The 57,671-nt window shown below is 49.8% G+C and carries 61 protein-coding genes, 7 tRNA genes and 1 rRNA gene (2 of these 69 cut by a window edge); 5 read left to right on the top strand and 64 right to left on the bottom strand.

The genetic code is table 11. The features are described from left to right. The 7 genes from mobP3 to LK436_RS02565 all read right to left on the bottom strand — a co-directional run. A protein-coding gene (gene mobP3 / locus LK436_RS02595) for a MobP3 family relaxase (RefSeq protein WP_008397067.1) crosses the window boundary here: on the bottom strand, positions 1–2,351 show its 5' portion. The gene continues 343 nt to the left of window position 1, outside the view; only the first 2,351 of its 2,694 coding nucleotides appear in the window; it begins with the start codon at positions 2,349–2,351; the stop codon falls past the left edge of the window. Between the two features lie 60 nt (positions 2,352–2,411). Beyond that, complete coding sequence (locus tag LK436_RS02590) at positions 2,412–2,699, bottom strand: hypothetical protein (protein ID WP_008397068.1); 288 nt, start codon at positions 2,697–2,699, stop codon at positions 2,412–2,414. An 86-nt stretch (positions 2,700–2,785) separates the two neighbouring features. Further along, positions 2,786–3,199 carry a ribbon-helix-helix protein, CopG family gene (locus tag LK436_RS02585; RefSeq protein ID WP_044931003.1) on the bottom strand — a complete coding sequence of 138 codons (414 nt, stop codon included), beginning with the start codon at positions 3,197–3,199 and terminating at the stop codon, positions 2,786–2,788. Positions 3,200–3,555: 356 nt separating this feature from the next. Then, positions 3,556–3,852 (bottom strand): DUF6103 family protein, encoded by a 297-nt coding sequence (locus LK436_RS02580; RefSeq protein ID WP_008397071.1) that lies wholly within the window; start codon positions 3,850–3,852, stop codon positions 3,556–3,558. Between the two features lie 78 nt (positions 3,853–3,930). Further along, positions 3,931–4,209 (bottom strand): hypothetical protein, encoded by a 279-nt coding sequence (locus LK436_RS02575; RefSeq protein WP_008397072.1) that lies wholly within the window; start codon positions 4,207–4,209, stop codon positions 3,931–3,933. Between the two features lie 107 nt (positions 4,210–4,316). After that, positions 4,317–4,916 (bottom strand): DUF6329 domain-containing protein, encoded by a 600-nt coding sequence (locus LK436_RS02570; RefSeq protein WP_008397073.1) that lies wholly within the window; start codon positions 4,914–4,916, stop codon positions 4,317–4,319. Beyond that, the gene (locus LK436_RS02565; RefSeq protein WP_044930896.1) at positions 4,900–5,940 is read right to left on the bottom strand and encodes a C40 family peptidase; all 1,041 of its coding nucleotides are present in this window, start codon (positions 5,938–5,940) and stop codon (positions 4,900–4,902) included. Before LK436_RS02565 ends, LK436_RS02570 begins: the two co-directional genes overlap by 17 nt. A 120-nt stretch (positions 5,941–6,060) precedes the next feature. Here LK436_RS02565 and LK436_RS02560 point away from each other — a divergent pair, with 120 nt between their 5' ends. After that, positions 6,061–6,396, top strand: a complete 336-nt coding sequence (locus tag LK436_RS02560; protein WP_008397075.1) for a helix-turn-helix domain-containing protein — start codon at positions 6,061–6,063, stop codon at positions 6,394–6,396. Between the two features lie 33 nt (positions 6,397–6,429). Here LK436_RS02560 and LK436_RS02555 read toward each other — a convergent pair whose 3' ends face one another. The 40 genes from LK436_RS02555 to fsa form a co-directional block, all read right to left on the bottom strand. Then, positions 6,430–6,945 carry a gamma-glutamylcyclotransferase family protein gene (locus LK436_RS02555; protein WP_008397076.1) on the bottom strand — a complete coding sequence of 172 codons (516 nt, stop codon included), beginning with the start codon at positions 6,943–6,945 and terminating at the stop codon, positions 6,430–6,432. A 17-nt stretch (positions 6,946–6,962) separates the two neighbouring features. Then, positions 6,963–8,024 (bottom strand): amidoligase family protein, encoded by a 1,062-nt coding sequence (locus LK436_RS02550; RefSeq protein WP_008397077.1) that lies wholly within the window; start codon positions 8,022–8,024, stop codon positions 6,963–6,965. A gap of 15 nt (positions 8,025–8,039) precedes the next feature. Continuing rightward, entirely contained in the window at positions 8,040–9,839 is a 1,800-nt protein-coding gene (locus LK436_RS02545) for a VirB4 family type IV secretion system protein (RefSeq protein ID WP_008397078.1), read from the bottom strand. 46 nt (positions 9,840–9,885) lie between these two features. Then, positions 9,886–10,485 (bottom strand): hypothetical protein, encoded by a 600-nt coding sequence (locus LK436_RS02540; protein ID WP_008397079.1) that lies wholly within the window; start codon positions 10,483–10,485, stop codon positions 9,886–9,888. Continuing rightward, a complete protein-coding gene (locus tag LK436_RS02535) occupies positions 10,463–10,747 on the bottom strand; it encodes a hypothetical protein (protein WP_044930897.1) in 285 nt (94 codons plus the stop codon). Before LK436_RS02535 ends, LK436_RS02540 begins: the two co-directional genes overlap by 23 nt. 79 nt (positions 10,748–10,826) lie before the next feature. After that, on the bottom strand, positions 10,827–11,123 hold the full coding sequence (locus LK436_RS02530) for a 4-oxalocrotonate tautomerase (protein ID WP_008397081.1): 297 nt from the start codon (positions 11,121–11,123) through the stop codon (positions 10,827–10,829). A gap of 119 nt (positions 11,124–11,242) precedes the next feature. Continuing rightward, positions 11,243–12,850, bottom strand: coding sequence for a DNA cytosine methyltransferase (locus LK436_RS02525; RefSeq protein ID WP_008397082.1), 1,608 nt, complete (start codon positions 12,848–12,850; stop codon positions 11,243–11,245). Beyond that, positions 12,844–13,227: a DUF4406 domain-containing protein gene (locus LK436_RS02520; protein ID WP_008397083.1), complete on the bottom strand. Its 384-nt coding sequence runs from the start codon at positions 13,225–13,227 to the stop codon at positions 12,844–12,846. Before LK436_RS02520 ends, LK436_RS02525 begins: the two co-directional genes overlap by 7 nt. Positions 13,228–13,242: 15 nt before the next feature. Continuing rightward, a complete protein-coding gene (locus tag LK436_RS02515) occupies positions 13,243–14,145 on the bottom strand; it encodes a conjugal transfer protein TrbL family protein (protein WP_008397084.1) in 903 nt (300 codons plus the stop codon). A 26-nt stretch (positions 14,146–14,171) separates the two neighbouring features. Further along, positions 14,172–14,600, bottom strand: a complete 429-nt coding sequence (locus LK436_RS02510; RefSeq protein WP_008397086.1) for a hypothetical protein — start codon at positions 14,598–14,600, stop codon at positions 14,172–14,174. 15 nt (positions 14,601–14,615) lie between these two features. Next, positions 14,616–15,185, bottom strand: a complete 570-nt coding sequence (locus tag LK436_RS02505; RefSeq protein ID WP_008397087.1) for a DUF4259 domain-containing protein — start codon at positions 15,183–15,185, stop codon at positions 14,616–14,618. 46 nt (positions 15,186–15,231) lie between these two features. Continuing rightward, on the bottom strand, positions 15,232–15,552 hold the full coding sequence (locus LK436_RS02500) for a DUF3852 domain-containing protein (protein WP_416207817.1): 321 nt from the start codon (positions 15,550–15,552) through the stop codon (positions 15,232–15,234). Positions 15,553–15,596: 44 nt separating this feature from the next. After that, positions 15,597–17,300 carry a hypothetical protein gene (locus LK436_RS02495; protein ID WP_147594753.1) on the bottom strand — a complete coding sequence of 568 codons (1,704 nt, stop codon included), beginning with the start codon at positions 17,298–17,300 and terminating at the stop codon, positions 15,597–15,599. 74 nt (positions 17,301–17,374) lie between these two features. Beyond that, positions 17,375–17,983: a DUF6550 family protein gene (locus tag LK436_RS02490; protein ID WP_008397090.1), complete on the bottom strand. Its 609-nt coding sequence runs from the start codon at positions 17,981–17,983 to the stop codon at positions 17,375–17,377. Positions 17,984–18,115: 132 nt separating this feature from the next. Continuing rightward, positions 18,116–18,622 (bottom strand): hypothetical protein, encoded by a 507-nt coding sequence (locus LK436_RS02485; RefSeq protein ID WP_008397091.1) that lies wholly within the window; start codon positions 18,620–18,622, stop codon positions 18,116–18,118. A gap of 63 nt (positions 18,623–18,685) precedes the next feature. After that, positions 18,686–19,093 carry a DUF4320 family protein gene (locus LK436_RS02480; RefSeq protein WP_044930900.1) on the bottom strand — a complete coding sequence of 136 codons (408 nt, stop codon included), beginning with the start codon at positions 19,091–19,093 and terminating at the stop codon, positions 18,686–18,688. 11 nt (positions 19,094–19,104) lie between these two features. Further along, entirely contained in the window at positions 19,105–19,977 is an 873-nt protein-coding gene (locus LK436_RS02475) for a hypothetical protein (protein ID WP_008397093.1), read from the bottom strand. Positions 19,978–19,982: 5 nt separating this feature from the next. Continuing rightward, positions 19,983–20,912, bottom strand: coding sequence for a type II secretion system F family protein (locus tag LK436_RS02470; RefSeq protein ID WP_008397094.1), 930 nt, complete (start codon positions 20,910–20,912; stop codon positions 19,983–19,985). Continuing rightward, complete coding sequence (locus LK436_RS02465; protein WP_008397095.1) at positions 20,909–22,510, bottom strand: ATPase, T2SS/T4P/T4SS family; 1,602 nt, start codon at positions 22,508–22,510, stop codon at positions 20,909–20,911. Before LK436_RS02465 ends, LK436_RS02470 begins: the two co-directional genes overlap by 4 nt. After that, positions 22,504–23,316, bottom strand: a complete 813-nt coding sequence (locus LK436_RS02460) for an AAA family ATPase (protein WP_008397096.1) — start codon at positions 23,314–23,316, stop codon at positions 22,504–22,506. The genes LK436_RS02465 and LK436_RS02460 overlap by 7 nt, the downstream gene beginning before the upstream one ends. A gap of 3 nt (positions 23,317–23,319) precedes the next feature. Continuing rightward, complete coding sequence (cpaB, locus tag LK436_RS02455; protein WP_008397097.1) at positions 23,320–24,162, bottom strand: Flp pilus assembly protein CpaB; 843 nt, start codon at positions 24,160–24,162, stop codon at positions 23,320–23,322. 149 nt (positions 24,163–24,311) lie between these two features. Next, complete coding sequence (locus LK436_RS02450; RefSeq protein WP_008397099.1) at positions 24,312–24,764, bottom strand: A24 family peptidase; 453 nt, start codon at positions 24,762–24,764, stop codon at positions 24,312–24,314. After that, positions 24,754–24,945 (bottom strand): DUF6133 family protein, encoded by a 192-nt coding sequence (locus LK436_RS02445; protein WP_347476055.1) that lies wholly within the window; start codon positions 24,943–24,945, stop codon positions 24,754–24,756. The genes LK436_RS02450 and LK436_RS02445 overlap by 11 nt, the downstream gene beginning before the upstream one ends. 84 nt (positions 24,946–25,029) lie before the next feature. Beyond that, a complete protein-coding gene (locus LK436_RS02440) occupies positions 25,030–25,368 on the bottom strand; it encodes a SpoVG family protein (protein WP_008397101.1) in 339 nt (112 codons plus the stop codon). An 88-nt stretch (positions 25,369–25,456) separates the two neighbouring features. After that, entirely contained in the window at positions 25,457–26,020 is a 564-nt protein-coding gene (locus LK436_RS02435; protein ID WP_008397102.1) for a YodL domain-containing protein, read from the bottom strand. A 15-nt stretch (positions 26,021–26,035) separates the two neighbouring features. After that, positions 26,036–26,602, bottom strand: a complete 567-nt coding sequence (locus tag LK436_RS02430; protein WP_008397103.1) for a hypothetical protein — start codon at positions 26,600–26,602, stop codon at positions 26,036–26,038. Between the two features lie 3 nt (positions 26,603–26,605). Beyond that, positions 26,606–26,887 carry an AbrB/MazE/SpoVT family DNA-binding domain-containing protein gene (locus LK436_RS02425; RefSeq protein WP_044930903.1) on the bottom strand — a complete coding sequence of 94 codons (282 nt, stop codon included), beginning with the start codon at positions 26,885–26,887 and terminating at the stop codon, positions 26,606–26,608. A gap of 93 nt (positions 26,888–26,980) precedes the next feature. Beyond that, positions 26,981–27,943 (bottom strand): DNA adenine methylase, encoded by a 963-nt coding sequence (locus tag LK436_RS02420; protein ID WP_083794740.1) that lies wholly within the window; start codon positions 27,941–27,943, stop codon positions 26,981–26,983. Between the two features lie 52 nt (positions 27,944–27,995). Beyond that, positions 27,996–29,174 (bottom strand): hypothetical protein, encoded by a 1,179-nt coding sequence (locus tag LK436_RS02415; RefSeq protein WP_008397107.1) that lies wholly within the window; start codon positions 29,172–29,174, stop codon positions 27,996–27,998. Continuing rightward, the gene (locus LK436_RS02410; protein WP_008397108.1) at positions 29,174–30,268 is read right to left on the bottom strand and encodes a DUF6329 domain-containing protein; all 1,095 of its coding nucleotides are present in this window, start codon (positions 30,266–30,268) and stop codon (positions 29,174–29,176) included. Before LK436_RS02410 ends, LK436_RS02415 begins: the two co-directional genes overlap by 1 nt. Further along, a complete protein-coding gene (locus tag LK436_RS02405; RefSeq protein ID WP_044930904.1) occupies positions 30,265–30,957 on the bottom strand; it encodes a hypothetical protein in 693 nt (230 codons plus the stop codon). The genes LK436_RS02410 and LK436_RS02405 overlap by 4 nt, the downstream gene beginning before the upstream one ends. 20 nt (positions 30,958–30,977) lie before the next feature. Beyond that, positions 30,978–31,256, bottom strand: a complete 279-nt coding sequence (locus tag LK436_RS02400) for a hypothetical protein (RefSeq protein WP_008397110.1) — start codon at positions 31,254–31,256, stop codon at positions 30,978–30,980. Between the two features lie 458 nt (positions 31,257–31,714). Then, positions 31,715–33,235 carry a tyrosine-type recombinase/integrase gene (locus tag LK436_RS02395; protein WP_008397112.1) on the bottom strand — a complete coding sequence of 507 codons (1,521 nt, stop codon included), beginning with the start codon at positions 33,233–33,235 and terminating at the stop codon, positions 31,715–31,717. A gap of 185 nt (positions 33,236–33,420) precedes the next feature. Then, the gene (locus tag LK436_RS02390; RefSeq protein WP_008397113.1) at positions 33,421–33,573 is read right to left on the bottom strand and encodes a hypothetical protein; all 153 of its coding nucleotides are present in this window, start codon (positions 33,571–33,573) and stop codon (positions 33,421–33,423) included. Between the two features lie 179 nt (positions 33,574–33,752). Next, entirely contained in the window at positions 33,753–35,144 is a 1,392-nt protein-coding gene (locus LK436_RS02385; protein WP_008397114.1) for a hypothetical protein, read from the bottom strand. Continuing rightward, positions 35,134–35,940, bottom strand: coding sequence for a type II secretion system F family protein (locus LK436_RS02380; protein ID WP_008397115.1), 807 nt, complete (start codon positions 35,938–35,940; stop codon positions 35,134–35,136). Before LK436_RS02380 ends, LK436_RS02385 begins: the two co-directional genes overlap by 11 nt. After that, positions 35,891–37,048: a CpaF family protein gene (locus LK436_RS02375; protein ID WP_008397116.1), complete on the bottom strand. Its 1,158-nt coding sequence runs from the start codon at positions 37,046–37,048 to the stop codon at positions 35,891–35,893. The genes LK436_RS02380 and LK436_RS02375 overlap by 50 nt, the downstream gene beginning before the upstream one ends. A gap of 223 nt (positions 37,049–37,271) precedes the next feature. Further along, positions 37,272–38,288, bottom strand: coding sequence for a hypothetical protein (locus tag LK436_RS02370; protein ID WP_008397117.1), 1,017 nt, complete (start codon positions 38,286–38,288; stop codon positions 37,272–37,274). Then, positions 38,285–38,782 carry an A24 family peptidase gene (locus LK436_RS02365; protein ID WP_265586102.1) on the bottom strand — a complete coding sequence of 166 codons (498 nt, stop codon included), beginning with the start codon at positions 38,780–38,782 and terminating at the stop codon, positions 38,285–38,287. Before LK436_RS02365 ends, LK436_RS02370 begins: the two co-directional genes overlap by 4 nt. Positions 38,783–39,440: 658 nt before the next feature. Next, positions 39,441–40,097, bottom strand: coding sequence for a fructose-6-phosphate aldolase (gene fsa, locus LK436_RS02360; RefSeq protein WP_008397122.1), 657 nt, complete (start codon positions 40,095–40,097; stop codon positions 39,441–39,443). 285 nt (positions 40,098–40,382) lie between these two features. On the opposite strand from fsa, the gene LK436_RS02355 reads away from it, so the two are divergent. The 4 genes from LK436_RS02355 (at position 40,383) to LK436_RS02340 (ending at position 43,774) form a co-directional block, all read left to right on the top strand. Then, complete coding sequence (locus tag LK436_RS02355) at positions 40,383–40,712, top strand: ArsR/SmtB family transcription factor (protein WP_008397123.1); 330 nt, start codon at positions 40,383–40,385, stop codon at positions 40,710–40,712. Between the two features lie 118 nt (positions 40,713–40,830). Continuing rightward, a complete protein-coding gene (locus LK436_RS02350) occupies positions 40,831–41,055 on the top strand; it encodes a DUF2508 family protein (protein ID WP_008397124.1) in 225 nt (74 codons plus the stop codon). A gap of 140 nt (positions 41,056–41,195) precedes the next feature. Continuing rightward, positions 41,196–43,169 carry a 1,4-alpha-glucan branching protein GlgB gene (gene glgB / locus LK436_RS02345; protein WP_008397125.1) on the top strand — a complete coding sequence of 658 codons (1,974 nt, stop codon included), beginning with the start codon at positions 41,196–41,198 and terminating at the stop codon, positions 43,167–43,169. Positions 43,170–43,393: 224 nt separating this feature from the next. Continuing rightward, positions 43,394–43,774: a heavy-metal-associated domain-containing protein gene (locus LK436_RS02340; RefSeq protein ID WP_008397127.1), complete on the top strand. Its 381-nt coding sequence runs from the start codon at positions 43,394–43,396 to the stop codon at positions 43,772–43,774. Between the two features lie 172 nt (positions 43,775–43,946). Here the strand turns inward: LK436_RS02340 and rsmI are convergent, their stop codons facing one another. The 17 genes from rsmI to LK436_RS02255 all read right to left on the bottom strand — a co-directional run. Next, positions 43,947–44,825, bottom strand: coding sequence for a 16S rRNA (cytidine(1402)-2'-O)-methyltransferase (gene rsmI, locus LK436_RS02335; RefSeq protein ID WP_008397128.1), 879 nt, complete (start codon positions 44,823–44,825; stop codon positions 43,947–43,949). Positions 44,826–44,843: 18 nt separating this feature from the next. Then, positions 44,844–45,596: a tRNA1(Val) (adenine(37)-N6)-methyltransferase gene (locus LK436_RS02330; RefSeq protein ID WP_008397129.1), complete on the bottom strand. Its 753-nt coding sequence runs from the start codon at positions 45,594–45,596 to the stop codon at positions 44,844–44,846. Positions 45,597–45,638: 42 nt separating this feature from the next. After that, a complete protein-coding gene (locus tag LK436_RS02325) occupies positions 45,639–46,547 on the bottom strand; it encodes a PSP1 domain-containing protein (protein ID WP_008397130.1) in 909 nt (302 codons plus the stop codon). Positions 46,548–46,551: 4 nt separating this feature from the next. Then, on the bottom strand, positions 46,552–47,541 hold the full coding sequence (gene holB / locus LK436_RS02320) for a DNA polymerase III subunit delta' (RefSeq protein ID WP_008397131.1): 990 nt from the start codon (positions 47,539–47,541) through the stop codon (positions 46,552–46,554). Positions 47,542–47,748: 207 nt separating this feature from the next. Beyond that, positions 47,749–48,432, bottom strand: a complete 684-nt coding sequence (locus tag LK436_RS02315) for a guanylate kinase (RefSeq protein WP_008397132.1) — start codon at positions 48,430–48,432, stop codon at positions 47,749–47,751. 1 nt (position 48,433) lies between these two features. After that, complete coding sequence (locus LK436_RS02310; protein WP_347476053.1) at positions 48,434–50,053, bottom strand: decarboxylase; 1,620 nt, start codon at positions 50,051–50,053, stop codon at positions 48,434–48,436. 148 nt (positions 50,054–50,201) lie between these two features. Continuing rightward, positions 50,202–52,139, bottom strand: coding sequence for a hypothetical protein (locus LK436_RS02305; RefSeq protein WP_147594754.1), 1,938 nt, complete (start codon positions 52,137–52,139; stop codon positions 50,202–50,204). A gap of 305 nt (positions 52,140–52,444) precedes the next feature. Further along, on the bottom strand, positions 52,445–53,467 hold the full coding sequence (locus LK436_RS02300; RefSeq protein ID WP_008397136.1) for a ComEC/Rec2 family competence protein: 1,023 nt from the start codon (positions 53,465–53,467) through the stop codon (positions 52,445–52,447). Between the two features lie 192 nt (positions 53,468–53,659). Then, a complete protein-coding gene (locus LK436_RS02295; protein WP_008397137.1) occupies positions 53,660–54,418 on the bottom strand; it encodes a M15 family metallopeptidase in 759 nt (252 codons plus the stop codon). A 162-nt stretch (positions 54,419–54,580) separates the two neighbouring features. After that, positions 54,581–54,653 (bottom strand) — tRNA-Lys (locus tag LK436_RS02290). 80 nt (positions 54,654–54,733) lie between these two features. Beyond that, positions 54,734–54,806: transfer RNA gene (locus tag LK436_RS02285), tRNA-Phe, on the bottom strand. Positions 54,807–54,865: 59 nt separating this feature from the next. After that, positions 54,866–54,939: transfer RNA gene (locus tag LK436_RS02280), tRNA-Met, on the bottom strand. 59 nt (positions 54,940–54,998) lie between these two features. Continuing rightward, positions 54,999–55,080 (bottom strand) — tRNA-Tyr (locus tag LK436_RS02275). 23 nt (positions 55,081–55,103) lie between these two features. Next, a tRNA-Thr gene (locus LK436_RS02270) sits at positions 55,104–55,176 on the bottom strand. A gap of 8 nt (positions 55,177–55,184) precedes the next feature. Further along, positions 55,185–55,257, bottom strand: a tRNA-Val gene (locus LK436_RS02265). 29 nt (positions 55,258–55,286) lie between these two features. Continuing rightward, positions 55,287–55,360, bottom strand: a tRNA-Asp gene (locus LK436_RS02260). Positions 55,361–55,444: 84 nt separating this feature from the next. Beyond that, positions 55,445–57,671: ribosomal RNA gene (locus LK436_RS02255) — 23S ribosomal RNA — on the bottom strand (it continues 659 nt past the right edge of the window).

Here is a 57,671-nt window from a genome sequence, read left to right as displayed (position 1 = left end):
TTTCCTTTCTCAGCCGCAGCTTCCATCCACCGCACAGCCGCCTGCACATCTTTTGGGATTTCTTCACCGGCAAGATACAATTTCCCCAGCTGATAAGCCGCATACCCATTTCCCTGTTCCGCAGATAAAGTGAAGAGGTCGACTGCTTTTCCAATATCTTTTGAGACATGTTCTCCGTCCCGATAGATTTTTGCCAACGCATACTGCGCAGCACCGTTCCCTGCTTCTGCCGCTTTCTCGATCCATTCCACTGCCTGCTTTAGATTACCGGCACCATTCGTAAGCCATAACTTTCCCAGAGCATACTGTGCATGAATATTTCCGAGCTGTGCAGCCTGTTTCCAATACTCTGCCGCCCGTTCCTCATCCTTTTCTGTGCCGGTCCCGGTATGGAGCATCCATCCCAGGCGGTACTGCAGCTTATCATCATGGCTTTCCCTCTCCAGAGCGGAAAAACCGATAAATGCTTTCTCAAACTGTTCCTTCGCCTGCCAAGGATCCGGATCCGTGCCTATCCCGTCCCCAAGCATCTTTGCCAGTTCATAAGATGCATACGGGTTTCCCTGTTTGGCAGACAACTGATACAGCAGGAACGCCTGGGAAAAATCCTGCTCTACTCCCTGCCCGCGGTAATACAATCCGGCAAGAGAATATTGAGCATACTTATGGTTTCGTGAGACCGCCTTTGAAAACCATGTAGCGGCGGATGCATAATCCCGGCCCAGGTTTTCCTCTCCTGCACCTTCGGTGCCACTTACCTTGTGTTCTGTCCCAAGCCCCGCAGCATACATCTTTCCGATGCGATACCACAGGTAGGGGAGCTTCAGTTCTTTCCCCGTGCGCTCTGCGTAAAGGAAAGCCGTCAGGGCCTTCCGGTACCAGTCTTTTGCCAATTCCGGATCTGCTTCACACCCAAGCCCATCCGCGCACATCCTCCCCAGATCATACATGGCAAGCGCATTTCCTGTTTTTGCTTCAGCAAGGAACAACACAAGCGCTTGGGAAAAATCCTGCTCCACATCGTTTCCGCCATACAGATATTTTCGCGCAAGTTTATACTGCTTAGTCCAGTCTGCATGAAATGCTTCCTGTCGATTCTGTGCTTCTCCCTCTTCCGGCAGTTCCCGTTCTTCTAAGAGAGCATCCGGTTCCAACAGGTTTTCTCTCTCCAAAGATTCTTCCAGTTCCCAACCTTCCTCCGGCTCCGGAGCATGCGCATCCTCAAATGAAAAATGGGAACCGTCCAGCTTTAACGCCTCCGCGATTACCATGTTTTTGATACTTTTAAACTGCTTCTGCTTCGATAAAGGAGGAAGGGGCAGCGAATCATTCCGATAGGTCAGGAGAATCTCATTCTGCCACTTTCCCCAAGCCTGGTATAATTCCGACACACGCTTATCTTTTTCCAGCTCATCCACGATCTGATCCACAAGATTTTTCACATCCCGTTTCAGATACCCATAGACCTTTTTCCCTGACGTATTTTGCAGGCGTTCCGACAAAGTAATCATCATACGTTCAATCCGGCCATTCACAAGGACACCGCTTTTCAGTTCCTCCAGTTTCTGCCGCAGTACATCCTCCGCGCCGGATTTCAATTCCTCTCTCGCCGGATTTTGTTCCTCATAAAGGTTTGCAAAGTCCTGCCGGAAAATATCATGGGCCAGTTCGGAGCGCATGGCTTCAATGGACGGCTTGGTAAGATATCCGTCGTTTTCTTTTGCGGAATAAACCACCAGATGCACATGGGGATGATGGCCCTCGTTATGGAACGCTGCATACCATCTGAGATTTGCGCTGTCGATTTTCATGTGCCGACAAAGCATGGCGCGCTTGGAACGAAGCAGTGCCATCCATTGGGATGCACAGTCATATCCAAGCCGTTTTGCATCCTCCCGCCGCAGAGAGATCACATGGGTCCAGATCGGTCCTTTATGCTGTGCCACATCTTCCTGTACCTTTTTTAAGATGACAGGCTCTCCGGCATCTGTAAAAAGACCATGCTCTCCCACCCGCTCCACGCGGGGACGGTTTGCAAGATAATCCACATAGTTTCTGCGCGTCCCAATAAGATCCACATTTTGCTCCAGCACACGAGAGATCAGTTCAGAAGCATTGCCAATCGTTGGCTTCAATAAAAAATCCGTGTATTCCAGCAGTTCTTTTGTCTGTGGAATATCACGGATGAGCTTAGTGATCAGTTGTCTCTGATTGCCCGTCGCTGGAAGATACAATTTACTTTCATCAATTTTTTCAACTCCCTCGCGTGTACCGATGTATCGCACATAGTTTTCCAGCTGCGCTGCCGGTGCGTCTTTAAGATACCGGGAAGTAAAAATCAGTTTTGGCAATCCGGTTTCCTCTCCTTGAAAGAAGAAAGGCCTGCCGAAGCAGACCCTTCTTTCTGTGTTTTACAATACACCTAACTTTTTTAACAGCTCTACGCAGTCCCTTGCGCCCTGTACATAGAGATACTCGCATTCATGCTGTGCAATCAGATTTGTTTTCGTGATGTAGTCATCAATCACCTGACGAGCCTCAGTTGAAAGCTTTGCAAGCACATCCCGTTTCTGTTCCGATAAGACACCAATCTCCTGATAAAGTTTTTGTTCTTCTTCCTCACAGCTTTCCCTGCGCCGCATCAGCGCATGCTCCGTCATCTCCTGAATGACCATCTCATAAATTTCCTTCTTGTCCATACCGGATCACTCCTTTTTCAGCACACAATAAACAAATTCTGAGTGGTAAGTCTATACCAAAACCCAACAAAGATTTTCCTGTTCCTTTAGGTTTCTCGCTTCTGATATTTGTATGCATCTTCAAAATCAATCGCTCCGTTGATGCGCCTGACCTCCTCCACACATTTTGTATGCAGGCGCTTCATGGCCTCCTCGTCAACATCATGTGTGTAGGCGATGACCTGGGACAGCTTTGACAACTCCACCGCGATTTTAAAATCCATGCGAGCCAAGCGGTTTTCACTGTCCTGCATTGTTCCCGTCATCACAGAGGAAATTGACTGGAGCAGGTAATCCTCCGCTTTCTTTGATGTCAGAAATCCCAGGTAGAAACGCAGCGCATCTTCCATAAGCTCCGTGCGGTTCCTTACCGTGCTGTCTTTGATATAAGCATCTGCCAGGGCAACCAGTTCCGTATCCACCCGAATGGAAAACTTGGTTTTCTCTGCATTTCCGCTCATAAACGCCTCCTTTCCGCCGTTGATTCCAAAGCCACCTGTCATTTTTCCAAACAGCCTGCCTAACTCCCCTCCAAGCCACTTGGATTCTCTAAAGACCATTTTATGGGTGGAAAGGAAAATCCCCGCACGGCTTTGCCGGGCGGTGTGAAGCGGGCAGGGAGGCTCTTTAAAGCCACCCGCCCTTTAACCTGCACACATTTCGACCCTGCCTGCTCTGTCAAAATCCCGCCTGGGAAAGCATTCCCGGAGGGTTTTCTTCCCTTTTCCCAAATCGCCTCGACATGGCCGAAATCTTCTGTCAGGGGATGCAGGTCCCACTCCTTTCCCAAAAAGCCGACACGGCGGCCCACAGGGGCTTACACGGGTGGAAGCAGTTCAGCGTTGCCTCCCGCCAGGGTTTTCTCTGAGTTCTCCTCCTCCGATCTGCGGGCTGCCGGGCGTACCGGACGGCGGGCACGGTCCTTTCCCGCAGCATCACGGGAGACCTTGTCATCAATATATTCACGGGTTGCCTGCGGCACATATTTTTCATAAAGCCGCTGGACTGTATCATTTAACTCTGTCTGCAGATCCGCTTCGCGTTTTTCCATATGGAATGTCAGCGCATCCAGTTTCTCCGTATTGAACGTTACTGTCAGGGTTGTATTCTTCATTCGCAGTCCTCCTGTTTTTTATAATATATGACAAGAACAGGCGGCCGTTTAAAGGCCGCTTTCTGTTCCATCCTTTTTTCAGGCTCTAAGAAACCGCAGAAGCTCGATGGCATCGGACAAGCCGGTTTTGTAATATCGCATCCGCTCCTCCATTGGAATGGTAAGCCGTTCCAACAGCTTGTCATTCAGCCACTCCATTTCGTCTCTCGGCAGCATGCGCAAAATCCGATCCATACGCTCCACTTCTTCTTTTGTCTCTTTCAAGCACTCCGTTAGATTTTTCTCCTCCATCCCGTCCTTGATCTGCGCGAGCCTGGCTTCGATCACCTGATTCAATTGATCCAGTATTCCATCCATCTGTCCGGATCCCTCCTTTCAGCCACAGAGGATACCGTAACGCCCCGGAAAAGTCGATACGAGAACCGGACAAATCTTCTTGTCACTTTTTCACAGAGATCCTTTTATCACTGCATTTTCATCTCGCTTCCTACACCTTCCTCCTGCTGATTCTCCGAGACATTTGGGCAGAAATCCAGATAATAAGCAATGTCAATTCTGCCATCATCAATGATCACATCGGCTGTTTCCGGGCGATCCCAGAGCATATCTCTAAACATCTCCTGCAGGAATGGCTTTCCATCCACACATAAACCGGTCCGGGCTTCCAGCTCTTCAAAGTCTATAATCCAGTTGCCTTCAGTTGTCTGGGCAGTGCCTTCTGTGATAATAAAATCCACAGCGGACGCCAATTCCATGTTCCACTTTGAGAGAGATGGGTACTGCAGTGCGGCGGCCTCCGGCACATAAGACGCATATCTGGGGTATCTATAGCCTTCACTTTCCACCAGGATTCCATCCGCTCTGCCCCTCCCGGTAACCAGGAGGCAGTGGTATACGCCGCCCTCGTCCTGATGCATCAAAGAGATGTTCTCTGTAATAAAAGGACGCTCCTCCAGAGGATGCTTTAACATATCCTCGAACACTTCCGTAGGAACTACGACTGTTTTCTCAATGACAAAATCCTTAAAGTTAAAATCCGGCTTACGTTCAAAGGTCGCTTTCATAAGTCCCTCCTCCCGGAAGCCGCCCCATCGCATAGAAATGCCCGGACCAATAAGCGGAATCAATATTGGCATACCCGATGGGGGACCCGCAGTGTAGCATTTGGTTTCCTCCCACATAGATCCCTACATGGCTTACAGGGCTTGCGGACGCATAGGTTCCTGTAAAAAAGATCAGGTCGCCGGGTTTGGCTTCCTCCTTGGGGATTACTGCACACTGATCGAAGATTCCCTGGGCCGTGGTACGGGGAAGATTATAGACACCGGACTTGGTATAGACCCAGCAAATATATCCGCTGCAGTCAAAGCTGGTCGCTGGCGAGCTTCCTCCCCACACATAAGGCCAGCCAATGTATTTGGTTGCTTCCGCCATCAGAGCCGCAAAGCTGCCGTCTCCCATGGCCTCTCCCGGCAGCATACCGTTTCCTCCCGGCAGGGCTTGTCCGTATTTTACCAGCGTATAAATTCGGTTCGCATTGACCTGAGTTTCCATGGCTGCCGATATGCCAAACACAGAATTCAGGTTGAAATAGACCGTCTGCAGGTCATGAACCGGCACAGCCACCGTATAGCTGTCCCCTTCTTCGTCCTCTCTCTCCTCATACGCCACAAAGCAATCTGCAAATTTCCGGTATTCTTCCATGCCCATGCGGGGCTGGTCCGCGCCAAAAAACAGAGAATAAAAAACCGATTTTACCTGATCCGCATCTAAAGTTTCATTCTCTGCCATGTCATTAATCTCTGCGACTGCCTGATCCAGATTAAGAAAGCAGTCCTGCATCTTCTCAATGTACATCCGGTATTGGCCTGGTACCTTTGAAGATAGATACCCGCCATGAAACGCCGTATTTACGGCTGAGGTGTTATGATCCGCCGCTCCGGATAAGGTACATAAGATAACAGTCATAATTAAGATAAACGGAACAAGCAGTGCCGCAGCTACAGAAAGAACCACAGTCCTCGTTCGTTTATCCGCTGCCGTGGCCAGGACGGCCTTTGCCGCCACTACTGCGGCCGGAGCTGCCATAGGCATTCCCCCTTTCTATTATACTTTATACAGGTTGTCAATCAACCTCTATCAATGATGTTTATATTCGATTGAGTAAGATAAACTATCACTATCAAGGGTATATGAGGTGGTGATGGTTTGAAAAAACAGTTCAATATAGAGATAGGCGGACGGATCCGAAAATGCAGGGAAGCTCTCGGATATTCACGGGAAACTCTTGCGGAAAAAGCGGATCTGGCAAGCTCGTTTTTAGGCACCATCGAGCTTGGCTCCGGCAGTTTTACCGCTGAATCCCTTGTAAAGCTCTGCCATGCACTGGGAGTCTCTGCCGACTATATTCTCTTCGGAAAAGAAGAACATGGAGACCTGTCAACGGTCAACGCCATGCTGTCCGGTCTGGATCCGGAATATCTCCCTTATGTGGAGGAGATGCTCCGTTCTTATATCAAAGCAATTACAGCCGTAAAGAAGTGAGCGGGGACTTCCGTCTCACTTTTTCTTTGCTTTTTAGTGGAACGTATCGAATCCTCCCATCCCGAACCGGGCTTTCATTCCTGCCTGCTCTTCCATCTCAGCCACAAGCTCATAGGCATGGTCAATCGCATCCTCCAAAATCTGAGGATCAAATCCCGCCTCCTCGTAGCCTTTAAGGATCGTATCCGCATAGCGCTCCGAAGGGATCCCGAATTCATATCCGGGAGTCATCACATACACCATGGCCGACACTTTTTTCCCGTTTAAATCCACCTCCATCATCTGCTTCCCATAAAATCTGGGGTATCCTTCATAGCGGTCCAGCGCTGCCTCATCCGCTTCCCGGATTTTCCAGAGAAGCACAGGGACCGAGCTTCCTTCCTTGGGTTCCACGGTCGCAACCGCTCCAAGCCTTCCGCCTCGAAACAGCAGCTCATACCCTTTCAGCTCGCTCGCTCCGGCCACCTTTGCGGTCGGACAGCGGAATGCCATCTGCGGCCGATTGAGGTTGCTGCCGTAGGCAATATAAAGTCTCTCTTTCCTGCTCATTGCACGATTCTCCTTTCCTACATCCGCATCATAAAAGCCGGGGCTTCTTCCAAAACCTCGGCATCTTCTGCTCCTTCTGTTTGATTCGGCTCCTGCACACTGGAAGGGGCCTGCCGCTCCGATGCTGCCGCCTCCCTCTCTTTTTCCCTTTTCTGCCGCATCCGTTCCTTTTGAGCCTCCGCCTGGGCGGGATCCCTCCATGCAATGCAGCCGGGCAGTTCCTTCAACAGATGATAGCGGGCTGTGGCGAATTCCTCCCCGTTTAATCCCAGCCGTAAGAGCCAGGTACGGAAGGTATATTTTTCATTGGTCGTCTGGGTTTTCCTCCGGCTGGCACAGCTCTGGTTTAACGCCTGCGCCCCGATTGCAAGAGAAAACTGGATATAGGCTTTGATCTTACCCGCATGGAGCGTCCCGTTGAAAAGCCGAAACTCCACGGTCCCTTTCTGAAATACGGAATGCAGGTTCAGGCAGTGGTAGCGGCTGTCATCATAGTGCATATCCCTGCGGCTATCCCCGCCGTACCAGATGCGCTCCACCCCATCCAGTGTTTTCGGTTTCTTCTGGTTCAGCTCCTCCAGAAAACGCTGCTCCACTTTCCTGCAGTAGGAATGCTCGCGGGACACGGAGACCTGCAAGGCCTTATAAATCAGATCCTCCTTGGACGCCATGATGTTGGTGATATTTCTGAGCGTCCTGGCATCGAACGGAGAGGCGTCGATATGCACATGGATCCCGCAGGTTTTGTTTACGAAGGCACCCCGCTCTTTTAGTTTCCGCACAATCTCCTGAATGGAGGCAATGTCCTCATACCGGCAGATGGGGCTTACCATTTCCGTCTGGTATTCACGGTCAGCCGATATCTTCTTTCCTCCTGCCCTTTTCTGCGCATCAATGCTTCCGTCACTCATAAATTTCCACTGCCGCCCCTCCGGATCCAGCGCCGCGTAGGCATCATAATAGGTTCCGATATAGCGGCTGCGGGTCCCGAAGTATTCCGCCGCCGTTTCCGCCGCGGCCTCACGGGTGATGCCTGTCATCTCGATCTCGATCCCAAATCTCTGTTCTTTGAGATCCATCTGCCGTCACCTCCTTTATCTTCCACCTGCCTTTCCGAACAGCCTCGCCTTGTGTTCCGGTGCATGAACCATCAGGTTATAACGCTCATTGCCGCATTTATAGAGACACACGCCCCTCTGTGGGTAGCGGATCAGGTTATACTCACTGTCCTCTAACTGCAATGTATCCGTATAAAATCTGGCATCAATACTGCCGGCGTTGAACAGGAACTGATGGGTCGGGATGGAAAACAGCGGCTTGGTGTACTCCTTCACACCGTCCAAATTAAAATCCTCCAGGTTCTGACTGGCAATGATGACCGCCGATTCTTTCTTTCTGACACGCTTCATAAAGTTGCGGACATATTCCACGGCGGTCAGGTTTGAAAGGAACAGATAGAACTCATCCAGGCTTGCCGCGGTATTCCCTTCCGTCAAAAGTTCATCGGACATAAAGGATAGGATATTAAACAACAGGGCATTTTTAAGGCTCCTCCCTGCCTGTAAAAGTCCTTTTACTCCAAAAGTAATAAAGCCCGCATCCGTGATATTCGTGTGGCCGTTAAAAAACTTGCTCTCTGCTCCCACACACATAGAGTTAAGCCCCAACAGGATGCTCTGGAGCATCTCTGCAGTATAGAGCTGTCTCTTGTTTTCATCAAAATCCTTATACTCCTGCTCGATAAAGGTGTAAAAGTCGGAAAGGATCGGGTAGTCCGTGGAGGCCATCCGGTCAAAAGGACTCTGATCGCTGATCCCCCATTTTGTATAAAGTTTCTGTAACATGATCTCGATCACATCGATTTCCCGGTCGCTGAAATCCTTGTAGCTTCGGAAAAAATCTTTTAAGAAGCTGATATGCTGCGACAGGCGGGAGCGTATGCGGAAGGTCTGCGGCGCATCCAGATCCTCCGGGCTTCCTGTATCATCCCAGGTCTTTGGCTCCAGAGGATTGATAAGAAACTCCCCGCTCATCAGGTCAATAAAGCAGCCGCCCAGGTTATTCGTCAGATCCTCATATTCCATTTCCGGATCCAGAGCCACGATCCGCATGCCGGATTCCCGAAGGTTAGTGAGCAGAAGCTTTAACAGGTAGCTCTTTCCCTGGCCGCTGTTTCCCAGGATCAGGATGTTGGCATTGGTCTTGTCATCCGCCCGGCGGTTAAAATCCACCAGCACGTTGCTGCCGAACTTATCCCTGCCGATATAGAATCCGTTGGGATCCGTTTTCCCCGAATAGTTAAAAGGGTATAGGTTCGCCACACTGCTCGCGGGAAGCACCCGCTCAAACTGGTCACGGAACAGGTTCCATCCGGTTGGCATTACACACTGGAACCCTTGCTGTTGCCTTAGCATCAGCCGGTCTACATTTAACTTTGCGCGGATCAGTTCCGTCAGTACCTCGGTCTGAAGAAGCTTTAACTGGTCGATATCATGGGCACACAGCTCCAAATATACCGCCGTGTGAAGGAGCGGTTCCCGGTTTCGGTGCATCTGTGCTACAATTGTCGCCACATCCTGCAGGTTGCTCTCCGCCAGCACGGTCTGCTGAAGATCGTTCGTATTGCTGCGGTCCATGCGGTTTTTGTTCGCCGCGTTGCTGATAATCTTCTTTTCCTCCATCGGCGTCACATGGCGGGTATAGATCCGAAGGGTCACCCCGTCTTTTTCCCCAAGATGGGAAAGGATCGCCTGCTCATCGGTGGATGTCGGGTATTCCCTCAACGCCCACACGCAGCGGAAGGTATTGCCGCAGATAAAGTGATCGGTTTCAAACTTGATGACCGATGGGGCGATCATATCCAGAAATTCCTGGATTCTCACATCCCCAGCCATTTCGGGTGCCGCAGCTGTATTTGTTCTTCTCAAATGAGTACCTCCTTTAATCGTCCGGGATAATCCAGCGCTCCCCGTCAAAATCTTCAAACTTTTCGGTGGTCACGTTCTGCTCATAGTACACAGCTAAAAGTCTTTTGATATCTTCCTTATCCGCACGCTTGACGGAAAAGCCCTGCTCCTTTAAGGACTTTTCAATACGCGCAAGATAGGGGAACACCTCGGTTTCTTTTTCATCCTTCAACCGGATTACGATCAAAAATTCGCGGGCGGTTGCCATCTGCACCTGGATCCGATCCAGATGAGTCAGGTCTTTTTCCAGCAGCTTTCGGACTACGGGATTTTCCTCCTGCTCAATCCGGGACCTCAAAAACTGCTTATTATCCTCAAAGCTCTCCCGGCTGTTTAAGCACAACATTTCAATTTCCGCTACGCCTTTTAGTACCGTCATCAGCGCATAGATCCTTGCCCCCACGCTGGCCTGGGAGAGCACAGAGATGTTGGTCGGCTTCACGATAAAATACACCAATTCTCCCTGTCCATAAGTCACAAGGCTGTAGTCCGTGATCTCTTTTGCCCCGATGAGCTGCCTTGTGGAAGCCTGTCTCTTTGCCTCCTGCTTTTTAAGTTTCTTCTCTCTGCTCATGTTCCGTAAACCTCCACTCATAGAGCTGCTGTCTGGTAAAAAAGTACGCACAGGCATACCGGATAAAATCCAGGATGCTTGTATCCTCAAAGCGGATCGTCAGAAACGCATATACCGCGGTCAGGACAATCGGCGGGACAAATCCTGCCTGTGTAAGGGATAAAACGGATATCAAAGCGCACACACCGATGATACCGATATCCCGAAGCTGCCAGAGCCATAAGACTGCCCTGGATTTTAAGTTGTCCGGATAGATATACAAACCTTCACCTCCACATAAATTTACCGCCGGCAGCATATTGCTTCCGGCGGCACTAAATTTGAATCATTCCTTATCTCCCTTACGGCTTTTCTTTCTCTGCTTCCTGCAGGGCGTTCTCAATCAGCCCGATCACGAAGTCTTTCTGACTAAGCCCTGTCTTTTTTAAGTGCTCCTTGATCCGCATAAATAATTCCTCTGATACCTGAAATGCCAGTGTTCTTGTCCCGTTTGCCATTATCTTTCCTCCTTCAAAATGTTCCTTCAGTACCATCTCAACGTACTGGTTCAGTGTCATTTCCAGCCGTCCCTTTTCTTTCCCGACTTTTTCATACAGGGCTTCCGGGATCATTGCGCATAAATTTTTTCGGTTCTCCATAGGAACGCTCCTTTCTTTGATCCTGCAAGCCAAGTATATCGAAAGCCTTATGGAATAGCTATGGCAATACCCAACAAGGAATTTCCTTCAAAGGAAGCACTACCAACAAAGAGAGCAGGTCACTGTTTTTCTCCCCTCTTTTGCAAAAAATAAGCGATTCCACGCAGAACAAAATCCACACATGGAATCGCTACACTGTTGCCGAGAGCCTTATATCGGGCACTGTCCGAGGCGCCCGGAATATCCGTCCAGCCGTCAGGAAACCCCTGAAGGCGCTCACACTCCAACGGAGTCAGGCGGCGGATCAGGCGGTTGGAAACTGTTTGGCATGACGTTACCGCCACCAAATTTTCGCTGCCGCCTCCATGATCACCGCCGCTTGCTCGAATAGTCGCACACCCTTTTGCATAAGCCCCATACTGGGACTGTCCGAACACCTCCGGCTGGCACACAAGATCCGTTGCATCCTTGTGCTGTCTTGCACTCTGTGTTGCCGTTACCTCATTTTCCATAAACTCATCGCTCCGCTGCCGGCTGAACACCGCATGCCGGTCCGTAGCTGTCAACGTGTAGCTGAGATCCGATTGACAGCCGAAGCCGTTCCCTCCGTTTTTTTCCTGTCTGTCAATAATATTTCCTGAAATGCAATAGCTCTCCGGTTCTTCGGCCACCAGAGGAACATTGTTTCCTCCGGTCCCATACCGGGCGGACATAGTCGGCGCTACTTCGTGGGGTCCGGTATAGCGGGCATCAATCCCATGATTCTCAAACAGCACCGGCTGATTATTCCCGCTGGTTCCGGCCGCTGCTGTAATGGTAGGACAGACCCCTTCTCCAATATAAGCCCGGCTCTGCTGGTTTGCCAAGATAAGGGGCTGGTGCCCTTGTTCCTGCGCCCGCAACGTCCCTGACACATCCTCCGTCATATGCATCCGGCTGCCTCCTTGATCATTCAAGCACAGGCAATTTTCTTCTTCTGTTATGTCTCTGTTACCCCCGCCTGGATCATCAGCGCCGTTTTTAATTGAGGCGGCAGATTCTTTCCTCTCGCCTTTGCCCTTCGCAGAATCCCTAAGCAGGCGGTCCTGCTTAAATAATATCTGGGGTGCGGTGAGGCCTCCAAAATCCGCGACAAGGAAGATACGACGGCGACGCTGGGCGACTCCCCAGTATTGAGCGTCCAATACTCGCCAAGCCAAGCTGAATTCAGTTCCCAAAATGGCAGCCCCAGCAGATTCCCAGCGCCCGGTGTCAGGTCGAGGCACATGACAGGAACCCTTCTTAATACGGACGATTTCCTCGATGACCGCCCGGAAGTCCTCGCCGTCTGAAGAGCTGAAGGCTCCCGGTACATTTTCCCAAACGAGGTATCGAGGTCTGCTAAGGTAATCTGGTATTCCTCGTTCGGCATCTGCTTCTCTCATCTCCTTTACAATGCGTACCTGATCCATAAACAAGCCGGAGCGTTTCCCCGCAAGGCCTCGTCTCTGTCCTGCAACGGACAGATCCTGACAGGGGCTTCCCCCGCAGATTACATCCACCGGCGGCAGCTTCCCGCCATCCAGCTTTGTGATATCCCCCACATGTTCCATATCCGGAAATCGGAGTTTCGTTACCTGGATGGGAAATGGTTCAATTTCACTGGCCCAAAGCGGCGTAATGCCGTTATGGATGCCGGCAAGGGGAAAGCCGCCGATCCCGTCAAACAGGCTCCCAAGCGTCAGCAATGGCTCATCCCCATGCCGACAAACGCCTGCCCGGCTTCCTGTGCCAAAGAGTCTGCAAGTTCCTGGCCACTGACTCTTCTTACCGGGATGGAAAGCCTTTCCGCCGCTTCCAGCTCTTTCTGCATGCCGGAAGAGATGCGGTCCCCGCACAACCACAGTTCATCACAGACACCTAATATCCGAAGCCCCATTTGAAGTCCGACTTCCCGGTCTTTCGGGGAGCCGTCATCCAAAAACTGCGGATACATCAGATGCACCGCTATGGGGACTGCCCCCTGTTCCACAGCATACCGGCAGGCTTCCTGCGCCGTTTTGATATTCTCCACAATATCCCCCGCATAAGGAGATGCAATATATACCAGTTTTTTCTCTGCCATATTCCACCCGCTTTCTTATTTTGCTACGGTCTGTACGACAGTACGCGTCAGGTTAACCGCTCCCTGTGCCGCATAGACCGCTCCCATCACATTGGCTCTGGTTCCTGTATCCAGTCCGAACTGTCCGGCAATCCTGGGGATTTCCCCGGCAGATAGCATGAGTCCCAGCCCTAAAAGAGCATGATCCTTTACTACCATCAGGCCCGCAATCAATACTGTTGCCTGCAGGAAAGTCGTCAGACACAGCCCAATGACCTGCTTGCACCAGCTGACAAACCCGTCAATATACCCTCTCGGTACACTGAACATATAAAGGCTTCCCACTGCGATCTGGATTAACAGGATACCGCCGCGCTTTAAATTGGCAAAAAACACTTTAATCACAGCATATCCCATCATAATCAGGATAAAGATCATCAAGAGAGGACTTGTGATACTGTTAAGGCCTCCGAACACACCTGCATTCGCAGCTTCCTCCCAGGTTCCCGCATCCTGCAGGGAAGTAATGATATTCGACGCAACGGTTCCGAAATCATCCCCCAAGCCGGTAATATCCGCTGTAAAACTCCCCTGGAGGGATACACAGAGCTTATAAAGTTCCACCGGCACCACTGTAAACAGGCTTACCGCCATAAATCCTTTAACCGCATTGATTGCCGTCTCACGGATGCTGCCTCTCCCATTCTGGCATTCGATCCCGCATTCAAACACAGCCACTACAAGCCCCGTGATATAAAGCGCCCAGGCCAGATAAGAAAAGAACAGGACAATGGACTGCACCCAGGTCATCTCAAACAGATCAGCGCCCATATTTCCCATCTGCATAAAAAAATCACCAAGAAACCCTACCACCTGACCGTAGATCCAGTCTACGATCTGTCCGAGTACGGTATCGGCGACAAAATCCCATATGAACACGCTTTGGTTTTACCTCCCTTCCTGTCTCAGCACATCTTCTGCCCTGGCTGCAATTCCTCCGAAGGCTCCAGAAAAACCTCCAAGTACGTCTTTACCGCATCGGTCAGCGCCCGGTAATCCGTTTCGGTCGGATGATATACATACCAATCCACCTTATTTCCATCACGCCACAGATGTGGGGAAATGCCTTCTCCAAAGTTGGGATTGCTGACTTTCTTCATCCCCAAAAGATCCTGAAATTTTAATGCTACAGTGTCAATGACTCCCTCATTTCGGTTCAATAGCGTGACTTTCAGGCGGTCATAGTGGTCTGCCACCATTCCTGTCTGGAAGTGGATCTTTACACGAATCTGGTCCGTAAGCCTTCCATAGCAGGCATTCCCTGCAAATTTTGTTTTTGGGAACACCGCATCATGGTCAAACATCCTGCGAAGTTCCTGTTCAAACTTTGTCATCCGAAGCCCCCTTTTCTACGTTATCCTCATGTCGGAAATCCCATTATTTCTTCCTGTCAGCCCACTCATCTCCTGCGTTTCTGGTTGGATCAGTTCAATCGTATCTTCCGGTGTCGAAAGAAGTTCATCCATGTGCCGGATGAGACATTCCATATGGTTTTGCCAGTTGTTCCAGTCCTTTTCTTTAAACCATCCATTCCATTTCCTTCCCCTGGCAGCATTCTCCCGGCTGTATTTAAGCGTATCTGTCAGATAACCCTGAAGCCATCCGATGGACTCTTTGTCAGCTGTAAACGATGTCATAAAAGCAAACTTCCTGCCTTTCGTCGCATAAAGATCAGCATCCAGCCCCGTCATGTCTTTATTCCGAAATTTCACAATAATTTCTGCCAATGCCATCGGGCTGCTATGGCTGTCCCCATCGGTTACGTCCTGTGGAGAACACCATCCATCTTCCTGCAATAACTGGATCATGGTTTTCAGGTTCATTTTCCCATCGTCAGGCAAATTTTCTCGGATTAAATCCACCGCATCCAGTCCCGCATCAGACTCAAAAGCTGTAATTCCCCAGCATCCCACCTTCATTCCTCCCTTGTTTTTTCTGTTCCGATTTCTCTATCGGCAAAGCAAATCACATCCCCAAGATCTGCCATACATACATCGGCGCGGTAAGAGTAAAGACCAGGCACGCAAACAGGATCGCAGGGCCGGCCCATTCAAACTGCCCATGCTTTCGGTAATCAAAATATGCGGTGCCGAGTTTCCCAAAGAAAAATACCGCCAGGATTAAATCAATTGCGGGAAACACGACATTGTTTACCACGGTTTTGATCTGTTCGGATGCCGTATCCCAAGTCCCTTCGATTGCTCCGGCAACATCACCCGATGCCGCATAAGCCGGAATGCTAAGCACACAGGCAGCCAGTGCAGCAGTGATGAGGAGCAGTTTCATTCGCTTCAGTCTCATTTGGTTTTCTCCTTCCTTTTTCTGAAAAATTAATCCGGTGTCTGCGGCGCGATGTGCCAGTCACTCCAAAGGTTCCCGTCAATCGTCAGGGAATCTGTCAGGTTCATGGACAGCATCCCTGCCGGGGTCCAGCAGTCGATCAGCCATGTATAAGCGGTATAGCTCCCGTCCGGATACCAGATCGGTGTGAAGTGGGTGCGCCTGTTATACGTGCTGTAACGGTTTTCCTTAAATTCATGAGCCATATCATTCCCGCTATTCATCCGCTCCAAAAGCCTCCAGAAATTCTGGTACTGGAATTCAGGGAAATAAGTCACCGCATTCTGTGCAGGTGTAACTGCAGAGCTTTGGTTTGTGCTGACATGCGTTTCCACCCTCTCATTGAAGCCATACCCGGACTTCATGGTATTTCCGCTGGCGGTCGGCGCTTTCTCATCTGGAGAAATCTCCATCGAGGCGGTCAGGCTTGCAGAATATCGGTCAAAATCAAACTCCCACCAACCATGGTCGCACCAATATCCGTCATCATCCTCGTCACCGCTGTGCCATACCCAGTATTCCCGCCACCAGGGTCTCCACACACCCCACTCTGCGGAAGTTTTTTCCTCATTTTCCGGGACGGATGGACGGCTGAAATCGTCATTGCGGTCATCCGCGTTAGGATCCGGCGGCGGGTTCTCATCCAGATCCACAATGTTTACCTGGATGGTTCCTTTATCCACATGTCCTCCGCCATGTACCCGCACTGTAATCGTCATTGCCTGGGGTTCCTCCGGCGTTGTCCAGCGGATCCAGGCAAGCTGGCTGTCTCCCTCCGGATAATACACATTGTCTACCCGATAGGAACGCCCATCTACAGTAAAAGTAACCGACACCGGATCATCAGGATCGCTCTGCCCGCCTTTTACTTCTACCGCCGTGATTACCTCCGTATTCGTCCGGTATTCATAGTCAAACTCAGTAACCTCCACTTCCTCCGGAGGCTCTTCATTAAACCGCACAACCCCAAGGCCCAGGGACGTTTTGATCTCCATATTGGATCGAACACCGGTTGTTCCGCCGTTCCATGCCGGATATCCCAGATCCGGCACCTCTAAAAACATGGATAACGGGAGGTTCTGGAATGCTACAGTAGGAAGAACCGCACGGACTGCTCCGCTTGTCAGCTCGTCATATAGTGCCGCCTCTGTGGCGGTGGCTGCAATCAGGTTCCCCTGAAAGGTCAGGAAGCTGATGGGTTCAATCAAGAGTCGGTATTCCCCATTGATCAGCGTATCAAAATCCATTCCTGTAAGCCCGGCAATACTGCGAATGACTTGTTCATCTGTAAAATAGCTTTTAATTTCCTCAATATTTGCCTGCCCAAGACTTTGGGAACTGATGATCCTCGGCAGGGCCTGCGCAGGATTGACATACTCATATGGGGCCGTGTTGACTGCCAGTGCTGTCCCGTTATTATATGAGATCTTGCACTCTTTCCCAAATGAATACACAATGGCCGGCTGCTTATTGGTCAGGTCGATTGGTCTGGTTACCGGCTCCCTTCCCTCTGTCCGAACGACCGTTACCCGTACTCCTTCATTTCCCGGCGACCAAAAATTCTGCGTGGTTCCCTGCCCCATGCTTCCGCCGCCTCCATCAAGGTTTCCTTCCCCAACCGCATAGGCCGGCAGTACAAACAGCAGGGATGAGAGTATCGCCAGAACAAGAAAAATGCCAAATTTTCGCTTCAAAGAGCTGCTCCTTTCCACGAAAAAACACCGCGTCTCCGCGATGCTTCTTCCTTTTGATTCGGTTCATTTGGTTCTCAGTCCATGATCCCGATCTTATTTCCGTTTTCATACATATCCTCAGCAACCGTGCCGGATCCTCCGCCGCCATTATTCTGGACCCAGCCAAAGCCCGGAATATAAATCTGCCCATTCTTAGTATCCCCCGCCTGCGGCTCATCCGGCTTTGCTGCCGGCTCCGTAGGTGTCACAACCGCATCATGCTCCACAGGCACGGGAGGTGATTCCACCTTGGTTCCATCCGGCATTTGTGTCGGATCCGTAAGCACATCTTCACTTGGTGCTTCCGGTCTGGTCACATCCGGCTGGATACTCTGTTCCGTTTGGTCTGTCTGCGCAGGGCGGCTGTCTACGGGACGAACCGTTTCCTCGGTTTCCTTTATGGTGTCTGTTATCCTATCCGTTTCCGGCTTTATATCCTGCTCGATATCTGCTTTCGCTTCTTCCGTTTGAACGATACCGGGATCTACAACGATTTCTGTCACCGCCGAGGTTTCTTCCGGCAGGACATCCTCTCCTGAAGAAGTTTTCCCAAACTGCAGGCTGATTACTGCAATCAGTGCAATACAGATCATACTCCCTCCGCCGACTGCCAGATACCTTTTTGTCTTTTCTGTCAGTTTCAATGTTCTAAGCCTCCTTTACCGTTTTCCGTATCGTATCTCACACAATACGGTATGCTTGTTCACAAGTCTATCTGACTTTCGCATTCTCTTCTAAAATCTACGATTCCAACAATTCTGCCGGTCTTTCATTGTTTAAAACACCTCAATATAGCCCGCCTGTACCTTCAAGGTAATGAACATAGAGGGAAGGAGCCTTCCTCCAAACCGTACCGGAACCTCCAGCCGCACAAGGGCATCTGCTTCAAAGCGCTGTGCATTCTCCGGATCCGATGGAGCCAATGGTGCATTGCGTATAGTAACATCCAGACGATCAATAGCAAACTCCAGCTCCTGATTCCCGTCATCCCCGTATTTTACATGTCGGCCTCCCTGGAAGGTCGTACCAATGGTATCGTCCAGATATCCATAGATATCCCCCACATCCAGTGTTTCCTCCCAGCCTTCCGTTCCAAATGGCATGTAATTTCCAGAATATCCTTCCCGGACTCCATGATAGACGCCGGCATAATTATCATTTACCGTAGAAATGATGGCATCCTCCACGGCTTCCCGCACGCCCGCTGCAATAACCTGCAGGCGGAAATATTCGCTGATACCGCACAGCAGAATGATCAGTGCCAGCACGATTCCAATCGTCATCGGAAAGGACGCAGCCCGCTCACTTTTTAAGATATTCCTGATTTTTCTTCCCAAATGGCCACCTCACTTCCAGTAGACTTCGGATTTTCCTGTTGCCTGAGAGCGCAGGGTAATTGGGAAGGAAGCGAATTCTCCAAATAGCCCGATATTTGTCTCCAATGTCAGTATGACGGTAATATCATCATTCAGCTGGATCCTTCCGCCATCCGACCATTCAATCTCCGGATCAAGGCCTGTCTGCTCCGACAGGATCGCCGCACGGCGGTCGGTTTCGGATCCGATCCGCCCGGAAACCTCCGCCTCCCGTACCAACTCCGTGGCAAAGGTATCCAACTGCTGTTTTTGGATAAACACAGGAAGCACCCGCATGGCCAAGGCCAGAACCATCACCGCGCACAATACCAGAACGATCACATCTACATATCCTTCACCGCGCTGACTTTTGAGTATATATCGTAATCTCCTTTGCACGATACACCTCCTTAAAACATCCCGCCAAGGCTCTCCAGAGCCACATAGCAGATAATGGCAAGATAGGTTAACAGAAAGCACATCAGCATGGCAAAGGAAAAGACCCGGATCTTGGGCGGAATCTTCTGCGCTTCCGCTTTGAGGCGCTGTAATTCGATCTGCTTAAAGTCATGGGCCAGCATCTGGAAATACACCACGCTGTCATCGCCGCGCAGCACACCGATCAGCCCTCTTACCACGTCCGACAGCATAGGGGAATTGAGCCTTGCCTCAAACCGGGTCAGAGCTGCTTCATAGTTGGACGAGCGCATATCCGCCAAGAGGATATCCAGTTCCCCGGTAAGCGCCGGACCTGCATTCGTCTTAAACCGTTCCAGCATCCCGATTACGTTGCGACTGGATTTTAGCTCCTGCTCAATGGTTGCCACCATTCTCGGCAGCTCCCCTTCGATCTCTTCCCGCTTGGCTTTCAGCTTTTCGTCTGCCTTCTGGGTTTCCTTAAAGTAGAGAAGCACTGCCAAAATGACAACAATCGGTGACAAAAGCGGCAGCAGAAACACACAGGGAATCACTCCCAAAAGAACCGCTCCCGCTTTCGTCAGGGCATATGCCTGGTAGACCTCCGGTGTCACGTTGATACCTCCGGCCTTCAGCACATTCGCCATGCGGCCTCGCTTGTATTCATCCATCCGGATGTGCTTTGCCAGCCTTACCGCCACAGTCATCAGTCCGGTTTCCAGGGTTTTAGCAGATTTACGCTCCTGCTTTACGGTACCTAACATAGCCTTGGCCGCGCCAATGGTAGGCAGGCGCAGGGCTGCCGCCGCCAGAAAGAACAGTCCAAGGGCGAGGAAACAGCCGAATAAAAACAATAATCCCATCATCCGGCTCACCTCCTGTATTCAATGGGACGGGTCAGCTTTACCACACAGCCGGCAGACACAAAAATCACAGCGGCCGTCACGGACAGGATGATCTGTCCCAAAGGTGTATGCATCAGCACATCATACCAGTCCTTATTAAGCATATACATAAGGGGGATATTGCCGATGACAAAGATGACCATGATCAGGAATTCCTTCCTCGGCTCCGCAATCAGATACTCCAGCTCGGCATTGACATTGCGCATATCAGAGAGCTTGGCAACAATGGGGGTAAGCGTCGTCTTTAAGCTGCGGTCATGCTGACAGTCGCTTAGCGCATCACACCATTCCCGAAATACCTCATTATCAATCCGTCCCTGCATCCCGCGAAGGGCTGCTTCCACATTGGGGTTTACCAATTTAATCTGCGTCAGGAAATTCTGAAACACCTTTGACACCGGAGGGTTTAAATACGCGATGTTTTCTTCTACGGCCGTCACGATATCCTCGGTCCGAAGATAGGCGGTCGTGATGACAGAAAGGGCGGTTTCCAGTTCCGCCGATACATCCCTCTTGTAGTGGCTGGCCGTTAGCTTCACATACCAGAATGGCAGGAACAGAAACCCCACTGCCATGACCGGAGCCAGAAAGAAATTCCCAAGCAGAATTGCCAGGGATCCTCCCAGGCAGAACAGCGCCAGAGATATGGCGCAGATCATAGAGAAGCGGTTCCCCCGTCCGGTCATTTCCAGGACGGACTGTGCTTCCGATATCTCCCTTCGCAAAATCCCCGCCTTTTTTCTTCCTGATGATTCCTTGATCTCCTCCCGGATACTTCTTTTCGGCTTTAAAAGCCATGCAAACAGGCTGTCCGTAAATTCCACGGGCCGGATCCCCAGAATCAGGAACGCTCCCGCGATCATTCCCGCACAGGCTAATAACTGAATCGCTGTCATACTTCCTCCTTTCCCTTTTCCGGGACTGCAAGGAGCTTTGCAAGCATTTCCTGCGGCATCCCGTTTTCCATAAACCGGCGGGCCAGGCTGTCCGAGATGGCGTTTACCTGTTTATGGCTTCCCGTAATGATGAATTTTCCGTTCTCCACACGGTTTTCTGTAATCTGATACTGGAACAGCGGACGGAACACCCGTCTGCCGTCCGGCTGGATCTCACATTCCATGATCTCCATCAGACGCCTCTCCTTGTTCTCCAGCTGTTTGCAGAACGCCACAATGGGGTACGCCTCCGTCACAAATCCCATCAGGGTTTCATCGCTCATGTCCACAGCCCGCTTGCACAAAGATACCATCCTTCGGTAGGTAGCATCGCAGCTCATGGAATGGATTGTGGTCACCACCGCCACACCGGTGCGGGCCGCCTCCTGAGCCGCGTTCGCTTCCGGGCCGCGCATCTCGCCGACCACAATAATGTCCGGGTTAAAGCGGAGCGCCATATCCAAAAGGGCAATCTGATCCACACGCTGGCGTTCATTTTCGCTGTCACGGGTAAGCGTATGAATGACTGAATTTACGACTTTTCCTTCCTTTCGGCGCACCAATGCCAGCTCCCTGGATCCGTTCTCAATACTGTAAATACGTTTGCTGTCCGGTATGGTGGTTAAAAGCCAGCCAAGGAGCGTTGTTTTCCCGGAGCTGGTTGCTCCTGCCACACAGACAGAAATACCATAGCGTATGCACTCCGAAAGAAAATCCAGCATTTCGCCGGTGGCTGTCCCGCCTCTTAGGAAATCCTCCTTTTTCATGCTCTGGGGATTGACAATTCGAATGGAGGCGGCCACGCCTACATCCTCATCCACGATAGGCGTTTTAAGTACCGCAATTCGGATGTTTTTACTGAGATGTCCAAGGACGCTGGGGCTGGCATCGTCGAGTACCATACCCGAAACATGGAGCATACGCCGGACCACGTTGATGGCATGCTCCGGGCTGTCAAAATGCTCATCCAGCTTCCTTGTCACTCCGCCTGAAAACTGCACCTCCACATCATCCCAGGCGTTCACATCGATTTCCTCGATCCCCTCCCCATAGATATACTTGGTCAAGAAACCAAACTCCGCCATCTCGGAATAAATGGCACTGATCAGTTCATCCGTGGACATCCCCTTCACAGAAATTCGGTGATCCTGGATGTATTTCCCGGCAAAGCGGCGGATCTGGGATTTGGCATCCTCACTTCCCGTGTCGGTCACAAGGCTGCTGTATTCCTTGGAGAGATACCCCTGCACCTCCCTCAGTACATCCGAGAACTCCCGATTCTCCCTGCCGGATGAGAAGAACAGATCCTTGGTCTGCAGGCTGCGGACTGTCCTTTTGGGAGGAACATAGCCGTCATCCTCATCGGATCGAGCTTCCGGTTCTTCCTCTCTTTCCTGGGAGCCGATATGGGCATCCGGCTCAGGGAGCATTTCGACAGGCAGGCCCTTATCATGCTCAGGAAGCTGTACGGATGCCGATTCTAAAGCCTCTTTTTCTTCCCGAACACCTTCACCAAACCCTTCATAAAATGCGCCTTTGCTCCGTCTCTCGCCTAACATCCGAACACCTCCCTCGTAATCGCCTCAATGGATTTTCGAAAGCCACGGCTGTCTTTTAAGCTCAGTTCTTTAAACAGATTCCCTTCCAGTACCTGTGCAGCCACTTCCTCCGAGTGTGGGATCTGAAAGGCCACGCTTCCAAGTACCTGTTCAATATGGCTGCTGGCCTCATTGGGACGCACATTGCTGGCTACTTTATACTGCTTCTCCGCATCCCATTTGCTCTCCCGAAGCAGGGGAAGCTGGCTGGACAAATAGCTTATGGACTTTAAATCACAGTTTACAAGTCTCAGCACCGCATCCGATTCCATCAGTGCAATAGCCGAAAGGATATCATTCGCAATATGGCTTCCGCAGTCAATGACAATATACGGGGCAATCTCCCGCAGGCAGGAAAGCAGTTCCTCCGCCTGGGTGCGCTCATAAGGCGGATAGGTGTATTCATTTTCTCCCTTCCGCATCCCAAGGATAGTCAGGTGGCGGAACCGTTTATGGGTCATGCAATTATGCCGCACCAGGGATTCCGACACATGGGCTGCCGCCAGAATGCTTCCCAGGGAATGCTCCTCCTCCAGATCTCCCGGCGGACAGATGCATGGAAGCATCGGCGTATTCATATCGCATAAAAGCAGAGCCACATCCCGTTTCTTTCCTGCAAGATGGGCTGCCAGCTTTACCGCAGTTGTGGTTTTTCCGGATCCGGGGCTTCCCCAGACAGCTAACATCCGGTTCTCTTTTTCCGGTTCCCAGCCGGAGTCATCCCCTTTCTGGCTGCGGCTGAAAATACTGTTTTTTAAAAAGTTCAAGGCTTACCCCACCTCGCTTTCCTCAGTACCACTTTCCGACGTTTCCTCCTGTGCACTGCTTTCCGTCTCTGCAGGCTCTCCCGTTTGCTCCGCCTCCCTGTCCGTTTCTTCCTCCGGTGCATAGATCTCTTCCAAAATGGTTTCCTGCGCCTTAACAAACTCTGCAGCATTTTTTTGCTCCCCGCGGTACACAAGGGAGAGATGGATATCCCCGTCGGCCTCCAGCTCCGCAAGGATCATGGACTGCTCCGGTGTGACTAACAGCGTGACCGTATCAGGAAGTTCCTTGTCTCCTTCATCCTCTGAATGTTCTCCGGTGTTGGCATCCGCTCCGCTGTTTGCGGTGACTGCAATTACCTCCACATACTTTAATTCCGGCGGAATCACGGTCAGCCCCTGCTTCTTATAATCCGGCGCAATCACAGAGACAATATCCCCACTCTGCAGCTTCCCGGAAAGGCCGTTTGCAAAGGATTTGACGGATACGGAAATTGCCTGTTTTTCCCCGGTCAGGCTATAAAGATAGGCATTTTCCGCCGCTGGTTCCTCCGCAATCTTGGACGCGATAATATAATCTCCGGGGACCATATCCGCAGAAGCGAATTTTCCAACGACAGTCTCCGTACTCCTTACCACATCCTCCGGCAGGTTATACGCTCCGACTTCAACGGTCTTTACCATATCCGCTGTGATTTCCTCTCCGGTTCGGATTTCTTTTACCACACGGACAATCTCTGTTTTGTCACTGATGGCCTTGTTAAACAGCGGGGTTACCGCAAAGCAAATGATCAGGGAAAGGACGATGCAGATCACACCGATTACCGCCCTGTTCTTTAAAAAACTCATATATCCATCCTCCTGTTAAAATATGGGGCAGGCTTTTCTTCTGCCCGCCCCTTCGGTTTACCTGCTGATGGTTCTCCTGCAGCGATACAGGACTGCTGTAAAAACAGCCGCCGGTATCACAGCGCAGACAGCAATCATGATTTTTTTCTTCATACGATGAGTCCTTTCATTTTCATAACATACGCACACATGCATCCTGCGGCAAGGAATGGGCCGACCGGAAACGGGGAGCGGGTTTCCTTTTCCCCTGCCCGTTTCCATAAAGAAAGGCCTGCCCCAAAGAGAATAAAGCAGGAAAGCCCCGCCACGGATGCCGTAAGGGCTGCGGGAAGGCCCAGCACAAGGCCGGTGCTTCCCGCCAGCTTCACATCTCCGCCACCGATTCCTTCCTTCTTCCTGCTAAAAAGAGCAACAGCCAGATAAGGGATCATACACAAGATCCCCGCCAAATGATCCGGCGAAAAATCCAAAAGTGCCAATGCCGCAATCCCTGCCTGGAGAAAATCCGGGATCCTCCGGCACCGAATGTCCCAAACCGATACCGCAGACAGCAGCAAAAAAAACAGGATGCCCTGCAGGGATGCCGCCGGATCAGCCGGCATAGTCAAACATTTCTTCCACGCGCTCCACCAGCGTCGGAAGAACCGTATCATTGAACAGGGCATAAAGGCCGGCCAGAAGCAGCGCACCCAGCACGACGGCAATCAGGATCTTTACAGCGGTATCCACATATCCCTCGCCGGAAGTTTCCCTGATCTTCTGCTTCGCCTGCAGAGCCTTCATGGCAGCCGCCGTATAAACCTTCATCATCTGATTTTTCATTTTCATCATGTCGTTATCCTCCAAATCCTTTTTTGTTTTGATTCCTTACATTCCGGACATCTGCTGTCCGGCTTTTGATGCTTCCGGCTGTGCCTGTGGTGCCGGCGCTGTCTGCGCCATGGTAAGGGCCTGATGGTATGCATCCAATACGGCGGTGTGAAGCTCATTCCTGAATTCCGCCGTTACGGGAAAACAGATATCCCTGTAGCCGTCCTGCGTTTTACGGCTGGGCATAGAGACAAACAGGCCGTCCTTACCTCCCTCGACAATTTTGATTCCCCGGACGCCAAAGCATCCGTCGATGGTTGCGGATGCGTAGGCTCTTGTTCCACCCGCAGCTCCGGGCGGATACATGGATGTGATACGGATTTCCAAAGCGGGCATGTGTGTTCCTCCTTTTCTTCTGCCTTTTCATTTCACATGTTTCCTTTCTGCTTCTATTCAGCAAAAAGCAGACGAAATATTCCGTCTGCTAAAGCTGCATGTTATGGGTATGGATCGGCTCCTGTGCCGGCTGCATGGCTTTTATCTGCCGAAAGCCTCTCCGATCCACATAATAAAAAGAGCTGTCCCGGCTGTCATACAGTTCAATGACATCGCTGATGGACATGGGATAACCGGTAAAGCCTGGCGGCTTCTGATCCCGGAACTTCAGATAAAGCGCTTCCAAGTCATTGGTATCTGCGGCTCCGTCATATACCGCCTCATAATTTGACAGATTCGGCGGGCCGAACCTGTGGCTTAATTCATCAAACGGAATAAATTTCATCTGGATGTCCACATCGGGCTTCAGCTGCCATATCCGCACATTTTTGAGTGCCGCCTGCCGAAATCCTGCCTCTTTCGGGGCATTCATCAGGCGGTCATAGATCCCATCCATCCACTTCACTTCCCGGATATGCTTCTGCTTATCCAGAAAATCCTGAAGCTCCGGCCCTTGAAACAGGGGATCTACCACTGCACAGCCATCTGCGATCTGCCCTACGCGGCTTCCATAGTACATGATGACGCCATTTTCCATATAAATCGTTTTCATTCCCGTCCTCTCCCTTTAAACCATGGTCATCCCTCCGTCCGATTGGTGCTCCTTATAAAACTCCTGCAGAGCCTGTTCATCCAGAAATACCGGTTTTCCTTCCACGATCTCCAGCACCGCAAAATCATCGCGGTCACAGATCAGAACCCTGTGCTGGTAATCTTTCTGCATTTCCACATATCCTTTGACTTCTTCCGGACCTGCCAGCCACACACCGGAAGCATACCGTCCGTCCGGCAGGAAGCTGTACCCGGAATACTCCGGAGCACAGGAATTTAAATCCGCCGCTCCCGGTGGCCGGATCTGGGAAAGGTGGAGCTTTGCCTCATCCGGCAGAAGTTCCGGTTTTACGATACCGATTACCTCGCCGCGGCTGCACCGGCAGCGTTCCCCATCCGATAAGGACACCAGAAAAACCTCTCCCTGCCGGAGTGCGGCTCCTGCGCCGTCTCCGCCCATGCAGAAAAAAAGCTGCCCATGCTTTTCGACAGCCGGTGCATGATCAGAAAGCAGTACGGCTTTCTTTTCAATGGAAAAGCCATATCCTGTTTTACTGCAGTCCTCAAATAGAAACCGCTTCATGGCTCATCCCTCCTTTTTCTGCAAAAGAGCACTCAGCTCTCCGATCAGTTCCAGCCTGACTGCGTCCGGCATGGATTTGAATGCGGCACGCACATAGGCCTCCACCGCTTCCGGAGACTGGTCGCCGGCTTCCACCACATCTACCTTGCGTATCGTAATTCTTCCCTCCGCGAGCCCCAGGCGCACGATATCGCCATACTCCATCTTGGCTGCATCCCGCAGACTCTTTGGGATCAACACTCTCCCTTTTCCATCCACCAGCTTATAAATCGGTTTCTCTTTCAATATATCCTCCTTCCTCCAGTGCCTGTTTTACCTCCTCATACGGGATCTCCAGTTCCTGCAGCAACTCTAAAAGCGGATTCTCAGAATATTTCGTCATGTATCTTCTCCTGTTACCACATAGGCATCTTCCTCTGCCTCTTCATAAAAACTGAAAAGCTGAAGTTGCCTGGGCTGTGACTTCTCCAGCTCCTTCGGGTCATAATTGGTGATCAGCACCTCCGGGAACTCACATCCCCCGTCATATCGCTGCGCCAGGTTATTGATTCTCGTAACTGCCGTAATATGGTATCCTTCATAAAGTTCCCGGATGAATGCGCAGTCATTGTAGCTGACCATCCACTTTCCCCTACAGCCTGACAGCGTATCCCGAAGCCTCTTGTGATCCTCTTTCCGAAATACCACTTCATAATGTCCTTCGGTTTCATAATAAGGCGGGTCGCAATAGAAAAAGGCGCTTTCCCGGTCATACTGCCGGATCAGCGCCTCAAAATCTTTATTCTCGATCACAGTATCCGCAAGTCGCCTGGATGCCTGCCAGATCGCATCAAAACAGCGGCGTACATCACATGGCTGGCAGCCGAAAGAAGTGCATCCGCTTCCGTAACTGTAACGGATGAGTTTAAAAAAAGCGGCGGCCCGCTTTACATCCGTAACCTCCGCATTTTCCAAAAGGATCTGCCGGATCTCCTCAAAATCAGGTGGCGGCAGATACTGCTCTGCCAGATCCAGTTCTTCCTTTAAAAATCGTGAGTCAAATTCCTTCTTGTCAATAAAGTTTCGGATGACCGTAAACTCATCCCTGCTGTTAAGCGGCAGAAATCCAAGCTCCCTAAGCATTGCCCCAGGGCGGTTCTTCACACAATAAAACAGGTTTGCAAGATTGGAATTGTAGTCGTTATAGACCTCCATGCATTTGCCATCCGGCGGTTTTCCGAACAGCACCCAGCCGCCTCCTCCGAACACCTCGATATAACGGTCAAATTTAGCGGGAAACATGGTATAAATCAGCTTCCGCAGGGCTTTCTTCCCTCCGACCCATGAAATAAAGCTGTTGATTCCGTATCACCTCCTGCCGGTTTCCCTTTCTCTTTTCTGCTGTCTCCTGCTCTCACTGCATCTTCATCCCCTGCTGTGCTGCAGAATATTCCTGACGGAATGGAACCTCATTGCGGGCGACCACACCATAGGCGGTTGAAGCAAATCCGATCTCTTTTAACTTTCTCTCTCCATACCCTTCAAAATCAAACCCGCGGAATGCAGGATCTTCCGTATCAAATCCGGCTTCCTCCAGCAGATATTCCGCATATCGTGCAGGCGAAAACATTTCCTGGTCAAAGCTGTAACAGTCCAGATTTGCCGCAATATCCAGCGCCAGATCAAGATCATTGCAAAGCTCCAGCTCTAAGGCCGCTTTGTATTTTGCCAGCGTCCGGTTATCAGGAAATTTCTGTACTCTTTCCGCCAGCAGGTTGAGCTTCTCCATATCCTCATCTCCGGCAAGGGAAAACGGAAGTGCCAATCCCCTGTTCTCCGCAATCAGGCAGCAAGCAAAAGAATCTGCTTTCAGGGTATCCAAAGCCTGCCTCATATCCTCTTCTCCTGCCGGAAGCTCCAGCCATACGCCCTTCCCGTCCGGATCGGTTAACGATATGAGCCGCACTGAGAGAATTCCGCTTCCCCTATCCGGCACATCCGGGCATGGCCCCTCTCCATAAACCTCCTGAAACTCCTCACCGTTTCTGAACACATATCCGCTTAGAGTAAAGGTTCCCTGATCGTCTCTCCTGAGTTCCTCGCCGACCTTTTTCGGATCGAGAAGCTCGATTACATCATCGGGAAGCTGTTTAAGAAAATCCATCATCTCCCCTTCTATGCAGATTTCTCCCAGTTCTGTATCATTTCTCACACCCGGATAATAATCGTAACTTCCCAGGTTATAAGTAAAATTGATCAGTTCCTTCATTGTGACCGGGTTTTCGGCATCTTCCTCCATCCGAAGCGCTACGGCTCCTTCAAACGTCCCTAACTGTTCCTCATCCATCCCCCGGATCTGATATGCCAAAAGGTTCGCTTCTTCCAGACGGCTGTCCTTCAGCGCCTCTAACGGCTCCGTAAGGAAATACGGCCAGCCGGCGTATTCCAGGCTGTAGCCTGTCCCTTTCACATGCGCACGCTGCAGGGCATCCGCTATTCTTTCCTTTCCCGCCGGAAGTTCAAGCCTTACTGGCTGATATCCCCGTTTTCCCCGATAATCGTTTGAGAAAATAAAGACGCGCATTTCCTGCATTACATGCCTCCCATCCTCATTGATCGTTCCGGCATCTGAGTGCCCTTCAGCTGTTCCTCTGTCGTAATAAAGAAGCTGTCCGACGAATTCCAAAAGCTGACATACAGCTCCCCTTCCTCTGTCTGAATCGGACGCTGTTCAAAACCCTCGCCCCAGCCGTCGCTCTCCTGGCCGCTCCAGTAGTCCTTGACCGCTTCCAGCTCCTTTTCGGAAAGGCTGCCATGGCTCTTTACTTCCAGCACACCCCATAATTCTCCCTGCCAGATCTCCACCGCCGGCATCATGCTGGCCACCTTCCGCTCCAGAAAACAATGGTCCAGATAAACAGCAAGGCCTCGGCTGCCTTCTGAATCCAAATGCTCCTGCTCGATTTTCTCCTTGATCTGCTCTTCATACTCACAAAGTTCGCTTGGGGACATTTCCTCACGATCCTCGGAGAGATCTCCCCATTCATCCCTATAGTAGAATTCTGCCTTTAAAGGACTGAACAGGCGGATCTCTGTCAATTCATCCGGAAGTTCCTCAATCGGCCTGTCCTTCCGAAGAATCAACCCATGGCTGGTCTGTATGACACCGTCTTTCTCCATGCGGTAGCTCCCGAAGGCTTCATAATCCACAAACGCGTCCAGTTCCTTATCTGCCCGGATTTCATCTCTTCCCATTGCATAGAACGCATAATCCTTCGGGGACTTGATTCCTGCCGGGAGAAGGTCGTACCGCTCTTGGTTCTCTGCGATCTCCAAAGCGGCCTCCATATCTTCCGGAAGCTCTGCTTCCAGTGCGGCCATCAACTTATTGCTCCCATCCTCTGACGAAAGGATATCCTTTCGGGCAAGGGCTTTGGCAAACGCATTTAAGCCCTTCAGGTCATAGGACAGGGGAAGGCAGTACACCAGATCCCGCTTTGCCCCGATCACGTTGATAATACGGCACTGTTCCAACCGATCCGCTCCGAGTGCTTCCCTGACCTGCTCGAAACGTTCATCCGCAGCCGGAAGGGAAAGTGTTTCGATATGGCGGCTGCCGCTCCTTTTAATCTCAGGCGGCAGATACAGCTGTAATTCAAATACCGGTTTCTGTTCCTTACCTGTCATCTGTCTCTCCTCTCTGCACTTATGGCCTCAAGCCCATACCTGCGGATCAGAAGCGCATGAATGATCAAACGGAAGATCTCATCGCCCACCAGTTCCGGATCGGTCAGTTCCGACAGACTGATGTGCTGTGTTCCCTGATACAGATCCTTGGCAGTATGGAAGAGTACATAGCCTCCCAGATCAACCCCATGGATCTGAATTTCTTTAAAACGGACCGCATCCGGCTTGACTGCCGGAACAGACTTTCCCCATAAAAAGCGATCTGCCGACAGCAGATACAGCGCTGCGTATAACGCATCCGTATCCGCAGGATTGCTCTTTCCATCCAATAAACTGTCAAATCGTTCCTGATGTCCGGCCAGGAAAAAGATCGAAGAAAAATCTTCCGACACGCGTGCCACACGGGCCGCAAACGGCTTTCCGGCCGCCTCGGCGGTAAGATCTCCCATCAGCTTGGAAAGAGGCGTACAGCCTGCCAAAATCTGCTCACAAAGGCAGGCACATCTTTTTGCCGTTTGGTCGGTACCGTTCCTCTCTTTATGAGCGCACAAGCTACAGTCACATTCCTGTGTGCCACAGACACATCTGCTGATAAACATCCCGTTCTTACGGGGGCGAAAACTGGGCGGCCTCTGCATTTCAATCTCTAAGGCAGCATAGGGAGTCCCACTCATAAATCGTGCTGTCATTGTCTTATTCCTCCTTCCACTCATACCGTTTGCTGAAATGATATTCCGCCACTTTCCTGACCCGACAACGCTTCTATTGCTTCTTCCCGTGTATGAAACATTCTCCATGGAGATACCCTATGATACAATCCCGTATGGCTACGAACGCCAAAATATACTCCATCATAATTTTCTACGATATATTCACTGGTACTTTTCTTAGCTTTATTCGTAATCATCACGCATGTATCTCCCTTATTCCATCCATAAGGAAGCCTTGAACCATCTCCGCTTTGATCTGTACGGATTTTCTTTTCCATCCTTCACCTCCATCTATCTCTGCACATGATTTCTAAAATTTCTCGTGATGCCGATTCCGTCCAAACATAAAAAAACCGGTTATGTTTTCGCTATTGCAAAGAACATAACCGATCCATTTGGTGTCTGGCCGCTGCATCTATATGGAAAAAGGTTACCCTTTATTTAATCGTATTCCAGTGTTTCTCTAACATAAATCTGCAGTAAGAATAGAAGTTCCATATATTTGCTCTTATAGGGAAATCTCTACGGTACTTAAATATCGTCTTGTAGCAGATATTTTGGCTTAAGCACCACATATGAATATCCCTCATCTTTATGGAACGTCCGTTTTCTATCTGTTCCCCTAATAGGTTGATTTTATAAGAATCCATTTCGGTTTCTGCTAATAAATAAAAAATCACATTAAAATATCTGATTCCATATACCGCGCAATGATTACTGTATTCCATACACACTCCTATAAAAATCTTTCGAATGTATAAATATCTTCATATCCATCCCATTCTTTTACAATCTCAAGTAAAATATCGTCAATTTTTCTTCTGACCTGCCTTGTCTCTTCAGCCATAATTTTATTGCTCATTCGTCTATAAACCTGGACGCTGTCTGTATTTTTATGCCCCAAAAGCAGAGCGATTATTTCATCCGGTACATGGAGTTCTGTCAGCTTCACTCCATAACAATGTCTGAATATATGTGTCTTGGACTTAAATCGCTTTCCCTGATCGTCTCTCATATCAAACTCATTAATAACTTTATTCAGATGGTAAACTATCGTAGAATATGGCATCGGTTTGGCCGGATCTCTCTTATCTGCAAAAACAAACTCCGAAGCTCCGCACACTTCTTCGGTATAGCAAATTGCCTTTTCAATAATCGCCCTAATCTCTTCAGTAATTGGCTTTAAATAGGTTCTGCCCTTTATACCATCGATTCGAATCCAATAGTGCTCCTCTTTTTTTATTATGCAGTCCTGCCTTAATGACTGGATCTCGGATATTCTTGTTCCCAAAATCATATGTAGAAGCAGCGCACGTCCGACTTGTCCTTCCATATGCCGAGTTGCTTCTATCCATAATTTCTGTTCATCTTCTGAATAAGTTTGAAGCCTGTGTTTAGGTCTGCTTGGCACATCCGTATCAAGGATCAGTCCTTTAAGGCTGTTGCACTCAAAAATTAATGCACATTCATCCAGAGTCGCTTTTAATGATTTCAGCTCTGTCGAAAATCCTTTTGTAGAAATACATTCTACTTTACGGTAAATCAAATAATCTTCTATCATATCCCTATTTAGCTGGCGGATCGATTCCACCCAGGCATACCGTTCCAGAAGATAGTTCGAAAATTTAGCAAAAGCGGCAATTCTTCCTCTGATAGTGCCTGCAGAAAATTGTTTCATCCAAAGCAGTACGGTCTTTTTCATTTCATATCGCATGCGTATCTGCGCGATATTCGTAAAACTAATTGAAAAACATCTCTCTGTCACTTTTGTCCGATAAGGCATCTCCAGCTTTCTTAGGTCCCATCTTTGCTTCTCAATTTCTGTTCTAAAATCATGTTCTTTGCTGTATCCTATCAAGGTTCTAAGATACTCTTCAATCTCCTTGAAGGTCAAATCACTCTCCTCGTCTGATCCATATCGACTTATCACCCTTTTCAACCGAAGGATACTGAACCATTGATTAAATCCTTTTATAATCCTCCCGTTTTTATAATCCACCAGGTTATCCATATATGGCTCGCACTCCATACAGAACCAACCGATAATATCCACAATTGCTCTTTCTCTTTTTAGGATATGTAACGGCTTCTCATAGGCCCTATGCAGAATGAACATCTCCACTTCGACGTTTAACACATCATGTTGAAACCAATTCAGGTCATAATAGTCCTCTGCGCAAATCCCCGCCTGCTCTCTCTGCTGCTCTGTGGCCCTCTGATAGTGATATAATTCGGAGAACATCAGCTTTTGTGTCATAGCACACCTCCTTGGTCTTACTACAACACAATACCCTGTTTCCCTCCACATATCCATTCAGCAAACCTACTAAATTGTGAACCCCTTCCCTGGAAAACTTCACAAGCCTACTGTATAGTCAAAAGTGTGTATATAGTTCTTTTTCCTTGCTAAATCAACGGTTTAGCCTTGTGCTTACTGTCCTTTTAGGGGGTAGGATTTACCACGAGGATCAGCACAATTTCAATGACTCCCACTCCGCTCTCATCCTCCCAGAACGCCGCGGCTTCCCTCTTTACCACCTGCGGCAGACCATCGGATTTTAATTTTCTTTCTCTTTGAACCCCTGTGTCTTTCATCCTTCTTCTCCTTTCACAATATAGCTCTCTCCATCCTCTTACTTACATCCAGATTTTTGTGCGATATGCTTCCCCTGCCCTCTTCCTTCTCTGTTGTCCGGGTATGGATTTTGCAGTTTTTTAAGGTACCTTTTCTCTTTATCTGAGCCTGCTCTTTTGGAACTTTTCCGATTGTTCAGCTAAATTCCAAATGCCAGAAATGCAGGCACAGACACCATTACCATAACCACCATAAGCATCATAAACAGCGGAAGCAAAAGCTTCGTTCCTTTCTCCTCTCCGGCTCTTCTTGCAGCTTCCTTGCGCTCCTCAAATGCAGATTCCATCTCTTCTTCCAGGCTTTTTAAAAGACTTCCTGAGCCGTTTTTTACATACTGTGTCATCAGACCGGCCAGTTTTCTGTAAGATCTGAGCCCGCAGCTTCTCCCGAATTCTCCATAAGCTTTCAGCTCCGGCATTCCCTGATTCATAGCACTCACAGAGGCTGCAATCTCCTCATAGCCAGCCCTCCTTCTGCTGCCGGGAAGTTCAAGCCCTTCTCGGTATTCCTCTGCCAGCCGCTCCCAGGCTTTCCTGACCGGCAGCCCTGCATTCAGATAAACACATAAGCCAGAAACAATATCCGAGTAATCAAACAGCAGCTCTCTGTTCCTCTTTTTCTGTTCCTCCCTCTGCCTGGCAGTCTTCTGAAATTCCAAAGCCACAGCAGCAGCTGTTCCCAAAACCAGAAACAGGACTCTGTCATATTCCGGCTCATTTTTGTAATAAAGCCGTTTTCCGTCCAGCTCTTCCGGCAGTTTCATTTTCTCTGCGAATCTTTGCTCCTCATCCAGCTTTTCAATTCTTTTCGACAGCAGTGCCAGGAGTTTTTCCTCCTCCGTCTGCTCAGGCAGCTTCAGAGTGACAGGAATCTCATAGGTTTTCTCATACTCTCCTGCCTCAAATGTCACGAAAAGAGACGTTTTTGCACAGTCAGTCTTGTCTGTTTCAAGCAAATCTTCCAGCGTCCCCAGATTGATTTCACCGCTGGAGCTTACCAGCTCTGGATTCTCAGCCTCCCATCTCATGCCCATTCCCATACTGTCCAGCCAGGAGGGCAGGCTTAACGGATGAGATACCTGTTCCAGCGATTCATTTTCTCCAAGCATCAGCTGTCTGGCCTCCTCCAGTGCCAGATCAAACTGTATGCGCGCCTCCTCTCTGCTGTACTGCCTCTCTGCAAGGCTGATCGGGAGCTTCAGCTCATCCTCCGACAGCCCTTCTACCAGAACTGTGCCCTCCCGTTCTCCCTGCCCGTAGGAATTTCTCTCTATCATAGTTCCATTAATTAAAAATTCTGAGTCAGTTTTTGTCATGGGATATGCGATAAAAAGCAGGATTCCAGCTGCCAGGCAGACTGCCTGTTTCTTTCTGCGCTCTGAGTCAGCGGCCTTTCTTTCCCCGTTTTCCTCTTTCTTAATTCTCCCTCTGTTCTGCCCTCCTGTGCTTTCCTGTTTCCTATGTCCTCTCTCCCACCTGACAATGCTCTCTTTCCTGTCTGGCCTCCCTGCCGCCTTCCAACTAAATTTCAATTTCCAACATCCTCCCAGCCAGGACGTACGCCCCCGCATACACAGCCAGACATACGGTCATCACAATCCTTCCAACAGTTGTCTCATACATGGAATCAAAAAATCCGGGCGAGGTCACATCGATATAGAGAACTATCAATATCGGCAGCAGATTCATAATCTTCTGTTCAAACTGCTTTTGGGCCGTCATTGTCCGGATCTCCTCCTGCACCTGCAGCTTTCCCCCTATGATCTCTGCTATGTGAGAAATCACAGCTCCCATTCTCCCTCCATTTCGTCTGGCAGACCTGAGAATCAGCGCAAAGCTTCTGATTTCCTCCACACCGCTTCGATCGGCAAAATCGCTCCACAGCTCCTCCAGTGTGCGGTTCAGGGAAAGCTGTCTTCTCATGTCAGAGAATTCATCTGCCATCATTGCCCGTTCTCCGTAAAGCTCCCTGAGCTGTATCTCCGCCTGAGAAAAGGAATTTTCCATGGAATAACCGGCAGCCAGAGAAGAGGAGAGCATGAGGACTGCCTCCTTAAACTGGCGTTTCAGCTCCTCCTTTCTGCGCTTTTTCAGCTCCCTTTTTTTGTACAGCGGATAAAGAATTCCAGCCGGAAGAAACAGGAAGAAAACAGCCGCGTTTCTGTAAAATACATAGGAAACTGCTGCGCACGCACAGATTCCCTGCCCTGCATAGAGAAGCCACTCTGAGCAGGAAAGGATATACCTGTCATAGAGAAAGGCCCCTTTTTCGCCTCTGTCACAGCTTTTCCCCGGCCAGTTCCAGCTTCTGCCGATCCTGAAGCTCACCAACCTTTTCCAGACATCCCCTGACCCCCTCATTTTCTTTTCCTTTTTCTTCCTTTCTCTCCCTGAACTGAAAAAGTGGATGAAGGGTAATTTCCCCATGTTCAATTCCTGTCACCTCCGCTATCTCCAGGACTCTCCTGCTTCTGTCTCTCAGTCTCCCCAGATGGATCAGAATATCAATCGCAGACGCGATCTGGCTTCTTATGGCAGACAGCGGAAGCTCAGCCCCCATAAGAACCATGGTTTCCAGTCTCAGAAGCATATCTCTGCTGCTGTTTCCATGTCCGGTCGAGATTGAGCCGGAATGGCCGGTGTTCATGCTCTGCAGCATTTCAAGGGCTTCTGCGCCTCGCACCTCCCCCACCAGAATCCGATCCGGCCGCATTCTCAGGCTTGCCCTTATCAGATCCCTGATTGAAATTTCGCGGCTTCCCTCATGGTTTGACGCTCTTGTCTCCAGCCTTACAAGGTTTGGAATATGGGTAATCTGAAGCTCTGCCGAATCCTCAATGGTGATCAGTCGCTCGCTCTCAGGAATAAATTCAGAAAGGGCATTTAAAAAGGTGGTCTTGCCAGATCCCGTTCCTCCGCTAATAAAAAGGTTATAGCCTGATGCTACCAGCTTTTTCAGAAAACCGGCCGCCTCCTCTGTAATGCTTCCCAGCCGGATCAGGCGCTCCATCGTAATAGGCTCCGGGAATTTTCTGATAGTAAGAACCGGGCCGTTCAGCGCCACCGGAGGCAGCACCACATGAACTCTCGAACCGTCATCCAGTCTGGCATCCGCAATCGGTGACGATGCGTTCACCGTTCTGTTTACACGGCTCACAATCTGCTGGATCAAATCCTCCAGCTGTTCCTGGCTCTCGAATGTCCTCTCCCATCTTCTGATTTTTCCCTGGCTCTCCACAAAGACAGAATCCGGCCCATTCACCATAATTTCTGTGATCCCAGGATCGTCCACCAGCTCCTGGAGAATGTCCAGCTTTCTGAATGAATTGTAAAGCTCTGCTCTAAGACGGAGCCTCTCTCTCAGAGGCAGATACTCCCTTTCGCCCTCCTCACTGATAAAGGAATCGATCAGACCGGTAAGCTCTTCCTCCTCCACCTGCCTTCTTCCCTCAAGCTCCCTCTGAAGCCTGGACTTAAGCCTTTTTCCCGTACTGTCCGGTTCTCTTCTTTCTTTCCATTCATCACCGCCCCCGGAAACGGCCTGGCAGCGCTCTTCCCCTCCCTCTTTTCTTCCCGATACAAAGCCCGTATGCTGTCCCTTCTTTCCCTCTGCCTGTCTGTCCTGCCTCTTCCTTTTCTTTCACAGTGGAGGATCCGCCCTAGAAGTCAATTTCCTGGCGGTTTCCTCCTCTTAGAAGCCTCCTCACATAATCCCCCAGCTCACTCCATAAAAGCTGCTCGATGTAATTTTCCTTTTTTCCAAAGTTCCTGTGATAGGGAAGCTTCAGTTTCCTGACCTTGTCCATAACCTCTCTTTTCCCCACCCTGCCCAGATAATCTTCAAACTCCTGGATTTTAGCCGCTGAAATACTGTCCTCCTTTACAGGCATATAGATAACCTGGCACACAGATAAAAGCGGAGCTGCCTGATGCCCGTAATTTCCCACGTCGATAATCATGATCTCATAGCCGCTCTCTGCCGCCAGGCGCTGGATCATATCCGCCATATCCGAGGAGGAGACCTGAGAAAGATCCTCCGGGTATCTCACTGGAGGAATATAATCCATATTTCCAATGGAATGTACAATTCCGCTGAGCCTTAGAAGATTAAAATTTCCCTGTCCGAAGTAGTAGAGGACGTCTGACAGATCATTTTTGTATTCTTCCCCCGTCATAGCCGCCATCCCTGAATAATCCTCCAGCGTAATGTAGAGGACTCTCCTGTCAGAAGCCATAAGCTGGCCCATCGTCAGGGCAAACGATGTTTTCAGGCATCTTCCCACCGGTGAGTATACCCCGATAATCCTGGCAGGCGTACCCGATTCGGCGGAATAGATTTCCTTTGTTCTCTCACTGTAGCAGGCTATCACTTCCCTGATTATTCCGGCACTCGACTGGTACTTATAGACGGAGGGATATTCATAATCTGCATCCGTCCCCTCCCCTTCTGTCAGAGAGACGACTCTGCTGATCCCCAGCTGCCTTATTTCCTCCTGACCTACCTGACTGTTTATGAGAAGAAGCTCTACCTGATGCTCCTTCACATAATTTTTCAGGCGCTCCATGGAAGTGAAGGCCATCACCGTAAATGGTATGTTTTCCCTCTGGTTTGCCACTTCTGCAAACCTCTGTGCATAAAACGGATCTACGTCATATACAGCCAGAATCCGCTTCATCCTATGCCCCCTCTCATCAAAAAAACAGTCATGCCTGCCCAGAGAAACGGCCCTATACGCAAAACTTCCCATGAATCTGCTTCCAGACTGCTGTAGGGCGTTCTCATCCCCGTTTCCAGAAGGCCTTGTACATAGCTAAAAAAACAGGCAAACCTCTCTTTCAGGGCTTTTCGTCTCACCATGCTGTACACAGACCATATCCCCGCCAGCACAAATGCACACCCCACCACCTGAAACCATTCCCGGCTGCTTAAAAAGGCGGGAATGGCAGAAATGACCTTGATATCACCTGCCCCCATCATCCGCAGCCAGAACAGAGGGTAAAATGCCAGAAGAACCAGACAGCAGGCAGCAAGGGCTTTTCCAGCAGAGACAATCCCCCCTGTCATAAACAGATAGCCGCAGCCTGAAAGAAGGATCATAACTGAAAGGCAGTTGGGAATTTTCCCATCTCTGAAATCACACAGACATACAGCTGTCAAAAATGCGTGCAGAATCCACTTTATCTCCTCCCCATCTTTTCACCTCCTCCCACAGATTTTCTCATTTTTCCCCTGAGCCTTCTTCCCCGATTTTCCTTCTCTGTCCGGCCATAACCCTTCCCGTCTAAGGGGGCCTTAACTGCGGACAGATATTTTAAGGAAATCCCCCACAGACATCCATTTATTTGAATGTGCCAGCTCAAAATGGGACATCCAAGCCCAGCTTCAGAGCTGGTTAGAAGATAAAATTTTGCGATAATACCATTTCCCAGATTTTCAGCGAAAATGCTGAATGGATTTTTCTCATAACAGACTTTCGTAAAGATATAGACGCGCGCAGCTCTCTAAAATGGCAAAGATATGATGCTGCAGAAGCACGGAAACCAGCACATTCGAGCTTTCACAATCATCAAATGGCAGTGCCTCCGAAGCTGTCTCCTGCTTCTGTAAATGTAACCTCATTATGTCATGCAGTTCTAAAATGTCAAGCGAAATTTTCCCACTTTATATTGTAATTTCTGCTAAAAATAGGCCTGTTTTTTTGTGCATATTTCAGGCCAGTTAAAACTGTTACCCATTCCTCGGGAAGCACTGAAACAGCCCTAAGAAATGAAACAGGCGCATCCTCTCCCTTCAAAAAGAAGATGCGCCTGTCCTATGTTCTCGATATCTATTTTTCTCCAAATACAGCTCTGTAGTCAGCCTGGAATTTCACAATTCCCTGATCGGTCAGAGGATGGTGAAGCATCTGCTCAAGCACCTTATAGGGAACGGTGGCGATGTCTGCCCCTGCCTGTGCACACTGTGTCACATGCATGGTTGTACGGATGCTGGCGGCAATTACTTCTGTCTCAATTCCGTGGGTTTCAAAAATATCCATAATCATTTCAATGAGCTCCACACCCGGCTCTGAGATATCGTCCAGCCTTCCCACAAACGGCGACACGTAGGCTGCTCCTGCTCTCGCTGCCAGCAGCGCCTGATTTGCCGAGAAAATAAGTGTTACATTTACCTTAATCCCTTCTGAAGAAAGCACCTTTGTAGCCTTCAGTCCTTCCGCTGTCATAGGAATTTTCACTACCATGTTGGGGTGGATGGCTGCGATTTCGCGTCCCTCACGAATCATCCCTTCTGCATCAGTTGTGAAGGCATTTACCTCCCCGCTGATCGGCCCGTCGACGATAGAAGCAATCTCCTCGATTACCTGCTTAAAATCACGTCCCTCCTTGGCAATCAAAGATGGGTTTGTCGTAACTCCGCAGATAATCCCCATGTCATTGGCCTTTCTGATCTCATCCACATTAGCCGTGTCAATAAAAAATTTCATACCTTTCTCCTTTCACCGGACTCTCATCAAATGCTTTCACGCATAGATTTATTCTATCACATTCACACTCATTTGCAATATAAACCGAAGTTGTATTTTCTCTTCCCCATTGACTTTTTCTTCTTACAGGTGTTAAAATATTCCTATATTAGTTCATTTTTTTAAACCAATACTTTCAGTAAATTTGCAGACCAAATTTTTTAACTTTTTATCGCCATACAGGCGCAAAGGAGGTGTGATGTTCTGACAGAGGCAGAAGATTTAAAAAAACAATTTCACCAGTGCATGCCCTTCTTCATAGCGCTGGGCGACGAAATACGTCTCACAATCGTGGAGGTGCTGACGGAAGCCGCCTCTAAAAACTGCAGCGGAGATTTTTCCCGGGAAAATATGAGCCGGCACGGCCTGAATGTGAAGGAAATCACAGAGTATACAAGCCTCTCAAGGCCTGCTGTCTCCCACCATCTGAAAATTTTAAAAGAGGCTGGACTTATCGATATCAGGCGCTCGGGGACCTGCAATTACTACTATCTCACAATCTCCGAGGCCACAGCTGAGCTCATCGGTCTGGGCCGCAGGCTCCAGTCCTTCCTCGGCATAAAGTCCCCTGACTAGGGACTGACTTTCCTTTTCCTTTTTTTAACAATTTATCCTTTTATCTGAACTGCTGCACGTTTCTGCACATATTTTTTCTTTTTTCCAGCCATACTAGGCTTCAAAGGAGGAAAAATACATGATTAAGACAAAAACAAAACAGGAAGCAAAGGCCGGAGGAAAGCCTACTGCGATGACTGTGAAGGATGAGCTGCGCCGGATCATGGCCGAAATGGACTGCGCCAGAAATCACTTTGATCAGGCAGTTGATCCGGTGCTTATCGACTGCTATATTTACGAGATCAACGCAGCCCAGCTGCGTTATCAGTTTCTCCTGCGCCGAATTAAAAGCCAGGAACTTTAGAAGAGCTTTCATCTCTTATCAAAGCTGGCTCACAGGGGGACACTGATTATCCAAACAAAAACTATGGCATTGGCAGGACTGTTACCGGATGCCGGATTCTTTCATGTCCTGCAGGCCTGTATTTCAGGGGGAACTTAGTTATGAACACAACAACAGATACCAAATCTTTTGGCAAGGACCAGTACATGAAAAAAACGGCCGGGCAAAAGACAAAAACTTCAAAAGCAGGAATGGGATTTTTTGGTGAACTCGACCTCTACCTGTTCGGTGAGGGACGCCATTACCGTCTCTATGAAAAGATGGGAGCCCACCCTTACACCTACCGGAAAAAAGCCGGCATGCACTTTGCCGTATGGGCGCCTCACGCACAGTCCGTAAGCGTAGTAGGGGATTTCAACGGATGGAATCCCGAAAAAAATCCCATGAAAAATATCAATGGACAGGGAATTTATGAGGCCTTTGTGCCTGATTTAAAGGAGGGCGAGCTCTATAAATACGCTGTCACCACCCAAACGGGCTCTCTGCTCTTAAAATCCGATCCCTTTGCCTTCAGCGCCGAATACCGGCCGGGAACTGCCTCTGTAACTTCTGACATTACAGGCTTTTCCTGGAGCGACTCCGCCTGGATGGAAAAGAGGAAGCAGACAGACCCTGTCAAGGCTCCCCTCGCAATCTACGAGGTGCATCTGGGGTCCTGGCGAAAAACCATCCGTCCGGAGCGGGACAACTGCTATACATACAGGGAGGCAGCCAAGGCCCTTGCAGACTATGTAAAGCATATGGGCTATACCCATGTGGAGCTTATGGGGATCGCAGAGCACCCCTTTGACGGCTCCTGGGGCTATCAGGTGACCGGCTATTATGCTCCCACCTCCCGCTACGGTGCTCCCAAGGATTTCATGTACCTTGTAAATTATCTCCATAAAAAAGGAATCGGCGTTATTTTAGACTGGGTTCCCGCCCATTTTCCCAGGGACGCCCACGGGCTTGCTGATTTTGACGGGGAACCCCTCTATGAGTACGCAGATCCCCGCAAGGGAGAGCATCCCGACTGGGGTACAAAGGTATTTGATTACGGAAAGAACGAGGTCAAAAATTTCCTGATCGCCAACGCCCTCTACTGGATCGAGCAGTACCACATAGACGGACTGAGGGTGGATGCAGTGGCATCCATGCTCTATCTGGATTACGGCAGAAAGGACGGGGAGTGGGTTGCCAACCAGTACGGCGGCAATCAGAATCTGGAAGCCATCGAATTTTTCAAGCATTTAAACAGTGTTCTGACAGGGAGAAAGGACGGCTGCATGATTATCGCCGAGGAGTCCACAGCCTGGCCGAAGGTCACGCACCGGCCGGAGGATGACGGACTTGGCTTTACCTTCAAGTGGAACATGGGCTGGATGCACGATTTCCTGGAATACATGAAGCTGGATCCCATTTACAGGAAATTTAACCACAACCACATGACCTTCGGGCTTACCTACTCCACCAGTGAAAACTTCATCCTCGTTCTCTCCCACGATGAGGTTGTCCATTTAAAATGCTCTATGATCAATAAGATGCCCGGCATCTACGAGGACAAATTCGCCAACCTGAAGGCAGGCTACACCTTCATGCTGGGCCATCCCGGCAAAAAGCTGCTGTTTATGGGACAGGATTTCGGCCAGTTCCACGAGTGGGATGAAAAGGTATCTCTGGACTGGTATCTGGCTGACGAACCCCTCCATGCAGATCTTCAAAGCTATGTAAGGGGCCTTCTCACCCTCTATCGGAAATACCCCTGCCTGTCCCGCCTGGACAATGACTACGCAGGCTTCCAGTGGATCAATGCCAACGACGCTGACCGAAGCATTTTCAGCTTCGTACGCCGGGATGAAACGAAGAAGAAAAATCTCCTCTTCATCATCAATTTCACTCCGGTGGAGAGGGCGGATTACCGGGTAGGCGTGCCGAAGCGGGGCAATTTCACCCTGGTTCTGGACAGCCATCACGGATATTATGAGAAAAACGATGACGTGCACGTTTACCGCTCCAAGAAGGGAGAGTGCGACGGCCAGCCCTACTCCTTCTCTTATCCGCTTCCCCCCTACGGGACGGCCGTGTTCCGCTTTTAAGAGATGGAATATTCCCTATTCCTTCCGCTGTCCATTTTCGCCGTCTATTTCCACTTTCCCACTGTCTATGGACAGATTCAGGGCTGCCGCTTCTGCGGCGGCCCTTTTTCCTGCCCTCCAGCTTCCTTCTCCCCTTTCTTCCCTCTTGACACAGCATGTCCGCTGCAGGTATAATAACAGAAAGTTAGTATTAGCTAACCATTGTGTAAAGGAGGTCTTTTGCCATGTCAGGAGGAACGATTTCAACGGCTGTCATCTGTGTCATACTGGCCGTCATCTGTATTTTTTCTGTAAAGAAATACAGAAAGAAGCTCACCTCCGGCTGCTGCGGTGCAGGCGGGGAGGGAACAGTCAAAAAAAGGAGAGTATCGGATCGAAACAAAGCCCATTATCCGTACACAAAAATCCTGAAAATTGACGGCATGTCCTGCGGAAACTGCGCAAACCGGGTGGAAAATGCATTAAACGCCCTTGACGGAGTCTGGGCCTCTGTGGATCTGGGAAGCCAGGAAGCCCTGGTGCGGATGAAGCAGCCCATGGACCCGGAGCTCTTAAAAAATGCCGTCAGAAAACAGGGGTACACCGTCATCCGGATAACTGATTAAAATAAGAAATTTAGCCAGCATTGCGAGTGCTAAGATGAACATTCCTATCTGTCTGAACTGAAAGAGCGGGGCGGCCTCTCCTCCCATTCATCCAGGAGAAAAGGGGAAGTTTCTTTGTGACTTTCATCGGAACAAAAAAACTTCCCCTTTTCTCCCCACTTCCCCTCTTCCCCTACAGAAGCGCCTGATAAACCTCTCTCTTGCTGATCCCCCGATCCTTGGCCACCCGCTTCATGGCCTCTTTTTTATCCATCCCCTGTGAGAGATACAGCTCCATATGCTCCTCGACGGTCATCTCCTCAAACTCCTGCTGCTTCTCCCGGTTCACCTGGTCAAAGGATTTTCCTTCGATGACTACCACGCACTCGCCCTTAGGCTCATTCTCCTTATAAAATTCCAGAGCGCCGGAAAACGTGGTGCGAAAGGCCTCCTCATAGCGCTTTGTCAGTTCCCTGCAGACGGTGATATTCCTCTCCCCCAGAGCAGCCGCAAGCTCTGAAAGCGTCCTCACCAGATGGTGGGGAGCCTCGTAGACAATGATCGTCCTAGTCTCCTTCTTCAGCTCCTCCAGAATCCACTGCCGTTCCTTCTTATCCGCCGGCAGAAAGGCCTCAAAACAGAAACGCCTGGTGGGAAGACCGGAAATAGTCAGGGCTGTGATGCAGGCTGCAGGCCCCGGAAGAGAGGTGAGGGGAATCCCCGCCTCATGGCACTGGCGCACCAGCTCCTCCCCGGGATCGGAGATACCCGGTGTCCCCGCATCCGTCACCAGCGCCACCGTTACCCCCTTCTTCATCTGATCCACCAGGTACCTGGCCTTCTCCACCTTGTTGTACTCATGGTAGCTTGTCATAGGAGTCTTAATCTGAAAATGGTTCAGCAGCTTGATGCTGTGCCTGGTATCCTCCGCAGCGATGAGATCCACGTTTTTCAGAGTATCCAGCACCCGAAGGGTAATATCGTCCAGATTGCCGATGGGAGTGGCGCACAGGTACAGCTTTCCCGTCCCTGCCTTTTGTGTCTTTTCACTCAGAAGAGCCTTGTCATCCATCTTCCGTTCCCTCCTCTTTTAATACCCGTAGATATCATAAATCTCATCCATGTAAACCCCCGGTTCCCGGTACACGATCAGCGGCTTTTCCACCTTTATCATGGAACGCCCCCCCTTCACCGCCTCTATAAGAACCATGTTGGCATCCTTGTCTACAAAGGGGTGTACGAGCTTCATCCTCTTTGGCTCCAGCTTATACTTCGTAAATGCAGTGATAATCTCAATGAGCCTGTGAGGCCTGTGCACCATATAAAACCGGCCTCCCGGCCGGAGCACCTTCGCTCCCTCCCGCACCACGTCCTCCAGGGTGCAGAGCACCTCATGGCGGGCAATGGCCTTGGGAAGATCCGGATTTTTCAGCCCGTGGCTGTCGTTCATATAGGGAGGATTTGATGTCACCACATCAAAAGAGGCAGCACCGAAAATCCGGCCTGCTTCTTTTATATCTCCTGTCACAATCTCAATTTTCCCCTCCAGGCCGTTGAGCCAAACGCTCCTTCTTGCCATCTCGGCCATGTTCTCCTGGATTTCCAGCCCAGCAAAATAGCTGCCCTCTGTCTTGGCTTCCAGAAGGATGGGGATAATCCCCGTCCCCGTTCCCAGGTCGAGAGCCCTCTCCCCCGGCTTTACCGACGCATATCCAGACAGAAGCACTGCATCCATTCCAAAGCAGAATGCCTTTTGGTTCTGGATGATCCGGTAGCCATTTCTGTGAAGATCGTCGATCCTCTCATCCTCTCTCAGTTCAATCTCTCTTTTCTCTGTATTCAAGTCCTGTCCCTTCCTGAGTCTTTCACGAAGTTTTCACCTGGATCAGTTATTGTCCAGCTTGGATTTTCCTTCCCTCTTTTCAAGGGCCTCCAGCTGCTTTAACTCCGCATCCACATTTACCTTTTCTTTTCTGCGCTTCGGTCTGAATTTCAGGCGTTTTACCGGGTATTCCCGGATCTCCTTTTCGTCCTTTCCCACTGTCACCACTACCTTTACCAGCTGGCGCAGCACACTTACGCTGTGGACCTCTCCCTTGAGGCCGTCGTCCGTCGTCACATAGTCGCCGATTCCCGGCAGCTTGCTGTTTAACTCCTCGTAGGTTTCCTCCTCATTTTTCAGACAGCACATCAGCCTGCCGCAGACGCCTGAGATCTTTGTGGGATTTAAGGACAGATTCTGTTCCTTGGCCATCTTAATAGAGACGGGGATAAACTCTGACAGGTAGGTATGGCAGCACAGGGGGCGTCCGCAGATTCCGATTCCTCCCATGATCTTCGTCTCATCTCTGACTCCGATCTGGCGAAGCTCAATCCTGGTCTTAAACACGGCAGCCAGATCCTTTACAAGCTCCCTGAAATCGATTCTGCCGTCAGCAGTAAAGTAAAAGAGCACCTTATTGTTGTCGAAGGTGTACTCCGCGTCAATGAGTTTCATCTGAAGATTGTGTTTTTTAATCTTTTCCAGACAGATGCCGAAGGCCTCTTTCTCCTTTTCCTTATTCCTACGCTCTGTCTCCTCGTCCGCTGCCGTAGCCATACGGATCACGGACTTTAAGGGCTGAACGACCTTGGACTCGTCCACCTCCCTGCTGCCGAGAACCACATGGCCAAACTCAATACCCCTGGCTGTTTCTACAATTACATGATCTCCCGTGTTGATCTCCAATCCGGCCGGGTCGAAAAAATAAACCTTTCCCGCCGTCCGGAACCTGACACCTATTACCTTTATCATCAATCTAATTCTCCTTCATTGTTAAGAGCATAAGCTCAAGGGCGAGCTCTGTATTTACATTGGCCGCCAGCCTTGCCTTTGCCTTGTCAATGGCATTCAGAATGGTCTCAAGCCCCTCATAGGAGCTGTTCTGGCAGAGCTTGCTGACGGTTGTATATTCCTCCTTAAAAATCAGGCAGTTCATATCCTTTGTCACCTTGTACATCAAAATGTCCCTGTACCAGAGCTGCATGAAATCCAGGCACTCGTCCAGATCGAGGTTTTCCTCCTGCATCTTCCTGATGTAGTCGAGAAGCATGACAAGATCCATCTCCTTCACATGCTTTAAAAGGTTCAGAATCTCCCTGTAAAGCAGCTTAAACTCCTCTGAAGACGCCAGATGAATGGCCTTTCCCAGATTTCCTCTGGCAAATGCCGCATAGATATCCGCCTGGCTCTCCCCGATTCCCATGGATTCCATCAGATAGCTGCTGACGGTCTGATCCTTTAATGGTCTCAGCTTCAGCTTAATACACCGTGACAGGATGGTCGGCAGAAATGCCTCCTCGTTGGTGGTCATCAGAATAATCACCGCATAGGACGGCGGCTCCTCAATGGTCTTTAAAAGGGCGTTCTGAGCCTGAACCGTCATTTTCTCCGCCTCGTCCACCAGATAGATCTTGTAGGCGCTGCTGTAGGGCTTAATCTGTATGGTGTCATTGAGCTGCTCCCGTATATCGTCAACACCGATGCTGTTTGGCTTTTCATGGGTGACCCAGATCACATCCGGATGGTTCCCGCTCAGTATCTGTTTGCAGGAATGACATTCCATGCACGGTTCCTTATCACTTTTTTCACAGAGCAGCGTCATGGCAAATGCCTTAGCTAATGTCTTCCTTCCCATCCCCTGCTCGCCCGAAAGGATATACGCATGGGAAACCTTGTGGTATTCGATTGCTTTCTGAAAATGATCCTTTATCATTTCATGTCCGATAATATCTTTAAAGCCTGCCATGATTCCTCCTGAAGAAAATGTTATGCATAGAAGCTGCGCATTAAAGCCGCTGTCTCTTCTCTCACTGCCTGTGCGGCTGTCATTTCGTATCCTCCTGATACAGACTTTCGCGGTCATTATACCATCTCGACTGACGTCTCGATGGGCCGCTCGTCAAATGCATGCTCATGCAAGCATGGCATGCGCTTTCCTCGCTATTATATCACACTATCCCTTTTGAGGAAAGCGAGAATAAAAGGGAAACCCTGTTATCCTCTGGGCCAGATCGTCTAAACACTTTTCCAGCTCCCGGTTCTCATATCTGTCCTGCGCGGTGATTCCTGCTTCAGCCAGCTTTTCCTCTGAAAAATCCTCCTCGTCAGCCAGAAAACGGCGGCACAGCTCCGCATATCGCGGGCATTTCTGCTGTTTTTCCCGGTTCAGAGCCCGTTCAAGCCGTTCTCCATCCTCCACCTCAATATAGAGGGGGACTGTATTCTCCCGTCCAAAGTAGCTGCGGATACTCTGGTAGGATTCAAGCGTTCCTATCATCAGAATGTTCCCCTCCCTGAGATCAATCTGCCCGTCATCGACGGTTGCATAGCTCCAGGGGCCGTACATCGTATGATAAGTTCTCTTTTCAATCACCTTTCCCATTTCCCACATCTCCTGTAAGGAGGCCTCATCTGTAAAATGGTACTCTGCCCCCTCCTTTTCTCCCTCCCGCATAGGCCGGGTTGTATAGGGGATAATGGTTTTCAGCTCCGGAATACGTTCCAGCAGCTTTTTGTAAATGGTATCCTTTCCCGAAGCGCTCTTTCCCATCACAAAGTAGATTTTCCCGTATTCGTTTCTCTCCTCTTCTCTTTGTCCTCTTCCCTGTTCTAATTCAGTTCCTGTTTTCTGCTTCATCTTATCTTTCCATCTGTCCTTCTTTACCGTTCTTTTCAACCGCTTCCCTGACTGCAGTGTCCACTGTCCCGTCCTCATAAATTCCCTCCACAGTCAGGCCCAGCCTTCTGTTGGAAAGAATCATCTGAAGCGCCTCCCTGGAAATCTCCTCACCGGGAACTATGGCCGGAACTCCTGGCGGATAGACGGTGAGAAATCCTCTGCTCACAAGTCCTGCTGCCTGCTCCAGGCGAATGCGCCTGCCAGGCCGTCTGATAGCCTCAGACATATTCATCCTCACCTCTGTATCTCTCGTCCAGGTAAAGAGCCGGCTGTCCTGCGCAGCCAGCTCTGCCCCTTTTTCATCCTCCCTTTTGCTTTCCTCTGTGCCTTCCCTTTTGTTCTCTTCTGCCGCTTTTTCACATAACTCCCTGTCGATCGTACACAGAGCCTCCATCAGCCGCAAAAGTCCTTCCTCGCTGTCCATCAGGGAGGTCATAAAAATCACATACCTGTCGCAGCACATTTCCGGTTCCAGATGAAACCGTTCTCTTACCTCTGCTGCCAGCCAGGTTCCATTGTATCTTTCCCGGCCGCCGTTCTCTTCTGCAGTCTTCTCTCCAAGTTCTCTCCTGACATGGGGTCTTATGCCCACCACCAGCTTTGACAGATCCCTGTCTGCTGCAGCCTTGCGCCCGATCACAGAATCGTCAAGGATCCACAGGCATTTCCATTCCTCCGCTCTCTCCATCCACTGCTCCAGACGCCTTCCGTACTTCTCCAGGTGTTTTCTTCCCTCCAAGTCCATATACTGAATACAGTTATCGATGGAAGCCATCAAAAGATAGGAGGGGCTGGAGCTCTGATACACTCTCAGATAAAATTCCAGGCATTCCCTGTCAATGCGGCTGCCTCTTATATGGAGCAGAGCCGTCTGCGTCAGAGAGGGAAGTGTTTTATGCACACTCTCAATCACCACATCCGCTCCCAATTCCAGCGCAGAGCGCGCAAACAGCCTCCCCTCTCTCCTGCCTTTTCCCGTCCCTTCTCCAAATGCAAGATGGGCGCCGTGAGCCTGATCTACAATCAGAGGAAGCCCGTATGAATGGACAGTCTCTGCAATGCGTTCCACATCCGACACAATTCCCTCATAGGTGGGAGAGGTGAGAAAGACAGCTCCTATCTCCCTCTTCCCCTGCTCCTTCAAAATCCTGTCTATCTTTTCGGCAGAGATCCCTCCCTGAATTCCATATTCCTCAAAGATCTCAGGATATACATACAGGGCCTTCAGTCCCCTGAGCATCACTCCATGGTAGGCTGACTTGTGAGAATTCCTTGCCATCAGGAGAGTTCCTCCCTCGGGCACCGCCGCGCTGATGGCTGCCAGAATTCCGCAGGTGCTGCCATTGACCAGATAATACGTCCTGTCTGACCCGTAAATCTGAGCCGCCTGCTCCATGGAGTCTCTCAAAATTCCCTCTGCGTGGTGAAGGTTGTCAAACCCCTCGATCTCTGTAATATCCACAGAAAACGGATTGGGGAAGGAAGTTATCCCCAGCTCCTGCCTTCTTTTATGTCCCGGCATGTGGAAGCCATAAAAATCTGACCTTCCATATTCCTCCAGTCTGTCAATCAGACGCATACTCCTGCTCCTTCCAGGTTCCTGTTTCTGTTTATTCCATGACAGCAGCCCTGCCCCGTCTGGCGTTTCGTCTCTCATGGTTCCTCTGTTTCTTTATCTATTCTCAATCTATTCTTTATCTAATCTTTATCTCTTTCTCATCTCTTCTCTACCACTTTACCAGCGATGCCTCTGTACTTATATCCCGGATCACTCCCGATGTACTGTCATACGTACATTCGTGGTAGAAACAGTAAATATCATCTCCCTGGGCAGCTACAAAGGACAGTCTGTCATTTCCGCTGTTTCTCGGAATAGAATCCTCGATAATTCCCATCTGTCCGTCCTCCATAATCGCACAGATATTCCCGTGAATCTTCCCGTCCACCGTTTCAGAAATATATTCCCCGAAAATCCTGTTTTCTTCCCTGTCCGGGTACATGGCTGTGATCACTCCCTGGAACAGGCGCCCCACCTTCTCCTGGGCCATGGTGTCCAGATTTGCCCTGTAAGTCTGGCTGTACTGTACCCCGTCAATATTTTCCATGCAGGCGCTGTAGTAAAGCCAGCTTCCTATGATGCAGAAGCTGTCCGTGTATATGCCGTTCTGAGCAACCAGCGCAGTCGAATCACTGTCAATGGCTTTTTTATAAATTTTTCTGTCCATTCCGCTCCCATACAGGTAGTATAATTCATTCCCATAAATCTGCTGGGCAGGCCTTACTGCTGTCACAGCATTTCCATCCATCGTATAGACCATGTCCCCGATGTGAAGTTCTCCGTTTTCATCTGGCTGAGCCGGCTCTCCGTCCTCGTACACAAACACAATCTGTCCATCTTCCAGAGCCGGCAGCAAAATTTCCCCCTCTGCATAATCTGTCTCTCCCTCGGAAACACAGTTCAGTCCATTCTCATCCATATAAAACAGAGTATCCCCAAAAGCAAAATACTCACCCTGAGTTTTGACCATTCTTTCCTTTCGCGCTTCTCTCATGCCAGTTCTGAATACAGAATTTCCCTTTCGGTAATACACCCAGTCCTCTGTAAACTGAAGTCCGTCATTATCTAAAACAGCACTGTCTGTAAAAAGCTCTGACTGATTTTCCCCATCTCTATCCGCCATATAGGCTGTCCTCTTTATCTGCTCAGAATTGGGAATCTGATAGCTGCACACATAGTAAAGACTCTGGAAACGAAAATCGGCCCATTCCACATGGCCGTTTCGGATGACGCACTCCTCCTTCTGACCGGGAATTTTCCGGTAAATGTCCCCATCCCTTACCGTATACTTAGTTTCTCCGTCATAAAAGATATTCTGGGAAGCTTCTGTCTGCCTGTTTCTCTCAATTCCCGTCAGCTCTCCGTCCTCAAAAATCAGACGCTGCCTTCCCAGAAAGAGTTCTCCCGTCTCCATCCCGCCTTCCTCAGAATCAACTAGAAGCCTGTCCCCCTCAAGGCGAAATGAAACAGCCTGGTCCTCCTTTCCATCCATGTTCTCTGTTTTATTTTCACTATCCGGCGCTTTTCCATCACTTGTGCCGTTCTCCCCTGCTTTGTAGATGCCCTCTGATTCAGTCCCCTCTGAAACAGTATCCTGTACTCTGTTATGTTCATCAATAAACTGGATTACTCCCCTGTACAGGATAAATGCGGCAATCCCGAGCACCACAAACATCAGAGTCACCCGTACAAAGCTCTTTACATATTCTCCCGGGGAGCTTTCCTCCTTCTCCTCCACAGCTTCATCCTTCGAAATTCCCGCCTTTTCCTCCACCGTCATCCAAAGCTCTGCAGCCATATTTTCTGAAATTTTTTCCGGATCACTTCCAGGCTCAGACTCAGATTCCGGCGCCATCCCCGCATGGTGAAAGACAAGCTCCCTCAGGTAGTTTCTAATAGCCTCCTCAGACTCCGGAATCGTCTCTCTCTGGCCGAACAGTTCAGCATAAGTAATAATTACCAGATCTCCTGCTTTCTCGTGTCCCTGGGCCTCACAGGCAGCCTGAAACACATCCTGGACAGTCAGAATGTAGAAATTTTCAAATTCTTCCGTCTGCCCCATTCTCACCTGAGCCGCCGTCCGCTCAAGCAATGTCTGCTTCTTCATAAAAACTTCCTCCTGCCAAACACATCCCATCACAGGCATTCCCTCAAACAGTTATTGTAATTATTTTAAGGTAAAACTCCCTTTTTTTCCACCGTTTTTCTGAAAATAAATCGCACAGAAACGTCCCCTCCCCTTCCTGAGCAGTAAATCCTTCCTTGTTTTTCAGCCTCCTGTAAAAAAAAGCAGGAATGTCCTGCCCGGGTATCTGTCATACCAGGGCAGGATATTCCTGCATGTCATTCTTTTACTTCTTTTTTGCCTCTTATCTGCATATCAGAGCTGCATGTCCCGGTACCATTCCATCCTTAACGGAGCACCTGATCTCCGTCCTTGGCAACATAATTTCTCTGGACTCCTATCCGCTCCATCCATGCCCGTGTTTTCATCGTATTGTAGGAACCTGCGCCTGCCACTCCGTCCTTCATATTGTCCCAGAGCCAGTCCGGAGCAGGCCAAAAGCAGATTTCCGGATGGAGAACCTGATAAAGATTCTCCCCCACTCCGTCCTGGCCGTGGTGTGCCATCTGAACAACATCCGATTCCAATTCATTATAATTCCACATGCGAATTAACCTGGTTCCCGGCTCCCATCCCAGATCCCCGAGAAACATAATCCTCTTCCCGTTAATGTCAATCCTGTAAACCACTGAGCTGTTGTTAAATGTATTGTACTCTGTGTAAAACGGCTCATTCATCACGGTAATTCTGGCGTTGTCCACCCAGAATTCCTGCCCCTTTGAGAGAGGAGTATGCAGCTTTTCCGGAGCTGTCTTTGAAAATGCAGCCATCAGATTATCGTAATCTGACATGCGCCCCATATTATCGCCCTTCTCATACTGTTCCCTGGACAAGAAGGAGTAGTAGATGCTGTCAATCTGCACTGGAACGGGATTCCTGTTTAAAATATTTGTCAGAGCTCCGATATGGTCACTGTGGGGATGCGTGATCAGCCAGGCAGACACCCTGCCTCCCATAGACTGAATCGTCTCCACCAGATGATCTGCATCCTGATCAAGCCCGCCGTCTATGACAATGACCTCCCCGTTATTTGTCTGAAGCAGAAACGACATATTCTGGCCAGAAGTCTGAGAAGCCAGCATTGTAAGCGCTGCTCCTCCCAGATACGCCTCCTCCTTAGAGTCTGTAGCCGAGCCGGCAGCCGGCTGTCCAGGCTGTTGCCCCTGCTGAATGGCCTCGATCAGCAATCCGTTTTCATCAGCCCTGCTCTCCCCGGCCGGCACTGCCAGAAACATCATAAATGCCGCCATAAACGCGGCCATCAGCCTTTTTCCTCTATTTTTCAGTCTTTTTTTCAGGTTTTCTTTCATCTTCCATCCTTTCTGATTCCCATCTTCTGTCCTTTCATGAGGTTTATCTAACTGCGATTATATCAATAAGCATGGAATAAAACAACTTAACAAATTCTGACGATTTTCTTTTCCCGCCATCTCTTTCTGGTTTGCTGTTTCATTCCCTTTAATTCTTTTTCTCGCATGCATCCCATTCATCCTGTCTTCACTTTACATAATGTATCTATGCCTGTCAAAATCATACTTTGACACAATTTTCAGGGCCCCCCTGTCATCTGTCACCATACATTTTCCTTCGTTGGAATCATGCTCAGGCCAGAGAAAGAAATACTGGCCTTCTGAATCTTTCTGAAGTCCAGTCAGCATATAACCGTCCCTGTCAAACAGATACCAGGCACTGTTTCGTTCCATCCAAAACCATCCATCCTTTGCATAGGAGCCATCTGAATACTGGTACCACCAGCGAATGCCGTCCTGGGCCATCTTCCAGCCCTCATCTGCCTTTTTCGGCCAGGTCGCCATAAATGCCTTGGGATTTTTATAAGTTTTCTTCAATTCTTTCGTTGTGCTTCCCCAATCCGGCAGATATAAATGAGGTTTATCCACAATACTCGTCCATCTGCCTCCCCATCCGAGACCCAGCTTCTCTGCCACAGAAGCTGCCCTCTCAAACATTCCCGTAGAATCGTTGAAGGCATCATCTGTTACAGCTCCATTTCCGTTAATATCCATTTTTAGAAAAAAATCAAAGGCAATCCCCCATTGGTGCTGTGAGGAATAGCTGCTCCCTTTTGCATTTGTAACAATCGGCCCAGGTTTTGTCCTGCCCTGCTCATACAGCGCATCCTGCTCCTTTACAGTCCTGAGCGTTTCCCCAATCTCCACAATAATCCCCTGATCCAGACACTCCTTCTGCCACTGAGTGGCCAGATGCTGAAGTCTTGGATGACATAATGTGATATCTCTCATGCAAGTTTCCTTTATTATCATATATCATTTTACATATCATATTCGGTCTGTCCAAAAATGTTATCAGGTCTTCTTTGCGTTTGGCAGCCTCCAGTCAGTTTTTATCATAACAAAAACAGCGGAAAGCCCTTATCTTAAAGGCTTCCCGCTTATTTTTAAGGATGAGGCATCGGGGATTCGAACCCCGGACAACTTGATTAAAAGTCAAGTGCTCTACCGACTGAGCTAATACCCCGGAAATATTATTGAAATGACAAGCTTCGTTTCAAAACGAATGTTTTGTTCTAAACATACATTCATAAGCAAAAAAATAAATGCCCAGAACCGGAATCGAACCAGTGACACGAGGATTTTCAGTCCTCTGCTCTACCAACTGAGCTATCTGGGCATTTTCCTTATGCACCTTCACCAGACAGATGACTCCGTCTAAAAAAATGCATAAAAAAATTGCGGGGGCAGGATTTGAACCTACGACCTTCGGGTTATGAGCCCGACGAGCTTCCAGACTGCTCCACCCCGCGTCAATATTTACATTACTATTATATACAATAAGTATCAAAATATCAATACTTATTTTAAATGGATGGAGGTGGATTCGAACCACCGAAGCGTGTCGCAACAGATTTACAGTCTGCCCCCTTTGGCCACTCGGGAATCCATCCATATGAAATTGGCTTTCGCCTAGAGCCGATGATCGGACTCGAACCGATAACCTGCTGATTACAAATCAGCTGCTCTGCCAATTGAGCCACATCGGCAAATGAAATGGGGCCTATAGGGCTCGAACCTATGACCCTCTGCTTGTAAGGCAGATGCTCTCCCAGCTGAGCTAAGACCCCAGATTTTAATTTTTAGCTTGTCGCTAAAGCGACCCGGATGGGACTCGAACCCACGACCTCCGCCGTGACAGGGCGGCGCTCTAACCAACTGAGCCACCGGGCCAAATGAGGATACATACCCTCAAAACCACACATTGAACTTCCGCTCTTCCTTCTTCCTACCTTTCCATCCTTCCTACCCAACCTCTTGGTTAAGCCCTCGACCGATTAGTAACAGTCAGCTCCATGCATTACTGCACTTCCACCTCTGCCCTATCTACCTCGTCGTCTTCAAGGGGTCTTACTACTTGCGTATGGGATATCTCATCTTGAGGGGGGCTTCACGCTTAGATGCCTTCAGCGTTTATCCCGTCCCGACTTGGCTACTCTGCCATAGACTTGATAGTCTAACAGATACACCAGAGGTCAGTCCATCCCGGTCCTCTCGTACTAAGGACAGCTCCTCTCAAATATCCTACGCCCGCGCCGGATAGGGACCGAACTGTCTCACGACGTTCTGAACCCAGCTCGCGTACCGCTTTAATGGGCGAACAGCCCAACCCTTGGGACCTACTTCAGCCCCAGGATGCGATGAGCCGACATCGAGGTGCCAAACCACTCCGTCGATGTGAACTCTTGGGAGTGATAAGCCTGTTATCCCCAGGGTAGCTTTTATCCGTTGAGCGATGGCAATCCCACTTTCATACCACCGGATCACTAAGTCCTACTTTCGTACCTGCTCGACCCGTCGGTCTCGCAGTCAAGCTCCCTTCTGCCTTTGCACTCTTTGAATGGTTTCCGACCATTCTGAGGGAACCTTTGAGCGCCTCCGATACCCTTTCGGAGGCGACCGCCCCAGTCAAACTCCCCACCTGACATTGTCCCACTGCCGGGTCACGGCAGCTGGTTAGAAACCCAGTACCACAAGGGTGGTATCCCAACAGCGACTCCGACGAAACTGGCGTCCCGTCTTCTTCGTCTCCCACCTATCCTGTACATGCAGTACCGAATCCCAGTATCAAGCTAGAGTAAAGCTCCATGGGGTCTTTCCGTCCTGGCGCAGGTAACCAGCATCTTCACTGGTATTTCAATTTCACCGGGTGCATTGTCGAGACAGCGCTCAAATCATTACGCCTTTCGTGCGGGTCGGAACTTACCCGACAAGGAATTTCGCTACCTTAGGACCGTTATAGTTACGGCCGCCGTTTACTGGGGCTTAGATTCAAAGCTTCGGTTTCCCTAACCTCTCCTCGTAACCTTCCAGCACCGGGCAGGCGTCAGCCCATATACCTCACCTTACGGTTTTGCATAGACCTGTGTTTTTGCTAAACAGTTGCTTGAGCCTATTCTCTGCGGCCACCTTTCGATGGCACCCTTTCTCCCGAAGTTACAGGGTCATTTTGCCGAGTTCCTTAACAATGCTTCTCCCGCCGGCCTTAGGATTCTCTCCTCATCCACCTGTGTCGGTTTACGGTACGGGCACATATCACACAATAGCGGCTTTTCTCGACAGCCCCTACGGAAACTTCCCTACTTCTGTTCGGTACGCGTCACAGTCTCCTGTTGCCAGGCGGATTTGCCAGCCTGACCAGTCCTCTGCTTGCCCCGGTCTTTTCATTCCCGGGTTTTCCTCCGGTTCTGTGTCCCCACAGTTCTGATGATATGTGGTACAGGAATTTCAACCTGTTGTCCATCGACTACGTCTTTCGACCTCGCCTTAGGCCCCGACTTACCCAGAGCAGATCAGCTTTACTCTGGAAACCTTAGATATTCGGCCTGGAGGATTCCCACCTCCATCTCGCTACTCATTCCGGCATTCTCTCTTCTATACAGTCCACAGCTCCTTATCGGTACTGCTTCCTCCCGTATAGAATGCTCCTCTACCAATCCCTTAGGATTCCTAAGCTTCGGTGTTGTGTTTTAGCCCCGGACATTTTCGGCGCAGGACCTCTCGACTAGTGAGCTATTACGCACTCTTTGAATGTGTGGCTGCTTCTAAGCCAACATCCTAGTTGTCTTCGAAATCCCACATCCTTTTCCACTTAACACACACTTTGGGACCTTAGCTGTAGGTCTGGGCTCTTTCCCTTTTGACTACCCAACTTATCTCGTGCAGTCTGACTCCCGTACATCATTTATGCGGCATTCGGAGTTTGATATTCTTCGGTAGACTTTGACGCCCCCTAGGAAATTCAGTGCTCTACCTCCGCTAAACTAATACGAGGCTAGCCCTAAAGCTATTTCGAGGAGAACCAGCTATCTCCGGGTTCGATTGGAATTTCTCCCCTATCCACACCTCATCGCCACCCTTTTCAACGGATGTGCGTTCGGTCCTCCATTCCCTTTTACGGGAACTTCAACCTGGACATGGATAGGTCACCCGGTTTCGGGTCTGCACATGCTGACTTGACGCCCTGTTAAGACTCGCCTTCGCT

The sequence above is a fragment of the Clostridium sp. M62/1 genome (assembly GCF_020736365.1).
GTDB classification, from domain to species: domain Bacteria; phylum Bacillota; class Clostridia; order Lachnospirales; family Lachnospiraceae; genus Otoolea; species Otoolea saccharolyticum_A.
Note: the sequence above shows the minus strand (reverse complement) of the source record. Positions and strands in the feature narration are given on the sequence as shown.

Coding starts and splice junctions, on each gene's coding strand:
- LK436_RS02550 (WP_008397077.1), bottom strand. CDS start 8,024: ATGGATCTCAAAGAACAGAGATTTGGGATCGAGATCGAGATGACAGGC.
- LK436_RS02445 (WP_347476055.1), bottom strand. CDS start 24,945: ATGAAGGCTCTGCAGGCGAAGCAGAAGATCAGGGAAACTTCCGGCGAG.
- LK436_RS02465 (WP_008397095.1), bottom strand. CDS start 22,510: ATGTTAGGCGAGAGACGGAGCAAAGGCGCATTTTATGAAGGGTTTGGT.
- LK436_RS02315 (WP_008397132.1), bottom strand. CDS start 48,432: ATGAAGCAGAAAACAGGAACTGAATTAGAACAGGGAAGAGGACAAAGA.
- glgB (WP_008397125.1), top strand. CDS start 41,196: ATGAACACAACAACAGATACCAAATCTTTTGGCAAGGACCAGTACATG.
- LK436_RS02390 (WP_008397113.1), bottom strand. CDS start 33,573: ATGAAAGACACAGGGGTTCAAAGAGAAAGAAAATTAAAATCCGATGGT.
- LK436_RS02485 (WP_008397091.1), bottom strand. CDS start 18,622: ATGACGATTGGAATCGTGCTGGCACTGATCATTCTGCTGTGCGGTATC.
- LK436_RS02565 (WP_044930896.1), bottom strand. CDS start 5,940: ATGGCAGCTCCGGCCGCAGTAGTGGCGGCAAAGGCCGTCCTGGCCACG.
- LK436_RS02580 (WP_008397071.1), bottom strand. CDS start 3,852: ATGAAGAATACAACCCTGACAGTAACGTTCAATACGGAGAAACTGGAT.
- LK436_RS02555 (WP_008397076.1), bottom strand. CDS start 6,945: ATGAGCAGGAAAGAGAGACTTTATATTGCCTACGGCAGCAACCTCAAT.
- LK436_RS02410 (WP_008397108.1), bottom strand. CDS start 30,268: ATGACAGGTAAGGAACAGAAACCGGTATTTGAATTACAGCTGTATCTG.
- LK436_RS02395 (WP_008397112.1), bottom strand. CDS start 33,235: ATGACACAAAAGCTGATGTTCTCCGAATTATATCACTATCAGAGGGCC.
- LK436_RS02305 (WP_147594754.1), bottom strand. CDS start 52,139: ATGAAGAAGCAGACATTGCTTGAGCGGACGGCGGCTCAGGTGAGAATG.
- holB (WP_008397131.1), bottom strand. CDS start 47,541: ATGGCAGGCTTTAAAGATATTATCGGACATGAAATGATAAAGGATCAT.
- LK436_RS02400 (WP_008397110.1), bottom strand. CDS start 31,256: ATGGAAAAGAAAATCCGTACAGATCAAAGCGGAGATGGTTCAAGGCTT.
- LK436_RS02470 (WP_008397094.1), bottom strand. CDS start 20,912: ATGACAGCGATTCAGTTATTAGCCTGTGCGGGAATGATCGCGGGAGCG.
- LK436_RS02355 (WP_008397123.1), top strand. CDS start 40,383: ATGCCCTTCTTCATAGCGCTGGGCGACGAAATACGTCTCACAATCGTG.
- LK436_RS02475 (WP_008397093.1), bottom strand. CDS start 19,977: ATGATGGGATTATTGTTTTTATTCGGCTGTTTCCTCGCCCTTGGACTG.
- LK436_RS02370 (WP_008397117.1), bottom strand. CDS start 38,288: ATGAAGCGGATTCTGGCTGTATATGACGTAGATCCGTTTTATGCACAG.
- LK436_RS02530 (WP_008397081.1), bottom strand. CDS start 11,123: ATGGAGAACCGAAAAAATTTATGCGCAATGATCCCGGAAGCCCTGTAT.
- LK436_RS02540 (WP_008397079.1), bottom strand. CDS start 10,485: ATGAGCAGAGAGAAGAAACTTAAAAAGCAGGAGGCAAAGAGACAGGCT.
- LK436_RS02430 (WP_008397103.1), bottom strand. CDS start 26,602: ATGAAGCGGTTTCTATTTGAGGACTGCAGTAAAACAGGATATGGCTTT.
- LK436_RS02325 (WP_008397130.1), bottom strand. CDS start 46,547: ATGATAAAGGTAATAGGTGTCAGGTTCCGGACGGCGGGAAAGGTTTAT.
- LK436_RS02415 (WP_008397107.1), bottom strand. CDS start 29,174: ATGCAGGAAATGCGCGTCTTTATTTTCTCAAACGATTATCGGGGAAAA.
- LK436_RS02520 (WP_008397083.1), bottom strand. CDS start 13,227: ATGGCAGAGAAAAAACTGGTATATATTGCATCTCCTTATGCGGGGGAT.
- LK436_RS02590 (WP_008397068.1), bottom strand. CDS start 2,699: ATGGACAAGAAGGAAATTTATGAGATGGTCATTCAGGAGATGACGGAG.
- LK436_RS02575 (WP_008397072.1), bottom strand. CDS start 4,209: ATGGATGGAATACTGGATCAATTGAATCAGGTGATCGAAGCCAGGCTC.
- LK436_RS02500 (WP_416207817.1), bottom strand. CDS start 15,552: ATGAAACTGCTCCTCATCACTGCTGCACTGGCTGCCTGTGTGCTTAGC.
- LK436_RS02545 (WP_008397078.1), bottom strand. CDS start 9,839: ATGGCTGGGGATGTGAGAATCCAGGAATTTCTGGATATGATCGCCCCA.
- LK436_RS02295 (WP_008397137.1), bottom strand. CDS start 54,418: ATGAGAGATATCACATTATGTCATCCAAGACTTCAGCATCTGGCCACT.
- LK436_RS02440 (WP_008397101.1), bottom strand. CDS start 25,368: ATGCCCGCTTTGGAAATCCGTATCACATCCATGTATCCGCCCGGAGCT.
- LK436_RS02340 (WP_008397127.1), top strand. CDS start 43,394: ATGTCAGGAGGAACGATTTCAACGGCTGTCATCTGTGTCATACTGGCC.
- cpaB (WP_008397097.1), bottom strand. CDS start 24,162: ATGAGTTTTTTAAAGAACAGGGCGGTAATCGGTGTGATCTGCATCGTC.
- LK436_RS02435 (WP_008397102.1), bottom strand. CDS start 26,020: ATGAAAACGATTTATATGGAAAATGGCGTCATCATGTACTATGGAAGC.
- LK436_RS02350 (WP_008397124.1), top strand. CDS start 40,831: ATGATTAAGACAAAAACAAAACAGGAAGCAAAGGCCGGAGGAAAGCCT.
- LK436_RS02585 (WP_044931003.1), bottom strand. CDS start 3,199: ATGAGCGGAAATGCAGAGAAAACCAAGTTTTCCATTCGGGTGGATACG.
- fsa (WP_008397122.1), bottom strand. CDS start 40,097: ATGAAATTTTTTATTGACACGGCTAATGTGGATGAGATCAGAAAGGCC.
- LK436_RS02570 (WP_008397073.1), bottom strand. CDS start 4,916: ATGAAAGCGACCTTTGAACGTAAGCCGGATTTTAACTTTAAGGATTTT.
- LK436_RS02450 (WP_008397099.1), bottom strand. CDS start 24,764: ATGCCGGCTGATCCGGCGGCATCCCTGCAGGGCATCCTGTTTTTTTTG.
- LK436_RS02505 (WP_008397087.1), bottom strand. CDS start 15,185: ATGAAGGTGGGATGCTGGGGAATTACAGCTTTTGAGTCTGATGCGGGA.
- rsmI (WP_008397128.1), bottom strand. CDS start 44,825: ATGGATGACAAGGCTCTTCTGAGTGAAAAGACACAAAAGGCAGGGACG.
- LK436_RS02405 (WP_044930904.1), bottom strand. CDS start 30,957: ATGACAGCACGATTTATGAGTGGGACTCCCTATGCTGCCTTAGAGATT.
- LK436_RS02300 (WP_008397136.1), bottom strand. CDS start 53,467: ATGAAAGAAAACCTGAAAAAAAGACTGAAAAATAGAGGAAAAAGGCTG.
- LK436_RS02310 (WP_347476053.1), bottom strand. CDS start 50,053: ATGCGTCTGATTGACAGACTGGAGGAATATGGAAGGTCAGATTTTTAT.
- LK436_RS02510 (WP_008397086.1), bottom strand. CDS start 14,600: ATGACAAAGTTTGAACAGGAACTTCGCAGGATGTTTGACCATGATGCG.